General features: G+C 59.8%; 46 protein-coding genes (1 of these 46 running past the window's edge). 15 read left to right on the top strand and 31 right to left on the bottom strand.

What is annotated here, in order from left to right; translation table 11 throughout:
* Positions 1-864, top strand: the end of a protein-coding gene (locus tag ACR0IK_RS14015) for an esterase-like activity of phytase family protein (protein WP_480641910.1). It extends 1,320 nt beyond the left edge of the window; the window shows 864 of its 2,184 coding nt (coding positions 1,321-2,184); the start codon falls outside the window, past its left edge; its stop codon occupies positions 862-864.
* Between the two features lie 779 nt (positions 865-1,643).
* Here ACR0IK_RS14015 and ACR0IK_RS14010 read toward each other — a convergent pair.
* From ACR0IK_RS14010 to ACR0IK_RS13985, 6 genes are all read right to left on the bottom strand, one after another.
* The gene (locus ACR0IK_RS14010) at positions 1,644-2,111 is read right to left on the bottom strand and encodes an Hsp20 family protein (protein WP_170405897.1); all 468 of its coding nucleotides are present in this window, start codon (positions 2,109-2,111) and stop codon (positions 1,644-1,646) included.
* 122 nt (positions 2,112-2,233) lie between these two features.
* Positions 2,234-3,049, bottom strand: a complete 816-nt coding sequence (locus tag ACR0IK_RS14005) for a trypsin-like serine peptidase (RefSeq protein WP_480641909.1) — start codon at positions 3,047-3,049, stop codon at positions 2,234-2,236.
* Positions 3,046-3,837 carry a trypsin-like serine peptidase gene (locus ACR0IK_RS14000; protein ID WP_480594407.1) on the bottom strand — a complete coding sequence of 264 codons (792 nt, stop codon included), beginning with the start codon at positions 3,835-3,837 and terminating at the stop codon, positions 3,046-3,048. The genes ACR0IK_RS14005 and ACR0IK_RS14000 overlap by 4 nt, the downstream gene beginning before the upstream one ends.
* Positions 3,838-3,955: 118 nt before the next feature.
* The gene (gene glcF, locus ACR0IK_RS13995) at positions 3,956-5,272 is read right to left on the bottom strand and encodes a glycolate oxidase subunit GlcF (RefSeq protein ID WP_480641908.1); all 1,317 of its coding nucleotides are present in this window, start codon (positions 5,270-5,272) and stop codon (positions 3,956-3,958) included.
* 4 nt (positions 5,273-5,276) lie between these two features.
* Complete coding sequence (locus ACR0IK_RS13990; protein ID WP_480641907.1) at positions 5,277-6,377, bottom strand: FAD-binding protein; 1,101 nt, start codon at positions 6,375-6,377, stop codon at positions 5,277-5,279.
* 25 nt (positions 6,378-6,402) lie between these two features.
* On the bottom strand, positions 6,403-7,851 hold the full coding sequence (locus tag ACR0IK_RS13985; protein WP_480641906.1) for an FAD-linked oxidase C-terminal domain-containing protein: 1,449 nt from the start codon (positions 7,849-7,851) through the stop codon (positions 6,403-6,405).
* 81 nt (positions 7,852-7,932) lie between these two features.
* Between ACR0IK_RS13985 and ACR0IK_RS13980 the strand changes: the two genes are divergently transcribed.
* Complete coding sequence (locus tag ACR0IK_RS13980) at positions 7,933-8,643, top strand: DUF599 domain-containing protein (RefSeq protein ID WP_480641905.1); 711 nt, start codon at positions 7,933-7,935, stop codon at positions 8,641-8,643.
* A 35-nt stretch (positions 8,644-8,678) separates the two neighbouring features.
* Entirely contained in the window at positions 8,679-9,026 is a 348-nt protein-coding gene (locus ACR0IK_RS13975; protein WP_480594479.1) for a hypothetical protein, read from the top strand.
* Between the two features lie 3 nt (positions 9,027-9,029).
* Here ACR0IK_RS13975 and ACR0IK_RS13970 read toward each other — a convergent pair whose 3' ends face one another.
* The 4 genes from ACR0IK_RS13970 to ACR0IK_RS13955 all read right to left on the bottom strand — a co-directional run bounded on the left by ACR0IK_RS13970 (position 9,030) and on the right by ACR0IK_RS13955 (position 11,908).
* Positions 9,030-9,515, bottom strand: a complete 486-nt coding sequence (locus tag ACR0IK_RS13970) for a flavodoxin family protein (RefSeq protein ID WP_480594402.1) — start codon at positions 9,513-9,515, stop codon at positions 9,030-9,032.
* Between the two features lies 1 nt (position 9,516).
* A complete protein-coding gene (rlmH, locus tag ACR0IK_RS13965; RefSeq protein ID WP_480594401.1) occupies positions 9,517-9,987 on the bottom strand; it encodes a 23S rRNA (pseudouridine(1915)-N(3))-methyltransferase RlmH in 471 nt (156 codons plus the stop codon).
* Between the two features lie 44 nt (positions 9,988-10,031).
* Positions 10,032-10,391, bottom strand: a complete 360-nt coding sequence (gene rsfS / locus ACR0IK_RS13960) for a ribosome silencing factor (RefSeq protein ID WP_170327847.1) — start codon at positions 10,389-10,391, stop codon at positions 10,032-10,034.
* A gap of 164 nt (positions 10,392-10,555) precedes the next feature.
* On the bottom strand, positions 10,556-11,908 hold the full coding sequence (locus ACR0IK_RS13955) for a mechanosensitive ion channel family protein (protein WP_480641904.1): 1,353 nt from the start codon (positions 11,906-11,908) through the stop codon (positions 10,556-10,558).
* Positions 11,909-12,148: 240 nt separating this feature from the next.
* Between ACR0IK_RS13955 and leuC the strand changes: the two genes are divergently transcribed.
* From leuC to leuB, 7 genes are all read left to right on the top strand, one after another.
* Positions 12,149-13,552, top strand: coding sequence for a 3-isopropylmalate dehydratase large subunit (gene leuC, locus ACR0IK_RS13950; protein WP_480594399.1), 1,404 nt, complete (start codon positions 12,149-12,151; stop codon positions 13,550-13,552).
* Between the two features lie 37 nt (positions 13,553-13,589).
* Positions 13,590-14,135: an HdeD family acid-resistance protein gene (locus ACR0IK_RS13945; RefSeq protein ID WP_480641903.1), complete on the top strand. Its 546-nt coding sequence runs from the start codon at positions 13,590-13,592 to the stop codon at positions 14,133-14,135.
* A 42-nt stretch (positions 14,136-14,177) separates the two neighbouring features.
* The gene (leuD, locus tag ACR0IK_RS13940; protein ID WP_480641902.1) at positions 14,178-14,783 is read left to right on the top strand and encodes a 3-isopropylmalate dehydratase small subunit; all 606 of its coding nucleotides are present in this window, start codon (positions 14,178-14,180) and stop codon (positions 14,781-14,783) included.
* A gap of 359 nt (positions 14,784-15,142) precedes the next feature.
* Positions 15,143-15,973 (top strand): hypothetical protein, encoded by an 831-nt coding sequence (locus ACR0IK_RS13935; RefSeq protein ID WP_480594396.1) that lies wholly within the window; start codon positions 15,143-15,145, stop codon positions 15,971-15,973.
* The gene (locus ACR0IK_RS13930) at positions 15,970-16,998 is read left to right on the top strand and encodes an endonuclease/exonuclease/phosphatase family protein (protein ID WP_480641901.1); all 1,029 of its coding nucleotides are present in this window, start codon (positions 15,970-15,972) and stop codon (positions 16,996-16,998) included. Before ACR0IK_RS13935 ends, ACR0IK_RS13930 begins: the two co-directional genes overlap by 4 nt.
* A 980-nt stretch (positions 16,999-17,978) precedes the next feature.
* Positions 17,979-18,872 (top strand): LysR family transcriptional regulator, encoded by an 894-nt coding sequence (locus ACR0IK_RS13925; RefSeq protein WP_480641900.1) that lies wholly within the window; start codon positions 17,979-17,981, stop codon positions 18,870-18,872.
* Between the two features lie 121 nt (positions 18,873-18,993).
* On the top strand, positions 18,994-20,097 hold the full coding sequence (gene leuB / locus ACR0IK_RS13920) for a 3-isopropylmalate dehydrogenase (protein WP_480641899.1): 1,104 nt from the start codon (positions 18,994-18,996) through the stop codon (positions 20,095-20,097).
* A 57-nt stretch (positions 20,098-20,154) separates the two neighbouring features.
* On the opposite strand, the gene ACR0IK_RS13915 is transcribed toward leuB, so the two are convergent.
* Complete coding sequence (locus ACR0IK_RS13915; RefSeq protein WP_480641898.1) at positions 20,155-22,344, bottom strand: transglycosylase domain-containing protein; 2,190 nt, start codon at positions 22,342-22,344, stop codon at positions 20,155-20,157.
* 257 nt (positions 22,345-22,601) lie between these two features.
* On the opposite strand from ACR0IK_RS13915, the gene ACR0IK_RS13910 reads away from it, so the two are divergent.
* Together ACR0IK_RS13910 and amt are read left to right on the top strand one after the other, a co-directional pair.
* Positions 22,602-22,940, top strand: coding sequence for a P-II family nitrogen regulator (locus ACR0IK_RS13910; protein WP_058273036.1), 339 nt, complete (start codon positions 22,602-22,604; stop codon positions 22,938-22,940).
* A 33-nt stretch (positions 22,941-22,973) separates the two neighbouring features.
* Positions 22,974-24,284 carry an ammonium transporter gene (gene amt, locus ACR0IK_RS13905; RefSeq protein WP_480594391.1) on the top strand — a complete coding sequence of 437 codons (1,311 nt, stop codon included), beginning with the start codon at positions 22,974-22,976 and terminating at the stop codon, positions 24,282-24,284.
* A gap of 541 nt (positions 24,285-24,825) precedes the next feature.
* Here amt and ACR0IK_RS13900 read toward each other — a convergent pair.
* From ACR0IK_RS13900 to ACR0IK_RS13885, 4 genes are all read right to left on the bottom strand, one after another.
* Positions 24,826-26,010 carry an amino acid aminotransferase gene (locus ACR0IK_RS13900; protein WP_480641896.1) on the bottom strand — a complete coding sequence of 395 codons (1,185 nt, stop codon included), beginning with the start codon at positions 26,008-26,010 and terminating at the stop codon, positions 24,826-24,828.
* Positions 26,010-26,864 (bottom strand): 3-mercaptopyruvate sulfurtransferase, encoded by an 855-nt coding sequence (sseA, locus tag ACR0IK_RS13895; RefSeq protein ID WP_480594389.1) that lies wholly within the window; start codon positions 26,862-26,864, stop codon positions 26,010-26,012. The genes ACR0IK_RS13900 and sseA overlap by 1 nt, the downstream gene beginning before the upstream one ends.
* 81 nt (positions 26,865-26,945) lie before the next feature.
* Complete coding sequence (locus ACR0IK_RS13890; RefSeq protein WP_480641895.1) at positions 26,946-27,107, bottom strand: CBU_0592 family membrane protein; 162 nt, start codon at positions 27,105-27,107, stop codon at positions 26,946-26,948.
* Between the two features lie 56 nt (positions 27,108-27,163).
* Positions 27,164-27,727, bottom strand: coding sequence for a helix-turn-helix domain-containing protein (locus tag ACR0IK_RS13885; RefSeq protein ID WP_480594387.1), 564 nt, complete (start codon positions 27,725-27,727; stop codon positions 27,164-27,166).
* Between the two features lie 107 nt (positions 27,728-27,834).
* On the opposite strand from ACR0IK_RS13885, the gene ilvD reads away from it, so the two are divergent.
* The gene (gene ilvD / locus ACR0IK_RS13880) at positions 27,835-29,667 is read left to right on the top strand and encodes a dihydroxy-acid dehydratase (RefSeq protein WP_480641894.1); all 1,833 of its coding nucleotides are present in this window, start codon (positions 27,835-27,837) and stop codon (positions 29,665-29,667) included.
* A 196-nt stretch (positions 29,668-29,863) separates the two neighbouring features.
* Here the strand turns inward: ilvD and ACR0IK_RS13875 are convergent, their stop codons facing one another.
* Complete coding sequence (locus tag ACR0IK_RS13875; protein ID WP_480641893.1) at positions 29,864-30,682, bottom strand: sulfotransferase family protein; 819 nt, start codon at positions 30,680-30,682, stop codon at positions 29,864-29,866.
* A 141-nt stretch (positions 30,683-30,823) separates the two neighbouring features.
* Between ACR0IK_RS13875 and ACR0IK_RS13870 the strand changes: the two genes are divergently transcribed.
* The gene (locus ACR0IK_RS13870) at positions 30,824-32,401 is read left to right on the top strand and encodes a DUF5928 domain-containing protein (RefSeq protein WP_480641892.1); all 1,578 of its coding nucleotides are present in this window, start codon (positions 30,824-30,826) and stop codon (positions 32,399-32,401) included.
* A 36-nt stretch (positions 32,402-32,437) separates the two neighbouring features.
* Here ACR0IK_RS13870 and amaB read toward each other — a convergent pair whose 3' ends face one another.
* The 3 genes from amaB to ACR0IK_RS13855 form a co-directional block, all read right to left on the bottom strand.
* Positions 32,438-33,934, bottom strand: coding sequence for an L-piperidine-6-carboxylate dehydrogenase (gene amaB, locus ACR0IK_RS13865; RefSeq protein WP_480642041.1), 1,497 nt, complete (start codon positions 33,932-33,934; stop codon positions 32,438-32,440).
* Between the two features lie 18 nt (positions 33,935-33,952).
* Complete coding sequence (locus ACR0IK_RS13860; protein WP_480641891.1) at positions 33,953-35,059, bottom strand: saccharopine dehydrogenase family protein; 1,107 nt, start codon at positions 35,057-35,059, stop codon at positions 33,953-33,955.
* A 119-nt stretch (positions 35,060-35,178) separates the two neighbouring features.
* Positions 35,179-35,469, bottom strand: a complete 291-nt coding sequence (locus ACR0IK_RS13855) for a hypothetical protein (protein WP_480641890.1) — start codon at positions 35,467-35,469, stop codon at positions 35,179-35,181.
* Between the two features lie 585 nt (positions 35,470-36,054).
* Between ACR0IK_RS13855 and ACR0IK_RS13850 the strand changes: the two genes are divergently transcribed.
* Positions 36,055-39,645, top strand: coding sequence for a flavoprotein (locus ACR0IK_RS13850; protein ID WP_480641889.1), 3,591 nt, complete (start codon positions 36,055-36,057; stop codon positions 39,643-39,645).
* Here ACR0IK_RS13850 and ACR0IK_RS13845 read toward each other — a convergent pair.
* The 12 genes from ACR0IK_RS13845 to ACR0IK_RS13790 form a co-directional block, all read right to left on the bottom strand.
* Positions 39,642-40,805, bottom strand: coding sequence for a hypothetical protein (locus ACR0IK_RS13845; protein WP_480596566.1), 1,164 nt, complete (start codon positions 40,803-40,805; stop codon positions 39,642-39,644). The two genes, ACR0IK_RS13850 and ACR0IK_RS13845, sit on opposite strands and share 4 nt — an antisense overlap.
* Positions 40,806-40,815: 10 nt before the next feature.
* Positions 40,816-44,085, bottom strand: coding sequence for an adenylate/guanylate cyclase domain-containing protein (locus ACR0IK_RS13840; RefSeq protein ID WP_480641888.1), 3,270 nt, complete (start codon positions 44,083-44,085; stop codon positions 40,816-40,818).
* Between the two features lie 111 nt (positions 44,086-44,196).
* Complete coding sequence (locus ACR0IK_RS13835; protein ID WP_480641887.1) at positions 44,197-45,906, bottom strand: ABC transporter ATP-binding protein; 1,710 nt, start codon at positions 45,904-45,906, stop codon at positions 44,197-44,199.
* A 4-nt stretch (positions 45,907-45,910) separates the two neighbouring features.
* Positions 45,911-46,861 carry an ABC transporter permease gene (locus tag ACR0IK_RS13830; RefSeq protein WP_480641886.1) on the bottom strand — a complete coding sequence of 317 codons (951 nt, stop codon included), beginning with the start codon at positions 46,859-46,861 and terminating at the stop codon, positions 45,911-45,913.
* On the bottom strand, positions 46,858-47,835 hold the full coding sequence (locus ACR0IK_RS13825) for an ABC transporter permease (RefSeq protein ID WP_480596557.1): 978 nt from the start codon (positions 47,833-47,835) through the stop codon (positions 46,858-46,860). The genes ACR0IK_RS13830 and ACR0IK_RS13825 overlap by 4 nt, the downstream gene beginning before the upstream one ends.
* Positions 47,836-47,918: 83 nt before the next feature.
* The gene (locus ACR0IK_RS13820; RefSeq protein ID WP_480641885.1) at positions 47,919-49,484 is read right to left on the bottom strand and encodes an ABC transporter substrate-binding protein; all 1,566 of its coding nucleotides are present in this window, start codon (positions 49,482-49,484) and stop codon (positions 47,919-47,921) included.
* Between the two features lie 102 nt (positions 49,485-49,586).
* Positions 49,587-51,167 (bottom strand): ABC transporter substrate-binding protein, encoded by a 1,581-nt coding sequence (locus ACR0IK_RS13815; protein WP_480641884.1) that lies wholly within the window; start codon positions 51,165-51,167, stop codon positions 49,587-49,589.
* Between the two features lie 159 nt (positions 51,168-51,326).
* On the bottom strand, positions 51,327-52,610 hold the full coding sequence (locus ACR0IK_RS13810) for an amidohydrolase family protein (RefSeq protein ID WP_480641883.1): 1,284 nt from the start codon (positions 52,608-52,610) through the stop codon (positions 51,327-51,329).
* An 8-nt stretch (positions 52,611-52,618) separates the two neighbouring features.
* The gene (locus tag ACR0IK_RS13805) at positions 52,619-53,560 is read right to left on the bottom strand and encodes an ABC transporter permease (protein WP_480642040.1); all 942 of its coding nucleotides are present in this window, start codon (positions 53,558-53,560) and stop codon (positions 52,619-52,621) included.
* A complete protein-coding gene (locus ACR0IK_RS13800; protein WP_480642039.1) occupies positions 53,560-54,630 on the bottom strand; it encodes an ABC transporter permease in 1,071 nt (356 codons plus the stop codon). The genes ACR0IK_RS13805 and ACR0IK_RS13800 overlap by 1 nt, the downstream gene beginning before the upstream one ends.
* Positions 54,630-56,141 carry an ABC transporter ATP-binding protein gene (locus ACR0IK_RS13795; protein WP_480641882.1) on the bottom strand — a complete coding sequence of 504 codons (1,512 nt, stop codon included), beginning with the start codon at positions 56,139-56,141 and terminating at the stop codon, positions 54,630-54,632. The genes ACR0IK_RS13800 and ACR0IK_RS13795 overlap by 1 nt, the downstream gene beginning before the upstream one ends.
* Before the next feature lie 39 nt (positions 56,142-56,180).
* On the bottom strand, positions 56,181-57,170 hold the full coding sequence (locus ACR0IK_RS13790) for a BMP family protein (protein ID WP_480641880.1): 990 nt from the start codon (positions 57,168-57,170) through the stop codon (positions 56,181-56,183).
* Between the last annotated feature and the right edge of the window lie 501 nt (positions 57,171-57,671).

Here is a 57,671-nt window from a genome sequence, read left to right as displayed (position 1 = left end):
GAGCTGATCGGATGGGGTGCCCTGTCCGGTCTGGTCGCGGATGAGGACGGAATGATCTACGCGGTCAACGACAGCTTCTATGGCTTCCAGCCCTCGATCTTCAAGATCGACCCCAGCCAGCAGCCCGCCCGCATCGTGGATGTGATCCGCATTCACCGTCAGGACGGTAACCCGGCGCAGAAACTGGACCTTGAGGGCATCACGCTGGACGGTAAGGGTGGCTTCTACGTCGCCTCCGAAGGTCGCACAGACCGCGTCATCCCGCACGCGATCTACCACGTCTCGGCCGATGGCCTGATCAAGGACCGCAAGGGCGAGATCGGCTTGCCGCCGGAACTGATGGCGGTTGAGAAACGCTTTGGGTTCGAAGGCATCACCAAGGTCGGCGACACCCTTTGGATAGCCGTTCAGCGCGAATGGAAGGATGACCCCAAGAACCACGTGAAACTGGTGGCCTACAATCTGGAGACCAAGGAATGGGGTGCCGTGCACTATCCCAAGGCAGACCCAGAAAAAGGCTGGGTTGGTCTGTCGGAAATCGTGGCATTCGGGGACCATGTCTATGTCATCGAGCGCGACAACCAGCACGACCACCGCGCCGTTACCAAGAAAATCTACCGCATCCCGCTATCGGAAATGACCCCGGCCCCGCTGGGTGGCGAACTGCCGGTGGTCAGTAAGCAAGAGGTCCGCGACCTGCTGCCCGACCTGACCTCAACCGGAGGCTATGTTCTGGACAAGATCGAAGGTCTGGCCATCCTGCCCTCGGGCGAGGCGTTCGTGATGACCGACAATGACGGCGTCGACGATGCCTCGGGCGAGACGATGTTCTGGTCGATCGGATCGGTGACAGCCGGGAACTGAGTTTTGTCCTTTCGTGCGAAAAACCCCGCGTAAGAACTGCGTGGGGTTTTTTGGGTTTCAGAACGGTTTCCAGTATGGGCAAAATCGACCTTGAACTCTGGGATCACACCGTATTAGTCATCTCTAAAGCATTGGAAATGGATTAATTAATGCGCGCTCTCTTTCTTTTTGGCTGCCTTGCACTGGCCGCATGCAACACTACAACGGGTCCGACTTCTCCTGAGACAGAACCTTTGGATGTCGCGTCACCGCCAGCCGCAGTCAAAACACGCGCGATTGCCTTCAGCGCTGAGGACAACGGCGTACAGATTGCCGCAAATTGCACGGTACGCGGGCCCGGTTTTGACAAATCGTTTGCAACGCCGACAAAAATGGATGTCCCCATCGACTCATCAGGTAGGGCTCTGATCACCTACGTCAGCTGCATAGCAGGCGGGCAGCGTACTGAGGCAAATGATATTCCCGGACCTGAAACAAAAACCGTCACTGCCCGGTTTGGCGGTTCCGGTCTTTTCGGAGATAAGGCACTGCTGTTTGGTCCGAGCGGAAATCTGGTGCAGTATTTTGTCCGAAATGCAGATGAAGGTGTAATCCGCGTAGGACGCGCACCTGAGCCGTAGAAAAAGGCCAACATCTTTCTTGCATCTAAAACGTCAGTTTTGTTGTGCAAAGCGGACGCTTTCTGCCGCAATAAACAACGCCCCGCGCCTGGAGGTGCGCGGGGCGTGCAGTCTGCGACAGCCCAGAGAGGCGGGACTGTCGCCTGTTGGTCAACGGCCTCAGTTCACGGCTTTGGCGTCGACCACGTCCTTTTCGATGGCCTTGGCCGAAGAAATCTCGATCCGGCGCGGTTTCAGAGCCTCGGGCACTTCGCGCTTCAGGTCGATGTTCAGCATACCGTTCTCATGGCTCGCGCCGGTGACGCGCACGTGATCAGCCAGCGCAAAGCGGCGCTCGAACGCGCGGGTGGCGATGCCGCGGTGCAGGTAGCTGCGCTCTTTGTCTTCGGCGGCCTTTTTGCCGGCGACGATCAGCGCGTTTTCCTTCATTTCGACCGACAGGTCATCTTCCGAAAAACCGGCGACAGCGACCGAGATGCGATAGGTGTCGGCATCGGTTTTTTCGATGTTGTATGGCGGATAGCTGGGCTGAGCCACGTCATTGGTCAGAACGCGGTCCATCATGTCGGCGATCTGGTCGAACCCAATGGTGGCGCGGTGCAGCGGTGCAAAATCAAACGTACGCATGTTTCATATCCTCATGTCTGAGCGATCTGTGTTTAGCCCTCCGTTCGGACGGGCGGTTCAATATGCCGGGCCCCGTTTGTGGCGACCCGGTACAGTTCACATGGGGAGCATTTTGACCGAGTTCAAGACCCGCCGGAGGAGATGAATTTCGCGCCCGAACTGGACTTGCCCGATCCCACCTGCAACCGACGGATCGTGGCTTTGGGTTTTGGCGCATCCCGGCGCATGTCGGCCTTGAGTTCCGAAACGATTCCAGTCAGTTCCATCCCGAAACCGACCTTCTGTCGCCCGTCGGTTCCAACCGCGGAAACAACCGATAGAATTTGCCAGCGCGGACCTTTTCGCGCCAGCAACGCCGAACCGGATGACCCGAAGGTAATGTCACAGTTGAACGTGATCAGCCCCTGCCGCCGCTGCAGAATTTGACAGGACCGTTCCCGCGTGATCGCCTCGGACCGGCCGCGCCCATATGAGGCAATACTGACCTCATTTCCTGCCACGCCGCCGTTGTAGAGCACAAATGGATCGGCCACGGTATAGGGAATAGGCTGTTCCAAACGCATCAGGGCGACATCTGCTCGCACGGCCGCAGCGGAAAGTTCGGGGTGGTTGAGGTAATCCGGATGCGCCACGATCTGAACAACCTTGCGGTCGGCCAGCGATTTGCCATAGCTCAGCCCGGCCCGGAATGTCACCTCGCCCGGGGCATAGGTCTTGCCCGTATCCTCGTCGATCGCGCAATGGGCGGCCGTCAGGACCAGATCTTGCGCAATCAGCGTGCCCGTACAGAATCCGTGCTTGCCGATGTCCAGCCGACCGATGGCTTCCCAGCCAAACAAGTCCTCGCGGTCAGTCAGTTCGCGCTTGCTGCTTTGTGCATGGGACGCGGTCGACAGGACTGACAGGCACAAAAAGGCGCTCAGCAGGTATCGTGTCATGGCTTGATGAACCTCGCGCCTATGTTCCTGTTGCCCGTGCCATTGGGTGTGGCGGCAAGAAATCCGCGACCGGCCGACAATTCAGCCTGCAACAGCGGCAACGATCCCTCGACCGCGGTGCCGACCGAGACCCGCTGACCATTGAGTTCTGCCTTGGCGGCCACCACCGACACGATGCGTGGGCGGTCGCCTTCGAAGGAAAAGACCGGCGCGCCGGATGAGCCGAACTCGACATCGCAGGACATCACCAGCACATCGGACCGGCGGGTCATGACCGAGCAGACCTCTTGCAGGGACGGGGCCTCGGCCCGGTCCCGCGCATAGGACACCACGCCAACCTCGGCGCCCCGGCGCGGCCGGTCGCCAGTTTCAAATGGAATCACGGTGGTATTGCGTATGGGTTGCCATAGCTCGATCAGGGCGATGTCATTGCCCAGCCGGGCTGTCGGAGTTTCGTGGCTGTAACGGTATTCCGGATGAATCACCGCCTGCCGGGCCGCTCGGTAGGCCGAGGCCCGACCCAGACGCCACGCGGCCAGAAACTCGACTTCGGACAGATCGATCCGTCGGCCCGTCGACTTGTCAAACAGGCAATGGGCGGCGGTCAGGACCAAAGTCGGTGAAATCAGCGTTCCGGTGCAGAAGCCCGCACCGCTGATGTCCAGACGGCCCACAGCCATCCACGCCCGCCCGGCATCGGTGGTGTCCAGGCTTTTCAGCCCGCTGTCCTGCGCCATGGCGGCCATCGGTGTCAATGCCAGCGCGATTGCCCTGATCCAGTTTCGCAAGCGGTTCTCCGGCGTTGCTGTTGGCTTACCTTCCTACGGCCCGGGTGGGGCGAAAATAGGGCGGTAGCGCCGGGCGCGGTTTCCTCCGGAACCTGATGCACCGCTGCATCATCCGCGCTTACCTGAGGATCGGGACCTCTGGCACGGTGGCCGCTTGCAGGGCTTGCGGCTTGGGACCTCCGGTCGCCCAGTCCAACAGCTCAACCGTGTGCAGAACCGGAACATCCGTGCCCGATCCGATCTGCATCATGCAGCCGATATTACCCGCGGCGATCACATCGGGGTTTTTCGCCTCGAGCGTTCTGACCTTGCGCTGCTTCAACTGGCCAGAGATTTCAGGCTGCATCAGGTTGTATGTTCCCGCGCTGCCGCAGCACAGATGGCTGTCAACAGGCTCTAACACTGAAAAGCCGGCCCTTTTCAGCAGATCCTTGGGATGGGTTTTGATCTTCTGCCCGTGCTGCAGAGAACAGGCCGCGTGATAGGCGACAACCATGTCCTTGCGGGCACCTTTGGGCATATCCAGCTGCATCAGCAGCTCGCTGATATCCATCGCGATGCCCGACACCCGGACCGCATCCTCGGCCAGAGGACCATCGCGGAACATATGCCCATAATCCTTGACGGTGGTGCCGCAGCCCGAGGTATTGATGACGATCGCGTCCAGACCGCTTTTGTCCATCTCGGCAACCCAGGCTCTGATATTGGCCTCTGCCGCCTTGTGACTGTCCTGCACTTTCCCCATGTGATGGGTCAGCGCGCCACAGCACCCGGCGCCTTCGGCCACCACGACCTCACATCCCAGCCGCGTCAGCAGGCGGATCGTCGCGTCGTTGATATCGGTGTTCAGCGCCTTTTGCGCACATCCCGTCATCAGCGCCACCCGTTTGATACGCGGCCCCTTGGGCGCGAAGCTCTGCGGGTCGTCGTTGCGACTGACCGGCGGGATATGTTTCGGCGCCATCTCCAGCATCGCCCGCAGCCGGGCATCCGGCATCAGGAAGCGAAACGGGCGACCCAGCTTGGCCCCGATCAGCGCCCAGCGGAATCGCATCGGATAGGGCAGAACCTGCGCCAACACCCAGCGCAAGGCGCGATCGGTGAAGGGGCGCTTGTAATTGGCCTCGATATATTCCCGCGCATGGTCGACCAGATGCATGTAATGCACGCCCGAGGGACAGGTCGTCATGCAGGCCAGACAGGATAGGCAACGGTCGATATGCTTGACCGTTTTCTCGTCCGGGACACGCTCGTTTTCCAGCATATCCTTGATCAGGTAGATACGTCCGCGCGGGCTGTCCAACTCATCGCCCAGCACCTGATAGGTCGGGCAGGTGGCGGTGCAGAACCCGCAATGCACGCAGTTGCGCAGGATTTCGTTCGAACGCTGGATTGCCGGGTCCTGCAGCTGCTTTTCCGTGAATGTCGTCTGCATCCGCCTACTCCATCAGACCCGGATTGAAAATAGTGCGGGGATCGAAACGCTGTCGCAATCCCCTCGTTAGAGCCTGAATTTCAGCGGACTCGGGTTGAAACCGACCCAAGGCCTCGGCAGTTTTTGCATCCGCCCGCACCAGCGTCGCGTGGCCTTCGAATGCGCCCAACCGGGCGCGCAGATCAGTGCCATGGGGGACCCGCGCCCAAATCAGACCTCCGCCCCAGTCGAAAAATGTCTGGTCCGCCTCAAGACGGGTTGCGACATCAGGCGCATCGGTTGGTTTGACCGAAATCCGCCAGACATCACCCTTTTGCCCGTGAAACGGCCTGACGTCGCGCAGACCCTGCCAGAGCTCGGCTGAGTCCGGTATCTCGGTGATCTCACCAAACAATGACAGCGTGGATTTCAACTTTTCTGTCCGGTAGGTCACGGAATCCGAGAACCCCTCGACCCGCAACAATGCCCGCCCGTCTTGTGGATCATAGGCGGCACCGCTGACCTCGAACGGGGATTTCAGCGCGGCAGACAGGGTCAGAATCGCATCCCCGGCGTCGGCAACGTGAACAGCAAGGGTCGCAACGGCCTCGGGCTTGGGCAGCACCTTCAGCGACACGTCGGTCAGAACCCCAAGCGTGCCCCACGATCCGGCCATCAGCTTGACCAGATCGTAGCCGGTCACGTTTTTCATCACCCGGCCGCCATTCTTGATCACCTGCCCCATGCCATCGACATAGCGTACGCCCAACAGGAAATCGCGGCACGCCCCGGCCTGAATACGGCGCGGGCCGGAGATATTGGCCGCCACAACGCCGCCAATGGTCGGTGTCCCGCTGGTGCCCAGCAATCCCCGATGGTCCATTGGCTCAAAGGCAAGTTGCTGCCCTTCTGCCTTCAGGGCGGCCTCGATCTCGGCCACCGGCGTGCCCGCTTGCGCCACCAGCGTCAGCGCTCCGGGCTCATAGAGGGTAATCCCGCTCAGCCCCGAGGTCTCAAGCACCGCCTCCGGTCCGTCCACCCCGCGTGTACCGCCGCCGACAATCCGCACCGGCTCCGTCAGCCCGGCCACCATTTCGGCCAGTTCGGCCTCTGTCTCAGGTTTCATCGCAAAACTTCTTTGTTAGAGCCTGTTATTCTGCAGCCACCCGCACTTCCCGACGGGATTCGGATACATCCAGAGGGAACACCTTGGCGGGGTTCAGCAGCCATTTGGGATCGAACACATCCTTGACGGCCATCTGCGCCTCAAGGTCCGCGGGCGCGTATTGATGGGACATCAAGTCCCGCTTTTCGATGCCCACGCCATGCTCGCCGGTCAGACAACCGCCGACATCGACACAGAGTTTCAGGATATCGGCACCGAACGCCTCACACTTCTCCAGATCGCCGGGCTTGTTGGCATCGAACAGGATCAGCGGATGCATGTTGCCGTCTCCCGCGTGGAACACGTTGCCCACAGGCAGACCATATTCCCCGCTCAGTTCTCCGATCCGGCGCAGGACTTCGGGCAGCGAAGACACGGGGATTGTGCCGTCCAGACACATATAGTCGTTCATCTGGCCCATCGCACCAAAGGCCGATTTCCGCCCAAGCCAGATTTTGGCGCTTTCCTCGGCCGACTGGCTTTCGCGCAGTTCCACCGGGTTGTGGCGCTTGGCAATCTCGATGATTTTCGACAGTTGATGGTCGATCTCGGCCTCGGAACCTTCGACCTCGACAATCAACAGCGCGTGGCAATCCGGATACCCCGCATGAGCAAAGTTCTCACAAGCCTTGATGCAGAGCGTGTCCATGAACTCGATCGCCACCGGCAGGATGCCCGACTTGATGATGTCGGACACGCATTGACCCGCAACCTCATTATCATCGAACCCCATCAGCACCGGCCGTGCGCCCTCGGGTTTGCGCAGGATGCGCAGCGTGGCTTCGGTCACCACGCCCAACTGCCCCTCGGACCCACAGATGACACCCAGCAGGTCCAGCCCGCCCGCGTCCAGATGTGCGCCGCCGATCTCGACCACGCTGCCATCCATCATCACCATTTTCACGCCCAGCAGGTTGTTGGTGGTCACGCCGTATTTCAGGCAATGCGCCCCGCCCGAGTTCATCGCGATGTTGCCCGCAATCGCGCATGCCAGTTGCGAGGACGGATCGGGCGCGTAGAAAAAGTCTTCTTCCTCGACCGCACCGGTCACGCTCAGGTTGGTGCGGCCGGTCTGAACCCGAACAAAGCGGTTGTCATAATCGGTCTCCAGCACCTCATTCATCCGGGCAATGCCCAGAATGACGCAATCGGCCGTTGGCAACGCCCCACCGGCGAGCGACGTGCCCGAGCCGCGCGGCACCACTGGAACGCCCTCTTCATGGCAGATACGCAGCACGTCCGAGACCTGTTGCGTGGTCGACGGCAAGACCGCCAGCATCGGGGGACAGCGATAAGCGGTCAGCGCGTCACATTCATAAGCGCGGGTCTCAGCCGGGTCATGGATCACGGCATCCGCAGACACCACCCGCAACAGGCGCGTCAGAACAGCCTGCTTGCGCGCCAGGATTTCGGGGTTTGGCAAGGGCATTTCCATCGCTGATCCTCCGTTTGGTAAAATAATATTACCAATTTATCCATCTGGCAAGTTCCTATCTCTGACCCTACTGTCACCGACATGACATGGATCGACCGCGCCCTTTTGTTCTCATCACTGGACTATGCTGCCGTGCTGCTGTTGCTGGTTGCGTGGCAGTGGATCGGCTGGCGGATCGAGCATACCGCACCAGACAAACAATCGGTCACGATGATTATGGATGACTTCCGGCGCGTCTGGATGCACGAGATGGTCACGCGGCAGCCCCGTATGTTTGATGCTCAGATCGTGGCGGCGATGCGGCAGGGCAGCACGTTCTTTGCGTCCACAACGATGATTGCCATCGGCGGCGGGCTGGCCCTGCTGGGTAACACCGAACGGTTGGCCGGCGTGGCCAGCGATCTGGCCATCGGCAGCGCCCCGGCGCTGGTGTGGGAGATCAAGATTCTGGTAGTGATCTTGTTTCTGGCCAACGCTTTCCTGAAATATGTCTGGGCGCATCGGCTGTTTGGCTATTGCGCGGTGCTTATGGCCGCCGTTCCGAACGATCCGGAAGACTCGCATGCCTATCCGCGCGCGGCGCAAGCGGCGGAAATCTGCGTCACCGCTGCTCGCAGCTTCAATCGCGGCCTGCGCGGCACCTATTTTGCGCTGGCCTCGCTGGCGTGGATTTTAGGCCCTATTACCCTGATCCTCGGGACCGTCATCACTCTCGGCGTTCTGTATCGACGCGAATTCGCATCCCATTCCCGGTCAGTTCTGCTGACCTTGCCACCTAACACGGAGTCGTGATGACGCAGCCGCACATCACCCCGTATGGTCGCCTTATGCGATACCTGATTCTCAGCGCCGTTCTGGCAGCACCCGCTTTCGCCGATCCTGCAGTGATCGAGAATGTTTCGGCCAGTCAGAGTGGCGATACCTGGCGATTCGACGTGACAATCCGGCACCCGGACACCGGTTGGGACCACTACGCCGACGGGTGGCGCGTGCTGGACATGGACGGCAAAGAACTGGGGATGCGCGTCCTTCACCATCCGCATGAGAATGAGCAGCCTTTTACCCGCTCTTTGAGTGGTGTGGTGATCCCAGAAGGGGTTAAGCAAGTGCAGGTTCAGGCGCGCTGCAATGTCGATGGCTGGAACGACGGTACCACGGTTGTTGATCTGAACTGAAGATCAGAAAACGCCAAGGCTCAGCCCTGCGGCCAAGGCAGCTCCTATTTCGCGACAGTGATCAAGCTGATCATCGGGGATGGTCTTTTGGGCCAGAATTGCCTCGGGTGACTGGGCGTGGGTGCACAGGATCAGCGGCGGCTGCACCTCTTTCAACCGCCAGCCCGTCGCAATTCGCGCCATCTGTCGCGCCGCATTCTCTCCGTCGGACCCGGCGCAGACCATCTGCGCATAGGGGCGCCCTTCGATCCGGCCGAGTACCGGATAGTAGCTGCGGTCGAAAAACTCTTTCATCAGACCCGATATCGCGGCCAGATTCTCGGGGGCGCAGAAAAGATAGCCGTCAGCGGCCAGCAAATCCTCTGGCCCCGCCTGATCGGCGAATTTCAGAACAGTTTCGGCCTCAGCCCGCGCAGCCTCGGCGGCGGCTTCGGCCATTTGCCGGGCGCCGCCGGTCCGCGAATGGTAAACGATCAGAAGCTGCGCCATGTCAGACCCGATGATAAGGACCGCCCGACAGGATGGTTGCGGCCCGATAGAGTTGCTCGGCCAGCATCACACGGACCAGCATATGGGGCCAGACCATCGACCCGAATGAGATGGAAAAATCGGCCTCGGTCCGCAGATTGGGGTCTATTCCGTCCGCGCCGCCTATAACTAACGCCAGTTCTTGCCGCCCAGCGTCACGCCAACCACCCAGTTTTTCAGCAAAATCGGGTGACGACATCACCCGCCCACGCTCGTCCAGTGTGCAGATCACCGCACCCTTGGGCAGCGCCTTGCGCAGCAACGCGGCCTCGGCGCCCATGCCTGCGTTTTTCTTGTCTTCGACCTCGACCACGCGCACGGGACCAAGGCCCAAGCTGCGGCCGGTCCGGTCAAATCTTGTCAGATAGTCGTCAAGCAGGGTCTTCTCCGGTCCGGCACGCAATCGCCCGACCGCACAAATGCTTATACGCATATTTCTCTCGCCGCCGACCTGTTAATGCAGGCCGGGATGGCGCCTCAGTTCGCCGAGGCGCTGCCACCCTGAGGCAGCCACATCTTTTCCAGCTGGTAGAATTCACGCACTTCTGGGCGGAAGATATGGACGATAACGTCGCCCGTATCGATCAGCACCCAGTCGCCGGCATCCTTGCCTTCGACCTTCGAAGTGAAACCGAATTCCTGCTTGATGCGATCCGTCAGCTTTTCCGCCATGGCTGCGACCTGACGGGTCGAGCGACCCGAGGCAATCACCATGTGATCCGCAACCGAGGATTTGCCCTGCAGGTTGATCTGTACGACGTCTTCGGCCTTGTCATCGGAAAGTGAGGAAAGGATACGTTCAAGCAGCTTGTCGCTGATTGACTGAGAGTGGGCCATTAAACCGGCCCCGTCATCGGCGGGCAAACCCGCCTGGGTATGTAGAGACAGGACATAGTCCTCCTTTGCTGCGCGCCGCCAAACCCCGGCGCAGGGGTACTAATAAGGTAACAAGAGGAATGCAACATTTCAATGAATGGCCGCCGGGCCGGGCGCACGGGTGGTCACTCCTTGGCGATCTGTTGCGTGTCTGCGCTGTCTGACAACAGCCGAACCTCGCGCTGCGGGAAGGGGATCGAGATGTTTTCCACCTTAAAGGCGTCCCACAGCGCAAGGTAGACATTGCCGCGTATATTGGTCAGCCCCTTGGTCGGATCGCTGATCCAGAACCGCAGCACGTAGTCCACGCTGCTGTCGCCAAACCCGGTGATGTGACAGACCGGTTCGTGGCTGCCACCGCTTAGCACTCGGGTCACGGTTTTAACTGCTTTTATGGCCGTTGCGCGCACAAGATGCGGGTCGTCATCATAGCTGGTGCCAAACTCCAGATCCAGCCGCACGAACTTGTCCGAATGCGACCAGTTCACCACCTGATTGGTGATCAAGTCCTCGTTCGGGATCAGGTATTCGCGCCCGTCCCGCGTGACCACCGAGACATAACGCGCGCCCAGCGCGTTGATCCATCCGAACGTGTCCCCCAGCGAGATCACGTCGCCCGGCTTGATCGACCGGTCCATCAGGATGATGATCCCCGAGATCAGGTTCGACACCACCTTTTGCAGACCGAACCCGATCCCCACACCGATTGCACCGGACAGCAGCGCAATGCCGGTCAGGTCGAACCCCAGCGTACGGATGGCGGCCAGAAAGACTGCGCCATACAAAAGTACCTGAATGCCCTTGGCCAGCAGCACCTGCATCGACGGAGTTATGTCGTCATTGCTCTTCAGCCCCCGTTCGGCGGCGCGGGTGCCGATCCGCGCGAGCGTCAGCAGGATACCGATCAGCAGGGTCGCCTTGAGAATCCCTAGCGCCGAGATGTGCAGATCACCGATGGAAATCGCCACCCCGTCCAGAAATTCGGCCACATCATCAGTCAGATTCAGGGCAACCAGCGTTGCATAGACCCACATCGCCCATTTGAAGATGCGCCGTAGCGTCCGGTTGCGTACCAAACGCGCCACCAGCGCAATGGCCAGCCACGCCAGGGCCAAAGTTGCCACAACCCCGATGATGTAACTGCGCGAGGGCCATGTGATCTGCTGCATCAACAAATACAGGGCCCATGACAGCAGCACGAAATAGACCAGCGTCAGGCGCTGCATCAGCTGCACCAGAATCCGCAGTCGCCATTTCGGCCAACCTTCGCGGGCGCGGGCCCAGGCCTCCCATCGGCCTTGTGTCGCCAGTTTCAGGACATAGGCCAGCGCCCACAGGCCCAGAATGATGACCAACTGGTGCTGGCGCCAGCCTGGCGTTACGATCAACTCGACAAGGTTTTCGTATTGCACGGAAAAGCCCGCGACCATGTTATCATAGAGGTCCGACAGCGAGCTGGGGATCAGGTCCTGGTTCATGGCCCCAGCTTGGACAGCGTTTCCGCGCGATGCAAGCCTGTCCGGGGATTGAACCTTGATTGACAGCCTGACGCGATATATCTGGTGCGCATGAGACTCACACTGACCCCAGCACCTACGTTGCAAGACCGCACGCGTCTGCGTGAACGGTTCTTTGGGGCCGCCCGCACGGTTCTGGCGCGCCTATAAAGTCGTCCAGCCACTCGCCAGCTATTTCTCATTAAATACGGGAGAGGACCGATGTCCCCCAAAACACTCTATGACAAGATCTGGGACGCCCATGTCGCGCACGAAGCCGATGATGGCACCTGCCTGCTGTATATCGACCGCCATCTGGTGCACGAAGTGACCAGCCCGCAGGCGTTCGAGGGCCTGCGTATGGCAGGCCGCAAGGTGCGCGCACCGGAAAAGACCATCGCCGTGCCGGATCACAACGTTCCCACCACGCCGGATCGTGTGAACGGGATCGAAAACCCGGAATCACGCATTCAGGTCGAAGCGCTGGACAAGAACGCCAAGGATTTCGGCATTCACTATTACCCGGTGCATGACGTCCGTCAGGGCATCGTCCACATCGTTGGCCCGGAACAGGGCTGGACCCTGCCGGGCATGACCGTGGTCTGCGGTGATAGCCACACTGCCACTCACGGTGCATTCGGCGCATTGGCCCACGGCATCGGTACCTCCGAGGTCGAGCATGTTCTGGCCACGCAGACGCTGATCCAGAAGAAATCCAAAAACATGAAGGTCGAGATCACCGGCAAACTGCAGCCGGGCGTGACTGCCAAAGACATCACGCTGGCTGTGATCGGTGAGACCGGTACCGCCGGCGGCACCGGTTATGTCATCGAGTATTGCGGCGAAGCGATTCGTGACCTCTCGATGGAAGGCCGCATGACCGTCTGCAACATGGCCATCGAAGGCGGCGCCCGCGCGGGCCTGATCGCGCCGGACGAAACCACCTTTGAATATGTCAAAGGCCGCCCGCACGCACCAAAAGGCGCCCAGTGGGAAGCCGCGATGGACTGGTGGAAGACGCTGTTCACCGACGAAGACGCACATTTCGACAAGGTCATCACCCTGCGCGGCGAAGACATTGCGCCGGTCGTTACCTGGGGCACCAGTCCCGAAGACGTGCTGCCGATCACCGCAACCGTACCGAACCCCGAGGATTTCGAAGGCGGCAAGGTTGACGCAGCCCGCCGGTCTATCGAATACATGGGTCTGGAAGCCGGTCAAAAGCTGAGCGATGTGGAAATCGACACCGTCTTCATCGGGTCCTGCACCAATGGCCGTATCGAGGACCTGCGCGCCGCAGCCGAGATTCTGAAGGGCAAAAAGATCAAGGACGGTCTGCGCGCCATGGTCGTGCCGGGTTCCGGACTGGTTCGTGCCCAAGCCGAGGAAGAAGGTCTGGCCGACATCTTCAAAGCGGCCGGTTTCGAATGGCGTCTGGCGGGATGTTCGATGTGTCTGGCGATGAACCCCGACCAGCTGCAACCGGGCGAGCGCTGTGCCGCGACCTCGAACCGCAACTTCGAAGGCCGTCAGGGCCGCGGTGGACGCACCCACCTGCTGAGCCCGGCAATGGCTGCCGCAGCGGCAATCACAGGACGGCTGACAGACGTCCGGGATTTGATGTAAGGTCCCCTCATATCTAGATATTTGAGGGATTGAAAACATGAGTGACTGGGTCAAATGGCTCCTGCTGGGGCTTCTGTCTATCGCGTTCGGTATCTTTGTACTGGGCGCGCCAGTTGTGGCGTCTGTCGCCGTGACAGTGGTAACCGGCGTGTTGCTGCTGATTTCGGGCGCGCTGCAACTTGTGGGTGGCTTCACGGTTGAAGGCACTGGCAACAAGATTCTGTCACTCATCATGGGTGCGGTGATGCTGTTTCTGGGCTGGTCCTTCCTGGACCACCCGCTGCAGGGAACCCTGACCCTTGCGACGGTGATGCTGATTCTGTTCATGGCAGGCGGCATTGCGCGGGTCTTTCTGTCGTTCCAGATGCGCGGAACGCAGTTTTTCTGGCCCACGATGATCTCGGGCATCTTGTCGATCATCCTCGCAGGGATCATCTGGACCTACGTCGGAAGCGACCCTCAGGTGCTGCTGAGCATTCTGGGGATCTTCCTGGGCATCGAGATGCTGTTCAACGGGTTCGGATTGGTCTTCATGGCGTTCTTTGTCAGGAAAGCACCCAAAGGCGAAACGAAGGAAGCTTAAACGCGGGGCATGGGCGCGGCCCTCTCCCGCAGGAGTGTGAACATGGAAAAGTTTGAAAAAGTCCACGGGGTGGCCGCCCCAATGCCGTTGATCAATATCGACACCGATATGATCATCCCCAAAGTGCACCTGAAGACCATCAAACGGTCCGGCCTTGGCGTCGTGCTGTTCGACGAGATGCGCTATCACGATGACGGGCAGGAGAACGAAGAGTTCGTCCTGAACAAGCCCGCCTATCGCCAGACCGAGATTCTGGTCGCAGGCGACAACTTTGGCTGCGGCTCGTCGCGGGAACACGCACCATGGGCGATCAAGGATTTCGGCATCAAGGTTGTGATCTCAACCAGCTTTGCCGACATCTTCTTCAACAACTGCTTCAAGAACGGCATCCTGCCCATCGTGGTCGGGGAGGAGCATCACGCCATTCTGATGGAAGATGCACACAAGGGTGAAAACGCCCGCATGACCGTGCATCTGGAAGATCAGCAGATCACCACCTCGGATGGGGTCGTGATCGAATTCGATGTCGACCCGCACCGTAAGCACTGCCTGCTGAACGGTCTGGACGATATTGGCCTGACGATGGAGAAAGATCATCACATCGACAAGTTCGAGGATCATGCAAGCCAGGCGCGCCCCTGGGTGTGATTCTGTAAACGAATCTGTGAATGCACAACTTTATGGGGTCGCCAAGGCGGCCCCGTTCGCATTCTTGGGGTTGAAAGTCACAAGACCACAACATCTAGGTATCATAATGATACACACGTCGGATTTGCGTCCAAAATGATGCAATCCCGCACCAGTTGCGCCATCATTTTGCCCGAAATCACGTGTTTTCTGCGCCTTGGCTTGAGCGAAATGTCGCTTATCGCCAATGTGGCGGGGACAGGCACCCACCAGTTGAACATTGGTGACTTAAGACATCCGCCACAACTTAAAGTGGCGGGCACAAGTTGGAAGTGAAGTCGGCGAAGAATCGACTAATCCAGTTTGAAAGGGTTCGGATAGTGATTGCGCGCACAACAGGGGCGGCGATTCGGGGAATATTGGTCGCACTGATGGTGCTGACCCCCGCGTTGTACCTGCCCGTATCGTCAACGAATGGGACCGAGATTGTCGTCTTTCTCGCCATTCTCGCATTCTTTCTGACCTTTGCCGAATACAACTCGGCCTTTCCCAGCTTTATCGAATTCCGCGACGCGCCGCCGGTGAACCGACTGCGGTTTGTCGGGCTGATGTCGATGATCATGTTCCTGACGCTGATCTGTAAGAACGCCTACGCGCCCAGCAGCCTGACCACAGTTTTCTATTCACTGGGACTGGGCATCGCGAATGTGGTCGACTTCCCCTATTCTCCGGTCCGGCTGGTGGTTCTGATGCTGCCCGCAGACGCCAGTGCACCGCTGATCGAGCTGGTGCGCATCGCGGCCAGTGTGGCCTATGTCGCCGCGCTGGTGACCATCGGCAGCTTTGCCTACGCGGTGAAAATGCGCGGCTGGCCGACAGGCAACGGCGCCTTCAACGTTTGGACCAACCTGCCGCTGTTCGATCCGACCAAGGGCGGGGACGTCGTCACCCGCCTGCAACGGGACGGACGGCTGAACATCTCGATCGGGGTACTGCTGCCCTTTCTGATCCCGGCTCTGATCAAGTTGCTGACTGACTATGCCAGCCCAATCTCGCTGAGCAACCCACAGACCCTGATCTGGACCATGAGCGCCTGGGCCTTTCTGCCCGCCAGCATGATCATGCGCGGTATGGCAACTCTGCGTATCGCCAATCTGATCGTCGAAAAGCGCCGCGCCTATTCCACCGCCGAGTCCACGCAGGCCGCATGATCCGAATCCTGCTGCTGCTGCTGTTACCGGTGATGGCACAGGCACAGACGGTACGTATCGCCTCTTACAACACGGAACTCAGCCGCGACGGACCGGGCCTGCTGTTGCGGGACATAAGGCGCGGTGATCCGCAGGTGCAGGCGGTGGTTGAGGTTCTGGTGGCCGCGCAACCGGATATCATCGCCCTGCAGGGTATCGACTGGGACCTCAACGCAGAGACTCTGATCGCGCTGGCCGAAAACTTGCGCGCCGCCGGGCTGGACTACCCTTATCACTTTGCCGCGCAGCCCAATGCCGGGCTCGAAACCCCGCTGGACCTGAACGGAGATGGCCGCGCCCATGGGCCGGCAGACGCGCAGGGCTGGGGCCGGTTCACCGGACAGGGCGGGCTTGCGGTGCTGTCGCGATACCCGATTCACTCCGACAGCGCACAGGTGTTCACCGATTTGCTATGGCGCGACCTGCCCGGCGCGCAGATGCCGGTCACGGTCGACGGCCCTTTCCCCTCGGAAGAGGCGCAGAGCATCCAGCGCCTGTCCTCCGTGGCTCATTGGATCGTGCCGGTGGACACGCCTATCGGCGCACTGGACCTGTTGACCTTTCACGCCGCGCCGCCGGTGTTTGACGGCCCCGAAGACCGCAACGGGCTGCGCAACCGCGATGAAATTCGCCTCTGGTCCGCGGTACTGGACGGTAAGCTGGGGCGCAAGCCTGAAGGCTCGTTTGTCATCGCCGGGGACGCCAATCTGGACCCCGAACGGGGCGAAGGCCAAAGGGAAGCGATCCAGACCCTTTTAGCGAACCCCCGCCTGCAAGACCCGCGCCCCACTGACGTGTCGGGCAAACTGACCACCGTAGAATGGAAAGCGGTGGGAGAGATGCGGGTGGATTACGTGCTGCCCTCAATCGACCTGAAGGTGACAGGCGCGGGCGTGTTCTGGCCTGCTTCGGGTTCGCCTTTGCGCGCTGCCGCTGGTCAGGCCAGCAGGCACCGGCTGGTCTGGGTTGACATAAACGCGCCCTAGCGGCGGTGAGGCATGGACCAGAACCGCATCCGATCGCAACGCACCGGGAATCGCCTGTTTGAGCGCATCGGCCAGGTCCGTACGCGGAAAATCCCCGACCAATTCTCGGAAAAACAAACCCTCAAGACTGTGCGGAGTGTTCCAAAGATACCGCATCTCAAGCAGATGGGGCGCCAACCGCCAGACGGGACGGGCTAGCTGGATCGGCAGCCAGTTCATCCGGCGTACAGAAACGTGCCGACCCGTGACCCGCGACAGTGCCTGTGCCATTTCGGAACCGGTCACCGTATACCCCTCGTAAGGAACATCGCAAAAACGGGGCAGTCTCTTGCGCATCTCGGCGAGGACAACCGCCGCACGCGCAAGATCGGGCAAATAAGCCCAGGCATGGGCGATGTTGGGATTTCCGGGATAGATGAAACGCCCCCGCGACAAGGATTTGGTCATCACCCGGTCAAACCAGTTCCCTGACGCACATGTGTCAAGATAGTCTCCCGAGCGCAGGACGATTGTGCGCACGGACGACGCGCGATAGGCTTCCTCCATCTCGATCCGAAGCCGGCCCAGAGGGTTTTGGGCCAGATGTGGCGTACCCGCTGACCACGGCCCCGGCAGGTCGGCCCCGAAGACATAGACATTGCCCGGGATGATGACCGTCGCTCCTGTGTCCCGCGCAACCGAAATGACCTGCCGGGTCAGCTGTGGCACTTGTGCCTGCCAATCCGGATAGGGCGGGTTCCAGGCGTTTACGATCACATCTGCGCCTTGCGCGGCCTGCCCCAGCCTGTCGGTTGTGCGGTCAAAGGTGCGAACGACCCACCCCGCGTTTCGAAAGGCGGCCATGGCGTTTCGTCCAAAACGGCCGGTTGCACCAAGGATAAGAGCGGTTTGCGTCATGAGAAGCTCCTTTCAAATCGAAACTACCAATTCAAATCAAACGAGCAATTGCCGGGAAATGCAGAACGTGTATTCATATTTGAATGGACAAATCACTCACCCATGCCGACTGGTCCCTGATTCAAAGCTTTCTGGCGGTGGCCGAAACCGGCTCTCTGTCGGCGGCGGCGCGGCAGCTGGACCGCAGCCAGCCCACGCTGGGACGCCAGATCCACGCTCTTGAGGATGAGCTGGGTGTGTCCCTGTTCGACCGCCACGCGCGCGGACTGAAACTCAGCGAGGTGGGCACGCAACTGTTGCCGATGGCGCAGCAGATGCATAGCGCCATGACATCGTTCAGCCTGGCAGCTGCGGGTCAGTCGCAGCAGTTGGAGGGGTCGGTGCGCATCACCGCTTCGGTCTTTGCCTCGCACCACCTGCTGCCGCCGATTCTGGCGCAGATCCGCGCTTTGGAACCGGCGATCCAGCTTGAACTGGTGGCCACGGACACCACCGAGAATCTGCTGTATCGCGAAGCCGATATCGCAGTACGCATGTACCGCCCCGCGCAGATGGACATCATTTCGCGCTATCTGGGGGATGTGAACCTGTGCTTTTGCGCCTCCCGGGCCTATCTGGATCGGGCCGGGCGACCCCAAAATCCCAAGGACCTGTTCAATCACGATCTGGTCGGCTTTGACGCCAACGAGCAGATTATCAAAAAGATGCAGCAACGGGGCTGGCCCGCCAGCAAAAACAGTTTTGCCACCAGATGCGACCTGCAAAGCGCCTATTGGCAACTGATCCGGGCCGGGTGCGGTATCGGGTTTTCGCAGATTCAGGTGGCCGAGGCTGATCCGGACGTCGAGGTACTGGATCTGGATGTCGAGATTGAACCGCTGCCCGTCTGGCTGGCCGCACCACAAGCGATGCGCCAGACGCCCCGAATCCGGCGCGTCTGGGACTTGCTGGCCGAGGGGTTGAAGGCCGGACTTTGACCGAATTGCGGTTGTTTCGACCCGGAAACCAGATTTCCGGCACACAAAGACCGGTTCGTCTCATTGACCCGATGCGGCGCAGGCGCTAGGGCCATTGCGACGAAACGCAAGGAGATCCTTCATGTCCAAACCCTCGCTCCTCATCCTGCCCGGAGACGGAATTGGCCCCGAAGTCATGGCCGAAGTGCGCCGCGTAATCGACTGGTTCGGTGTGAACCGCGGCCTGGAATTCGACGTGAGCGAGGATCTGGTCGGCGGTGCCGCCTACGACGCGCATGGCAAGCCGCTGTCGGATGAAACCATGGCCAAGGCGCAAGAGGTCGACGCGGTTCTGCTGGGTGCTGTGGGCGGCCCAAAATACGACGATCTGGATTTCAGCCTGAAGCCTGAGCGCGGTCTGCTGCGCCTGCGCAAGGAAATGGACCTGTATTCGAACCTGCGACCGGCGCAGTGCTTTGACGCGCTGGCCGATTTCTCGTCGCTGAAAAAGGACATCGTCGCGGGCCTCGACCTCATGATCGTGCGCGAACTGACTTCGGGCGTCTATTTCGGCGAGCCGCGCGGTATTTTCGAAGAAGGCAACGAACGCGTCGGCATCAACACCCAGCGCTACACCGAATCCGAGATCGAACGCGCCGCGCGCTCGGCCTTTGAACTGGCGATGCGCCGGAACAAGAAGCTGTGCTCGATGGAAAAGGCCAACGTGATGGAGGCCGGTATCCTGTGGCGCGAGGTCGTGGACCGAGTGGCCAAGGAGTACCCCGAGGTTGAAGTGACCCACATGTATGCCGACAACGGCGCGATGCAGTTGGTGCGCGCACCCAAGCAGTTCGACGTCATCGTCACAGACAACCTGTTCGGCGATATCTTGTCGGACTGTGCCGCGATGCTGACCGGTTCGCTGGGCATGCTGCCATCGGCATCTCTGGGCGCGCCGATGGCCAATGGCCGCCCCAAGGCGATGTACGAACCGGTCCACGGCTCGGCCCCGGACATCGCGGGTCAGGGCAAGGCCAATCCGATCGCCTGTATCCTCAGCTTTGCCATGGCACTGCGTTACAGCTTTGACCAGGGCGCCGAGGCCGACCGTCTGGAAGCCGCGATCGAGAAAGTTCTGGCCGATGGTGTCCGCACCGGCGATCTGCTCGCCGATGAAGGCGTTCAGCCGGTCTCGACCACGGAAATGGGCGACGCGATTCTGGCGGCGCTGGACGAAAGCCTCTGATCCGGTTTCAGGCTTCAACAGAAAGGCGGTGCATGATGCACCGCCTTTTTTTTTACCTCAGTTGCCGAAGATATTGTTCAGCAGGTTGTTGATGGCCCTGTCCAGACCGGTCTGTTGCTTGCGACGCTGCTGCCGGGGCTGCGCCGTCCGCACGGGCGGATCGGGGGCCAACATCGGCAGCGGCGTGGGGGTCATCCCTTCGGTCACACGCAGCATGGTTTCTTTCCAGATTTCCGCAGGCAATCCACCGCCGGTCACACCGGACAGCGGCGTGTTGTCGTCATAACCCATCCAGACACCCGCCACGTAGTCTGCGGTGAAGCCGATGAACCAAGCGTCCCGTGCAGCCTGGGTGGTGCCGGTCTTGCCTGCCACCTGCCATCCGGGCAGCTTGGCGCGCCCGCCAGTGCCTTCGGACACCACGCGCTCCATCATCCATGTCAGCTGCTTGGCGGCCTTATCGTTGATCACCCGCTCACCAATGCCCGTGCTGGTCTGGATCAAGGGCGTGTTATCACCCAGCAGTTTCAGTTCGGACAGACCGAAAGGTTCCACAGCCGAGCCGCCGTTCAGGATACCGGCATAGGCCCCGGTCATCTCGATCAGAGTGCTTTCCGATGCGCCCAGTGCAAGCGCCGGACCTTCGGCGAGGTTGCTTTCGATGCCGAACTCGCTGGCCACGGTACGCACATTGTCCAGCCCGGCTACCTCGGCCACTTTCACGGCCGGGATGTTCAGAGAGTTCTTCAGCGCATCCGCCAGCGTCACCCGACCATAATACTTGTGGGTATAGTTCTTGGGGCACCACTGGCCTGATCCGGGGATGTTGACGCAATAGGGTTCATCCACGACCGTATCCAGCGGTGAATAGCCAAGTTCAAGCGCTGTGGCATAAACAAACGGCTTGAACGAAGACCCGGTCTGACGCAATGCCTGCGTGGCGCGGTTGAACGCGCCGGATACCCGCGTCTTGCGTCCACCGACCATGGCCCGCACGGCGCCATCCGCCGACATCACCACAATCGCGGCCTGCGCCTTGGAGCCTTCTCGCACCTTTTCCTGGAAGATGTATTTCAGCGCCTCTTCGGCCGATTTCTGCAGCCGCTGGTCCAGTGTGGTGCGGATCACCACATCATCGGTGGTGTCTGTGCCAAAATAGCTGGGTAGTTCGGTGATCACCCAATCGGCGAAATAGCCGCCCGCCCGCGCTGCTGCGGCCTCGGACAGTTCCGCTGGATTGTTGCGTGCATTGCTGGCCTGCGCGGTTGTCAGAAAACCCTGCGCCTCCATCAACCCGATCACTAGCTGCGCCCGATCCTGCGAGCGCTGCAGGTTGTTGGTGGGCGCATAGCGTGAGGGCGCCACCAGCAAACCGGCAAGCATCGCCGCCTGCGCCGGGTTCACCTCGGCAGCCGAAATGCCGAAATACCGCTGGCTCGCGGCCTCGAATCCGCGGGCACCGGCGCCAAGGAAGGCGCGGTTCAGATAGATGGTGAGGATTTCATCCTTGGAATATTTCACCTCCATCGCCATCGCATAGACCGCTTCCTTGGCCTTGCGCCACAGCGAGCCCTGACGGCAATCGGCCTCATAGGCGGCCTCGGACTCCCACTCGCTGGGCACATACGGCACACCCAGGCACAACAGCTTGGCGGTTTGTTGCGTTATGGTCGAGCCACCATGGCCGGACAACGGCCCGCGCCCTTCGCTGAGGTTGATTCGAACCGCGCTGGCGACACCCCGCGGGCTGACGCCGAAATGGCGATAGAATCGTTTGTCCTCGGTCGCGACCACGGCGTTTTTCAGATGCGGCGAGACGGTGTCGGCGGTGATCACCCCGCCAAACTGATCCCCGCGCCAGGCAAAGACCTTGCCATCGCGGTCCAGCAACGTGACCGAGCCCCGTGCCCGGCCATCCAGCAAAGCATCCACATCAGGCAGCGAAGTGTAGACAACCCCAACGGCCAGCGCCAGCAGCAGGGCGGCCACAGCACCCACGCGCCACGTAACCCCCCAGATCAACCGCCAAATCCAGCGGAACAGCCGACGGAAAAACCCGCCGCCACCGCCGCCACCGGATTTCCGGCGCGTCTTCTTCCGGGTGGTCTTGCGGGTCGTCGTCTTGCGCGCGGTCGCCTTCTTTCCCGCGGGCTTCGCAGCCCGCTTGGTCGCCGTGGGCTTACGCCCTTTCGACGGGTATCTCTTGTCCGCGACAAGCGGAGCCTTTCGGCGCCTGGACTCAGTCATGCTCAAACTCTGCCCGGTTATCATTTTGACGCACCATACCCTGACACACCGGTGAAGTTTAGGGCGGAAATTCAGGAAGCCGCCCTCCTTAATTTGCCTATTTTTTCATCATTCACTGTTTTATGTGCAAAAATTGTGCAACTTGCCGCCAATTTCCCCAACACTTCATCACCCGGACCGTTCCTTACCACGCGAAGGTGCGCTTTTTTCTGCAGGTGCAAACAAACCGGACAGACCGGGAAGCAGAGGGGAAGAACGTGAAACTGATCATTGCGACAATCAAGCCGTTCAAGCTCGAGGAGGTGCGCGAAGCACTGACCGAGGCAGGCGTACGCGGCATGATGGTGACCGAAATCAAGGGCTTCGGCTCGCAATCCGGTCACACGGAAATCTATCGCGGCGCCGAATACGCCGTGAATTTCGTACCCAAGATCAAACTGGAAATCGTGGTTCCCGCCACGATGGCGGACCAGATCGTCGAAACCATCACCAAAACCGCCAAAACCGGCAAGATCGGTGACGGCAAGATTTTCGTCCTCGATGTCGAGCAGGCCCTGCGCGTGCGGACCGGGGAAACGAACGAAGAGGCGCTGTAAGCGTCGCCACTCACATACATTCGAGGAAGTCACATGAACCTGATGAAATCTCTCATCCCTGCCGCCGCGCTTGTCGTGCTGCCGCAGATGGGTCTGGCGCAAGAGGCCGCCGAGGGCGAAGCTGCGCTGCACACCCAGTATATTTTTACCACCCTGCTGTTCCTGATGGCAGGCTTTCTTGTCTTCTTCATGGCTGCAGGATTTGCCATGCTCGAGGGCGGTCTGGTGCGTTCCAAGAACGTTGCCATGCAGATGATCAAGAACATCGCGCTGTTTTCGATTGCCGCGATCATGTACTGGCTGATCGGCTTCAACACGATGTACCCGGGCGACTTCAATGGTTTCTTTGCCCTTGGCGGCCCGACCGTGCTTGATGCCGTGGGTGTTGCGCCCGCGGACGCGGCGTTAGATTACGCGTCTATCGGTTCGGACTTCTTCTTCCAGCTGGTCTTTGTGGCGGCAACCGCGTCCATCGTGTCCGGTGCCGTGGCCGAGCGCATAAAGCTGTGGCCCTTCCTGGTCTTCGTCATCGTGCTGACTGGTATCCTCTACCCGATCTCGGGGTCGTGGAAATGGGGCGGCGGCTGGCTGGATGCCATGGGCTTTTCCGACTTCGCCGGTTCGACCGTTGTGCATTCGGTCGGCGGCTGGGCCGCTCTGGCGGGCTGCCTGATCCTTGGCCCCCGCATTGGTAAGTACAAAGACGGCAAAGTTCACCCGATGCCCGGCTCTAATCTGGCGCTGGCAACTCTGGGTACATTCATCCTTTGGCTGGGCTGGTTTGGCTTCAACGGCGGCTCGCAACTGGCGATGGGCACCGTGGGTGACATATCCGACGTGTCCCGCATCTTCGCCAACACCAACATGGCCGCCGCATCTGGTGCTATCGCAGCCCTGATCATGACGCAGGTGTTGTACAAGAAACCTGACCTGACCATGGTGCTGAACGGCGCGCTGGCCGGTCTGGTCTCGATCACCGCAGAGCCGCTTGCCCCGACCCTGTTCGGAGCGCTGTGGATCGGTGCAGTTGGCGGCATCATCGTGGTCTTCGCGGTTCCGATGCTGGACAAGTTCAAAATCGACGACGTTGTCGGTGCCATCCCGGTTCACCTGTTCGCAGGCATCTGGGGCACCATCGCCGTGATTTTCTACGGCGAGGCAAACCTGATCACCCAACTGACCGGTATTGTAGCTTATGGCGTGTTCACATTTGTTGGTGCGTTGGTCCTGTGGACAATTCTGAAGACGACGGTTGGCATCCGCGTCAGCGAAGAAGACGAGATCAACGGCCTCGACATGGCGGAACTGGGTATGGAAGCATATCCTGAGTTCTCGAAGGGCTGAAAACCTGAGTTAACCACTCGAAGGCCGGGCGTTCGCGCCCGGCTTTTTCTTTTTACTTTAAGTAGTTACAACTTGCATGAAACGGCTTACCTTAGTCAGATCGTTGTGAGATTGTCGGGCAAATCACTTTATTACGGCACCAAAGATGAAGCTGACTCCGCAACCTCGCATCAAACTTTCCCGCCTACGCGACATAGGGTGGAGGCTTTGGGACCCTATTGGTCTTTTGCGTCCTGATGAGAATTGGAACGAAGAGGATTGCTTGCCCTTCGCCGACGAATACGATTCCTATCTGGTTCAAGCTGCTAGCCAAATCAGAAGAGGAATCCCCCAAGAAGAAGTCGTGAACTACCTTGTTAGAATAGAAACTGAACACATGAGCTTGGAGGAACGACCAAGTACACGCGCGCGCTTTGCAGGTTGTCGATGCAATCTCCAGCGACCCGAATATATGGACGTGGCCCGACAAAAATGGCCGATTTCGCTGAAATAAAAAAGCCGCGCTGTGCAGCGCGGCCTTTGTCATTCTATGGTGGGTGGCTTAGACGCCAACGTCGACAATTGCCTTCGCCAGAATCGGCACGGTGATTGCGTTCAGACCGGCGATGTTCAGGCGGCTGTCGCCGACCATGTAGATGCCGTGATCGTTGCGCAGTTGTTCGACCAGTTCCGGTGCAGCACCCAGGCGCGAGAACATGCCGCGGTGCTGGGCGATGAACCCAAACCGGTCAGACCCGCTCAGGCGCTGCAGCTCGTCGGCCAGTTGCTGGCGCAGGCCCAGCATGGACAGGCGGACCTCTTCCAACTCGGCGGCCCAATCGGCGCGCAGGTCGTCGTCGGTCAGGATCGTGGTCACCACCCGCGCGCCGTGATCGGGTGGGAAGGAGTAGTTCTGGCGGTTCAGAAACGCCAGAGTCGCCTGATTCAGAGCCGTTTGCGCCGCATCATCGCTGATCGCCATCAGCAGGCCGGTGCGTTCACGGTAAACGCCGAAATTCTTCGAACAGGACGCCGCGATCAGGCAACGCTTGACCGACGAGGCCACCAGACGGGTCGCCTGCGCGTCCTCCTCCAGACCGTCACCAAAGCCCTGATAGGCAATGTCGATCATCGCCAAGAGGCCAAGCTCGTTGATGATGTTCACGACCTCTTGCCACTGCACCATGTTCAGGTTGGCGCCGGTGGGGTTGTGGCAGCAACCGTGCAGCAGAACCACGTCGCCCGCCTTGGCGGTTTTCAGGTCCTCGACCATGCCGTCGAAATCAACGCCACGGGTCTCGCCATCGAAGTAACGGTACTGGACCGTTTCCATGCCCAGATAGTTCAGGATCGACAGGTGGTTCGGCCAGGTCGGGTTCGACACGAAAACACGCGCCGAAGGGTTGGCCATGCGGATCATCTCGAACGCTTGCCGACAGGCGCCGGTGCCGCCCGGGGTCGCCACGGCGGCGATGTTGCTGCGCGGCACAGACGTATCAAGGATCAGGCCAATCATCGCATCGGCATAGGCGGGATCACCGGCCAGACCGGTATAAGCCTTGGTCTCCTGCTCTTCCCAGATGCGCTTTTCCGCGGCCTTGACCGCGCGCATAACCGGGGTGATGCCCTCGGCATTCTTGTAAACGCCAACACCCAGGTCGATCTTCTGATCGCGCGGGTCTTCGCGGTACATCTGCATCAGCGCCAGAATCTTGTCGGCGGGCTGCGGTTTGAGGTTCTCGAACATCAGTTCTCTCCGGTTGCGACGGGCAGGGTCGGGAAGGCACCCCATTCAGCCCAGGAGCCGTCATAAAGCGAATGGTCTTTCTTGCCCAAGCGCTCGAGCGCCAGGCTGAGGATGGCGGCGGTCACGCCCGACCCACAGGATGTGATGGCCGGTTTCGACAGGTCTACACCTGCGGCCTCGAACACGGCGCGGCACTCGTCGGGCGACTTCATCGTGTGGTTCTTGTTCAGCAATGCACCAAATGGCACGTTGCGTGATCCGGGGATGCGACCTGATCGCAGCCCTTCGCGCGGCTCAGGGTCTGTCCCGGTGAACCGGCCCGCCGCGCGGGCGTCGATGATTTCATGATCGCCCAGCTTGGCGGCGGCAGAGACCTGCGTAACATCACGCACAAGGTGGTTCTGAACCCGCACGGTCATATGGCGATCACGGATCACGGGGGGCAGATCCTCGATTTCACGCCCTTCGGCCTGCCATTTCGGGAATCCACCGTCGAGCACGGCAATGTTGTCCTGCCCCATCAGGCGGAACATCCACCACACCCGCGCGGCCGAAGACAGGCCCGAGCCATCATAGACCACCACCTGATGGCCATCTCCCACGCCCATCGCCCGCAGACGCGACATGAATTTCTCGACCGGCGGTGCCATATGCGGCAGGTCCGACCGGTGATCAGCGATATCATCGATATCAAAGAAACGGGCACCGGGAATATGGCCCGCGTCATATTCAGCCTTGGCGTCGCGCCCATGCTGCGGCAGGTACCATGACCCGTCAAGAACCCGCAGGTCAGGGTCCTTGAGATGGGCGGCAAGCCATTCGGTTGAAACGAGGGTTTTCGGATCGTCCTGCATCAAAGCCTCCCCAAAAGCGCGCTTGGTTTTTCCCTATACGCGCTCGCATTTGGGTTCAAGGCTGGATGGGGTGTTGTCTGTCTAACGCAGGCGCCTGAGGCGGAAAAACTGTACGATCAGGATCGACCCCGCCAGATTCAGCACCGGAAAAGCCAGATCATTGGAATTCATCATTCGCATCTGCGTGGCAAAGTACGCAGACACAACGACCAATGCACCGAATGAACCTACTGCATCCGCCAAGGTTAGAGATTCAGAATACTGGCCATGGATTGCCCTCGAACTTAGCGGGTTCAGTTTCAGCCGATTGCGGCCAGCGCATCGAGCTGTGCGTAGTGGTGCATGTTCAGAAACGCGGCCCCCTGATCGCCTGCTCGGTAACCATGCGGCAGGTCTGCAGCAAACCGAAGGCCCTGCCCGGCCTGCAGCGGCACCCACTCACCATCCCGCAGAATCTCAAGCGAGCCGTTCAGGACAAAGACCTCTTCGGTTACGCCTGTAGCGTGGGCGGCGGATTCGTGGCTCTGGTTCGGCGCGAGGTCGACGTGAAAGGTTTCAGCCCGCAAAGCAGGATCAAAGGGAAAGACGATCTTGACCTCGATGCTGCCGGGAAAAGTCACAGTTCGAAACACGTCCGGTGTGGCTGTATCGCGCAACGCCGCCGGGCCGATCAGAGCGCTGAGGGGCAGTTGGAACCCTTTGGCAATTTTCCACAGCGTCGCGATGGTCGGACTGGATTCGCCGCGCTCGATCTGGCCCAGCATGGCTTTGCTGACGCCGGTCATTTCGGCCACCTTGGACAGGCTCAACCCCGAGGCCGCCCGCACATCCCGTAGTTTCAGCGTTATTTCGTCCGGTGCCATATCAATCGTCTTTCGAATCCCCTTGTGCGTTATAGCGCACATGTGGTACGTGCGCTATAACGCACATATCCCGCATATCGCAACCGGGGCAAAAGGGAAACAGCATCATGCCAATGTACCGATCCAGAACCTCCACTCATGGCCGCAACATGGCCGGTGCCCGTGGCCTGTGGCGCGCCACCGGCATGACCGAGAGCGATTTCGGCAAGCCGATCATCGCCATCGTCAACTCGTTCACCCAGTTCGTTCCAGGCCACGTGCACCTGAAGGATCTGGGCCAGATGGTTGCGCGCGAAGTTGAGGCCGCAGGCGGCGTCGCCAAAGAATTCAACACCATCGCGGTGGATGACGGCATCGCCATGGGCCATGACGGGATGCTGTACTCGCTGCCCTCGCGCGAGGTGATCGCGGATTCGGTTGAATACATGGTCAACGCCCATTGTGCCGACGCGATGGTCTGCATCTCGAACTGCGACAAGATCACTCCGGGTATGCTGATGGCGGCAATGCGCCTGAACATCCCGGCAATCTTTGTCTCGGGCGGGCCGATGGAGGCCGGAAAGATCGACATCGAGGATCTGGACGTCAAGAAAATCGACCTCGTCGACGCGATGGTCGCCGCCGCTGATGACAAGTTCTCCGATGAGCAGGTTCAGCACATCGAAGAAAACGCCTGCCCCACCTGTGGGTCGTGCTCGGGCATGTTCACGGCAAACTCGATGAACTGTCTGGCCGAGGCGCTGGGTCTGGCGCTGCCGGGCAACGGTTCGACCCTGGCCACTCATGCCGACCGCAAAGAGCTGTTCCTTGAGGCTGGTCGCCGCATCGTCGAGATCACCAAGCGCCACTATGACCTGAATGAAAAGGGCTTTCTGCCGCGCGAAATCGCAACGTTCGAGGCGTTCGAGAACGCAATGAGCCTGGATATCGCCATGGGTGGATCGACCAACACGGTGCTGCACCTGCTGGCCATCGCGCATGAAGGCGAGGTGCATTTCACCATGTCCGACATGGATCGCCTCAGCCGCAAGGTGCCGTGCCTGTGCAAGGTCGCGCCCAATACTGAGAACGTGCATATGGAGGACGTCCACCGTGCCGGTGGCATCTTCTCGATCCTCGGTGAGCTTGGCCGGGCAGGCCTGCTGCACGAAGATTGCAGCACCGTTCATTCCGGCACCATGGGTGAGGCGATTGCCAATTGGGACATCAAGGTCGCCAACAACCCGAAGGCGCAGGAGTTGTTCAAGGCCGCCCCCGGCGGCGTCCGCACCACGCAAGCGTTCAGCCAGTCCAACCGGTACAAGGAACTGGACACCGACCGCGAGGGCGGCGTGATCCGCAGCAAAGAGCACGCCTTCAGTCAGGACGGCGGTCTGGCGGTTCTGTTCGGCAATATCGCACGTGACGGCTGCATCGTGAAAACCGCAGGCGTCGATCCGGCCAGCCTGACCTTCACCGGCACGGCCTATGTCTGCGAAAGCCAGGATCAGGCGGTGAACGACATCCTGACCGGCAAAGTCGAAGCGGGTGACGTTGTGGTCATCCGATACGAAGGTCCGCGTGGGGGCCCGGGAATGCAAGAGATGCTGTACCCGACCTCGTATCTGAAATCCAAAGGGCTGGGCAAAGCCTGCGCCCTGCTGACAGACGGCCGTTTCTCGGGCGGCACTTCGGGTCTGTCGATCGGTCACGTATCACCAGAGGCCGCCGAGGGCGGAGAGATCGGGCTGGTGCGCCAGGGTGACAAGATCGAAATCGATATCCCCAACCGTTCAATCCATCTGGACGTGTCCGACGAAGAACTGGCGGCGCGCCGGGAAGAGCAGGACGAAAAAGGCTGGCAACCAGCCGAGCCGCGCAAGCGCAAGGTGTCCACGGCGCTCAAGGCCTATGCCAAGCTGACCACCAGCGCTGCCAAAGGAGCCGTACGTCAGGTCTGATCGATAAGAACCGGCCCCTGATTGGGCCGGTTCCTTCCAACCTCAAAAGGCTCCCGCGCCCGAAGCGCACCATCGGCTATGCCGATGCCACGTTCGGCCTTGGGCCCGGCGCCGCGCAAAGCGCGGCGCCGGGCCCAACCAGAGGAGATGTCTCATCAGAGACATTGACGACGGGCGGGAGCGCTCTGAGGCAGCGTCAGTCGCCGAGTTTGGCGTGGACCTCATCCAGGTCAATTTCACCAATCGGCATCTTGTTCGACGGGTTTTCGAAATCGTATTTGAACAGGTCGAAATCCTGTTTGTAGATTTCATACATCAGATGCATCGACAGATCGTCGAAATAATCTTCAACCGGGTGGCCGCGTTTTGGTCCGTGGCCTTCGGATTCATTGAACCGAGGGATGTCTGACAGGTTCACCGCGTGCGGTGTTTCGAGATTGTCCAGAACACCCTGCATCCCATCGTTGAACTTCTCGGTCCAGAATATCCGGTCATACCGCCCACCATTTGCGATGAAGGTCGAGACATGCCCTGACATCGCCGACCAATGGATGTCGGGATCCATCGGCCTACGCCAGCGGATCGTATCCCGCGCGAACAGAAGAAAGCGACGGAAGCTGGCGATTTGGTCGAACTCTCCCTTGCCGTCATCGCCCCCCACTTCGATCCCGTAATTGTAAATCAGCGTCGGGACCAGATTGCCCCGGTAACGTTTTCCGTTCCGCTGAATGCCGCAGATCTTGTCAAAGAACGAACTTAGAATTCGCGTGTAGGGATTGCGCACGCAAGTAAAGGAATAGGACGCGTGGTTGCGTATATTGCCCGAGATTCGGTTCTGGCTATGGTCGAATGCCCATTTGTGCATCCCGTCCTTTGCGTCGTGGATATCGCCATCAAAGAACCGGCCATGGTCCGAATAATACATGATCTGCCCGATGGTCGAACAGGCGCATTTCGGCACAACACGGTACACCATGCTTTCACTTTCGGTCATCCATGTACCGGGAAAACCCATTTACTGCGCCTCCTTAAAAGATCAGAACTCGTTAAACTTGCCTGCTTTTGCACCCAAAAAACCAAAAATATTCTGTTTATTCAATCGCCCATCCTCAGTATCAGGGAACAAACAGCCTAAAACGGATATCATAGATTCGATATGGCAAAGATTGCCTATATTCTTTTGTGCCACAAAGACCCAGAGGCAATCATTGCACAGGCCGAGCAATTGACCGCCGCCGGGGACTGTATGGCCATTCACTTTGATGCGCGGGCCAACGCTGCGGCCTATGACAGTATCCGCGCCGCGCTTAAAGACAATCCGAACGTTGCTTTCGCAACAAAACGCATCAAGTGTGGTTGGGGCGAATGGTCTTTGGTTCAGGCAACGCTGAATGCCCTTCAGGCCGCCGTCGACGCCTTTCCCCGCGCCACGCATTTCTACATGTTGTCCGGCGATTGCATGGCGATCAAAACGGCCGAATATGCCCATTGGTTTCTGGACGAAAACGACAAGGACTATGTCGAAAGCCACGATTTCTTTGCCAGCAACTGGATCAAGACCGGCATGAAGGACGACCGGCTGATCTATCGCCATTTCTTCAACGAACGCACCCAGAGCAAACGGTTCTACACCTCATACGACTTGCAGAAACGCTTTGGCCTGACCCGCGACATACCGGCGGATATTCAGGTCATGATCGGCAGCCAATGGTGGTGTCTGCGCCGCCGCACGGTCGAGATGATCCTCGACTTCCTGCAGCAGCGCCCGGATGTGAAACGCTTTTTCTCGACCACCTGGATCCCGGATGAAACCTTTTTCCAGACCCTCGTCCGCCACCTGATCCCGAAGGAAGAGATTGAAAACCGAACCCCCACTTTCCTGATGTTCTCGGATTATGGGATGCCGGTGACCTTCTACAACGACCACTATGACATGTTGCTTGGTCAGGACTACCTGTTCGCCCGCAAAATCAGCGCCGAGGCGCATGAGCTGAAAGAGCGTTTGGGCAAGCTCTACGCCAGCGAAGGTATCGAGTTCAAAATCTCGGACGAAGGTCGCAACCTCTTTGGTTTCCTGACCGGGCGCGGGCGGGTTGGCCGCCGGTTCGGACAGCGGTTTTGGGAGGCCGGCAATACGTTGGGCCCCGAACGCGAAATTTATCTGATTGCCTGCAAAAAATGGCATGTTGCCAAGCGGCTGGTCGATCAGATTAGTTCTGAGACGGATGTTCCTTGCGTCGAATACCTGTTCAACGAGGAAAACACCCCGCTGCCTGATATGGGCGGAATCGAAACGACTCTGCTCAAACGTTCTCGACACCGACGCGCGGTGGTGCGGATGTTGTTCGACCATTTCGGCACCGACAAGCTGGTATTCTGCGTGGACCCGGCCAACCTGGATATCATTCAGGATTTCTGCGCCGATCAGGCCAAGACACATGTTTTGGAAATCGAATGTGAGTATTCAGACGACTACCTGATCGGTCACGCCCGCCGGGTCGGACTGGCTGGCGAAAACAGCCCCACTGAAACGGTCGCACGGCTTGTGCCAACGTTGCGCAATTCACTCAGCTATGAATCCGAACTGATCCGCGGGGCCGGGTTTGACGGGTATTTGCGTATCCGGGAAACCAGCCCGCGCGCCGAAAACGAGGCAGCCGTGGCCGAGTTTCTGGGTGTGTCACAAGACAAGGCACAGGCCGTGATGCGGCTGGATTACCTGTTTGCGGATTGACCCGGCGGGGCCTTCTTGCACCGCCGAGTCCTTCGATCAGATGTCGAATTTGACGCCTTGTGCCAGTGGCAGTTCGGACGAGTAGTTCACGGTGTTGGTCTGACGCCGCATATAGGCTTTCCAAGCGTCCGAACCGCTTTCGCGCCCGCCGCCGGTTTCCTTTTCACCGCCAAAGGCGCCGCCGATCTCGGCACCCGAGGGGCCAATATTGATATTGGCGATCCCACAGTCGGACCCGGCCGCGGTCAGAAACTGCTCGGCCTCGCGCATGTTCAGCGTGAACACGCAGGACGACAGGCCCTGCGGCACGTCGTTCTGTATCTCGATGGCATCGTCGAAGTCATCATACTCCATAACGTAGAGGATGGGGGCAAAGGTCTCGGTCTTCACCGTGGCCGTCTGACCGGGCATCTCGACGATGGCGGGTTGCATATAGACGCCGTTGGGCACGTCTTCGGTCACCCGGTCGCCGCCGAACACGGTGCCGCCTTCGGCCTTTGCAGCCTCCAACGCGGTGGTCATCGCCGCGCCCGAAGCCTCGTCCACCAGCGGGCCGATGAGTGTGCCCTCGACCAGAGGGTTGCCGATGGGCAGACCGGCATAGGCTTTTTTCAGACGGCTCACCAGTTCGGCGCGGATCGATTTGTGCACGATCAGCCGCCGCAGCGTGGTGCAGCGCTGACCGGCAGTACCCACAGCCGAGAACACGATCGCCCGCACCGCCATTTCCAGATCGGCCGAGGGGCCAACAATCATCGCATTGTTGCCGCCAAGCTCCAGAATGCACTTGCCGAACCGCTGCGCCACGATGGGCGCGACAGCGCGGCCCATGCGGGTCGAGCCCGTCGCCGAGATGACCGGCACATCCTCGCTGGCCACCAGCGCCTCGCCCAGCGCGGCACCGCCGATCAGGGTTTGCAGCAGGTGGTTGGGCGCATCGCCAAACCGGGCCAGCGCACGTTCGAAAATCTTCTGGCAGGCCATCGCGGTCAGCGGGGTCTTTTCAGACGGTTTCCAGATCACCGTGTCCCCACAAACCAGCGCAATCGCCGCGTTCCACGACCAGACCGCAACCGGGAAATTGAAGGCCGAGATCACACCGACAGGACCCGCCGGGTGCCAGGTCTCCATCATCCGGTGGCCGGGACGTTCCGAGGCGATGGTCAGGCCGTATAGCTGCCGCGACAGGCCGACAGCAAAGTCGCAGATGTCGATCATCTCCTGCACTTCGCCTAGCCCTTCCGAGGTGATCTTGCCCGCCTCCCAACTGACCAGCGCACCCAGATCCTCCTTGGCGGCCCGCAATTCTTCGCCCAGCAGGCGGATTAACTCACCCCGACGGGGAGCCGGGACCGTGCGCCATGCTTTGAACGCCGCTTTAGCATTGGCGAACACCGTGTCCATTTCGGCGGTCTGTGTCTCATGCACTTCGGCCAGAATCGACCCGTCGATGGGCGAGGTCACCTTGAGAGTTCCGCCGGTCAGTTCAGCCTCGGTCAGGTCCAGATTGGCAAGGGTGGTTTGCGCAGTCATAACGATGTCTTTCATATCTCAGGCCGCCTTGTTCTGTTCGGTTACGTCGCCAGCGCGATAGAGCCGGCCAAATTCAGTGTTGAGGAAATCGGACAGGTTCACCTGTTCCTGCCGGACGAAGCCTGTGCTGGGCAGCGACCCCGCCCGCATCAGATCGACCACGCCCAGAACACCTGCGGCGGTGGTGACCTGAATGGCGCTCCAGACCTGTCCGTTGATCGTGCGGGCAAAGCTCTTGTTGATCAGGGATTTCTCGCGAAGAGAGCCGTCGATCAGGCCCTTGGCGGTGCAATAGACCAGAACCACATCCTGATCAGTGCGTGGCAGCGCCGTTTCAAAAATGTCCTTCAGCAGATCCCGGCGGCGTTCCAGCCCCAGATCCTTGAGCAGCAGTTTCAGGATATCGCAATGGCCCGGGTACCGGATCGAGCGATAAGAGACAGCCCGCGCCTTGCCATCAAGCGTTTCCGGCAAGGTGCCCAGCCCACCCGAGGTGTTGAAGCATTCGTATTCCACCCCGTCGTGGCCCAGCATCTCATAGTCTTCCAGCGGCGCGGTTTTCACACGCTCACCATTCACGACGGCATCGCAGGGGTTGCAATATTCGTTGATCAGCCCGTCGGTGGACCATGTCAGATTGTATTTCAACGCATTGGTCGGATAGAGCGGCAAGGCCCCGACCCGCATGTGCAGGCTGTCCAGTTCGTCGAATTCCGACGCCAGTGCCGCCCCGGCGACGCCGACAAATCCCGGAGCCAGCCCACATTGCGGCATGAAGGCGGTGGCGCTGTTCCCGGCTAGTTCACGCACGGCGTTGGTCGCGGCAACATCTTCGGTCAGATCAAAGTAATGCGCGCCTGCGGCCTTGGCAGCTTGGGCAATCTTTGGGGTCAGAAAAAACGGCGCCGCCGAAATCACGGCATCGAACCCGGCCAGACCCTGCGCCAGTTGCGCCTCATCCGCCACATCAATCTGCCGGGTCGCAATCCCCTGCTTGTTGAGCCCCGACAAAGCGGCCAGATCCCGGTCCGCCACGGTGACCGAATAGTTGGATGATGATTGCAGCAGGCTGGCGATCATCTGCCCGATCTTGCCAGCCCCTATGACACAAATGTTCCAGCTCAAAACGCGCCTCCTCTTTCGTTTATTGAAAGTATGAGGCGCGGGCTGTTCAATCTGCAGAGGGTATCTTGACGAAAATGCCGAAAGTTACGTCATTATGACGATACTTTCGTCACTTTGCCTCAAGCGATCTGCGTCATGCACGACGCAACCGCCTCGACCGGGGGCGTGGTGCTGGCGGCGTTCATCTCGACCAGCGCCTGTTTCCAGGCGGCAACCACGGCGTGCATCACGTCCGCATCCATGCGACCGACGCAGCCAACCCGGAAGCTCTCCGCTTCGGTCAGCGCCTGCAAGAAGGCCGCAACCACAAAGGTGATCGCCAGGTCGTCGGCCAGAACAAGCGCCTTGCCGTTAAATGAGATCATCGAGGTCAACATCGCCGCGATCGCGAAGAAGCCAGATCCCTGCACGGACACACAATCATAGGCTTCTTTGCCGTCACCCTGAAGGTTCAGAAGCCGGGCGCGCAGTTCGACTGTAGTGGCGCGAAAATCGCCGTTCCAGTTGCATCAATCGCGCAGCATCGCCTGTTTCCCGGAATAAGAAATCGTCGGTGGCCTCAGCGTCAGCAGGTAGGGCTGTCCGAGTTCGGGGCGGGGGAAGGAAGACATGTCAGACGACCTTGCTCATGGAAGTGACATGGCGAACAGCTATTCGCATGTTCCTGTTTTCACCAGACACTATAGCTTCTCACTGTGAAGACAGGGTTGTCAGAATCTGACATCAAAGCTCAGAAAAACGGTGATGTTTCGTCTTTGTTAATTCGTGCAGTCAAATCAGGAACATCCGTGATTTTTGTACCCAAATAAGCTACGGTACAGCCAATTGGGCCATTTTGTTCGCAAAATTTACTGCGACCGCGTGGCCCGGCCAACGCAGAAAGCCCCGTCGGGCCGGTCATGAGATTCCGTATGACCACAGCAGCCTGACGTAGGCACAAGACACAGCGTTGGTTCCTTTATGCGTTTCACGGCTAAGTTCAGGGGGGAACAGACGTGCCTAAGGATCCGATTGAAAACACCATTTCCTTCACTCCAACCGAACCCGAATGGGCACTGATACAGGAAATTCTGCCCGCGGATGAACCAACCGCCATCCGATCACATTTCGAGTGTTTCGAAGTGGCTGAGGAAACGGTTCTGCCCTCGCAGGGCATGTATGTGGTGCTTGGCGGCGAAGTACATCTGCGCCAGGACGGGGCAATATTGGCCACCGCCGATACCGGTGACTATTTCTACGAAGAGCATCTTGAGATTTTCGACATTCCCGTCAGCCTCGAGGCACTGGCCACACCCGGCACCAAGTTGGCCTACCTGTCCAGCAACCACTGGTTTGAAATACCGACCAAGGTGCGTGAGGCCTGTTACGCCACACTGTTCGGCGATCTGGTCAGCGTGCATCTGCAGAATTTCCAACAACCGATCAACTGCTGCAGCGTCACGGCGGCAGCGCTGAGCATGTCGGCGCTGGGGTTCAGCTGCGAAGTCAACGACATCTTCCGCGAGTGCGCCCTGCCGACCTCATTCGTGGTGAATGACGGTATTTCGCTGGGCGAGCTATATGACGTCGCCTGTACCTTCATCCACTCGCAGGGCCTGCGCGATAGGGTACAGGTTCAGGCCTATTTCATGGATGAGGCCACCACCTCGGTCGAGCTTTTGTTGGAAGCGATTGATGAATCCAACCGGCTGGGCGGTGATAACGACATCCTGGTGGCGAATTTCCAGGTCGGCGTTGCCCATGGCAAGCCAAATTTGCCGGGCGGGCATTTTGCCATCATCGCCAAGTGCAACCCCAGCACCGGATTGGTGCACATGATGGACGTTCACCCCGAAAAGTACGGCAAGCTTTGGGTCACCACCGTGGATCGCATCTGGGCCGGGATGTCGGACCGTGACGGAACCTCTATGCGGTCGCGGGGCATCCTGCGGTTCTCAGCCCGCGAGGCGGTAAAAACCAACCTTCAGACGCTGCAGCAGGACTGCAACTATGTCGACAGCACGCAGTATCTGGCAAAGGACCCCAAGAAGCGGCGAAATCTGTTCCGGCGCGCCAGCCCGAACATGAACTCGCTGGGCGTGCTGGCTGAAAGCCTTGCGATTTTGGGCGATGCGCAGGTCGATGAAGACAAGCTGCTGATCGCAACGCAAACCAATTTCACGGACGCGCTAAGCCGGGTGTCCACCGCGAAAGAGATGCACGCTCTGGCACAGCGCTATCTCAGCCAGTCACCGGACGTGAATCTGGGCAGCACCTTCCACGGTTATGCCACCCGTAAGGGCGGCGAGGAAAAAGCGCCCGAGGATTGGTTCCGCGACAAGCTGCGCAGCCTGAACGAAGAACAGGACCGGCACCTGATGATCAATATCGACTTTAACCGCGTATTGGGGTTCGAGGTCATCCGCCCGCCCGAGAATGTGTATCGCGAAACCGCATTGCTTGAAGAGTTCTGGTGCCTTTGCATCGCCTATGACGAAGAAAAAGACCTGGTGACCGTGGTGGACATGAGCCCCGCAACCTCGCAGGTCTGGCAGGCGCCGCGCGGACACATCTTCCGCGGCCTGCGCGACCTGAAAAATCCGGCGATGCTGGTGATCGAGGAACATGAGCCGCCCGAAGACCCCACCGACGTTGCCCGTGTCGTGGCGAACAACCCGATCGTTCTGTTCTTTGCGGATGAAGACCCCTGGTCCTATATGCTGCGCAGTATTCTGGCCAATATCGGCATCACCAGCGTCAAGCTGATCGATGTCGAAGGCCACGGGGCCAACGTGATGAAAATGCGGCGGCAGCTAAACGTGCTGACGGGCAAGGAAAAGGCGCCGTATCTGTTCTTTCAGGGCGAATGTCTGGGTCGGCGCTCAGATATTGTCGACATGATCCTGAAAGGTCACTTGCAGGAACGGGTGCACGAAGCCGGGCTGCCGGTTCTGCTGCGCCATGAATCCCCCAGTCTGGACAAGAACATCTTTGGCTACCCCAAGGGCGGCTTGACCGATGCACCGACAGAAAAGCGCAACGTGCTGCTATGCGCCTGCGGATCGTCGGCAGCCGACAAGGTGCCGGAACTGGTGGAACGGATCACAGCAGCCGGGCACAACGTGAAACTGATCCCGTCGGTTTCGGCCGAGAAGTTCTTTCGTGATTTCGGCACCGAACGGATCGAGAAATGCATCACCCACAATGACTATTACCGCGATGATGACGAATGGAACTTCCGCTATATCGAGTTCGGTATGCCCCTGCGCGCCTCACATCTGGCGCTGTGCGACTGGGCTGATTGCGTGGTCGTGGCACCGGTGACCTGCAACACGATGGGCAAGATCGCCAACGGGATTGCCGATAACCTGCTGACCTCGGTTTTTGTGGCATGGCAGTACCGGAACAAGCCGGCGATCCTCTGCCCTGCCTGCAACACGAACATGTGGAACAACGTCACCACTCAGAGAAACGTGGAAAAGCTGCGCGATCTGGGCATTGATCTGGTCGGCCCGCGCAAGGGTCGCCTGTCCAACGGCATGATGGGGATCGGCATGATGGCCACCCCGGACCAGATAATGGAGGTGCTGGACGAAGCCTTCGAAGAACTGGCCGATCAGGAACACAATATCTGCAAATGGGCACAGGAGGCCGCCGCCTCGGATGATATCGCGCAATGGGGCCGGGTGTTCCAGGCCATCGACACCGGAATGGCCGGAATCGACATCGTCGATGACAGCAATGGCGACACGCTGCTGCATTACGCGGCGGGCGGTGAAGGCGAGCTGAACGATGAAGGCATTGATCTGGGCAAACCGGACCTTGAGGCCGCGCAGTCGCTGATCGACCGAGGCATCAACGTCAACGCCACCAACGATCACGGATTTACCAGCCTGCATGTGGCGGTGATGAACAACTCGGTCGAAATGGTGGAAGTCCTGCTGGGGGCCGACGGCATCGATGCCAGTTCCTGTATTCAGTTCCTGCAAAACCCGAACAACACCAAGGACATCAAACTGGCGGGAGAAATCGTCGAGATGCTGGACAATTGGGCCAACACCCACACCCTGACCGAGTTGGAGGAAGAAAACGAAAGCGATCTGATCGAGGATCGGGAAAAGACGTATCTCTACTTCACTTACGGCTCGCTCAAGAAGGGGTTCCCGAACCACGATGCCCATACCGAGGTGCTGGATGATTTCGTGGGCGAGGCGGTGACCCGGCAGCGGATGCCCCTGATCGTTCCGCACGAGCCGCATTGCGACAATCCCAATTGCGGCTTCCTGCACCGCATGGCCACGCTGGTCGATCAAAAGGGCCGCGGCAAACCTGTTATGGGCGAGGTCTATCGCGTCTCATCTTCCGGGATGAAAGAACTGGACAAGCTGGAAGGCTATCACGGCCCCAACTCGCCCGAGAATGTCTATGTGCGCAAGCGGATCAATGTGCTGATCAACGGTGTGAAAAAGCCCGCCTATACCTATGTGATCGCACAGCCCACCAAGTATCTGGATCAATGGGAACAGGGCACATCCGGAATTGTCGCGGAATACACCTTGGATATGGCAACGGGAACGCCCAAGCCGGGATATAAGCCACCCACCTAATTTTGCAGCTCGATCACGGCCTCATCCTCCGGGTCGGACTTGAGGCTGAGGTTGTAGGCCGTGATCGCCACCATGCACAGCAGGACAAAGGGCCAGAACGCGGCCTTTGGGATCAGGTTGTCCTTGTAATGGATGACCCGCAGCGAGGGCACCGCCTCGGACGCGAAAAGGTAGGTGTTGATCGAGACCGCCAACAGCAGGAAATACATCAGGAAAAAGAACGATTCCATGTAGATCACCGGCGACCCGGCAAAGCCCTCACGCAGTTGTACATGGGCCAGCAGGATCACGAAGAACAGGACCGAACAGGTGCCAATCACGCTGGAGGTGCTGAAATCGTGCCGTTCCACCAGATCGGGGTGGCGGGTGACGGTCATCACCGCGCCGAACAGCAGCATCGTCACCACGATCAGGGGGATCATGTGGACGATGAAGGCATTGCCGAAATTGCGCTTGATAACGAAGTTATAGTGCAGTTCCGGCAGGTTGGTCTGAAACTCGTTATCGCCAATGCCCAACGTGGTATCCAGATCGGACAGGCGATAGTCGAAATAGGTGTTCTCCCGCTCCCACGTGCCCATGACGATGCGGTTGTCGATGCCAAAGATATCATCTGGTCCAGTGGCGGGATAGGCCGAAAAGTCCGGTATTAGAGCCACATCTACGTCAAACTCACCGGGCCAGAACCGGACCCAGACAGTTTTGTGGTCGAACGGGTAGCTGGTGTAGTCAAAGCTTTGCCGCAGCGTCTGTTCGAAATACCAACCAATCAGTTCCGACCCGTCCTGGTCCATGCGATAGACCTCTTCGATCAGGCCATTCGCTGCATCGGTGGCCTCGGGCAGGATGAACCCCACCTCGCCTTCGGGCGGTTTGATTGCGTCATGGGTGCCATCTTCGTAGTGCTGCCAGATATAGCCGCTGACATGCACGTCGCTGGCGCCGGTAAAGCTGAAGGATTTGATGAAGATGCCGGTTCTGACGCGATAGTCCGGCGCATTCCCCAGTTTTTGCAGGTAGTCATCAACCGAGGCCTGATCCGGCAGCTGCGTTGGATCGCCTTCGAAATGGTTTAGCGCGACCAAAAATTTGAACAGCAGCACCGCCAGACCAAACGTCAGGGCGCCGGAAATCCACCAAACCTTCTTTTCGATGCTCATCCAGACCCTCTCATGCGTGGTCAAGCCGCCCAACCAGGGACTGTGTGATGCCCATCTCCGTAAACCGTGCGCCCAGCGCCTCGAAATCTTCATGCGCGCTCATGGGAATGCCCCAGCCGCCGCACGCGGCAAGTACCCGCGCGTGTTGAATCGAAAGATCGACCATCGGCAGGGGTTCGGCAGCGGTGAACTTACCCAGAGCCTCGATGTATTCCGTGGCCCTGTCCCATTCCTGCCGCGCCAGCATGACAGCGCTGGCATCAGGGTAGAAATGCAGATGGCTATGCCCCACGCAGCCCTCAGCAATGATCTGAGCGCCCAGTTTTAGGTGCTGATCCTGTTTGTTAGGGTCTGTTTCTGCCATGGCCAGTGCTGACAGCGCCTTTGGCCCGACAAAGTTCCGACCGTGTTCCAAGGCGATTTCCACGGCGCGCGCTCCTGTCTTGCGCGCTTCCTCCAACTGCCCTTCGTAAACCTGCGTTCGGGCCAGATGCTCCAACGCCTGCGCCTCAAGCCGTTTGGCCCCGACGCGGCTGGCAATTTCAGCGGACACCGAAAAGGTGTCCAGCGCCTGATCCAGTTCACCCAGAAAAGTGTGCGCCACGCCCAGGCAGGTCTGCGCCACGCATTCCGGCACGAAGGCGAAGTATTTCTGGGAAACTTCGATAGCCTCCTGCGCGTCCCGCTTACCCTGCGCCACATCACCGGTATAACTGCGCGCTACGCTGAGGTTATGCAGGTTCGCCGCCAGATCCCGCACCAGCCCTTTCTCACGCGCCCGCTCGACCGCTTGGGTATAGAACCCGGCGGCCGTCTGCATCGTCGCGTTCATGAAATTGGCATCGCCAAACCCGCTGAGCGCACCAACCTCCAACCGGGCCGATTCCAGCTTTCTGGCCAGTGTTAGAGCCTTTTCATTGCTTTGCAGCGCATCCTCGACCCGGCCCAGTGGGAAATAGACATTGCCGCGCACATAGTTGATCTGAGCGATGTCGCGCTCAGACCCGCACCGTTCTGCCGCCTCTTCCGCCGTATCGAGGCTTTGCAGGGCATCCGTGTACAGGCTGGCCTGCCGCGCTGCCTGCGCCAGCCCGATATGGGCACGGCTGACCTGTTCATCGGTTTCGGCCAAATCTGCAGCCTCTTTGAATTCGCGCAGAGCGTCATCCGACAAACCTTGCAACCGGTGCGTCTCTCCCCGGGCGCAAAACAGATCGAACCGCACCCCGGATGGAGCGGGCAGTTCCAGCGCCCGTTCGATCAGCGGGCTGGCATCGTCGAACTGGAAGGCCTGAATCAGGTTCTCAGCGGCGTCCAGATAGGCCTGCGCTGCGTTGGTCGCCCCCGCCCGGTCCAGATGCTGTGCCCGCAAGGTGGCATCGCGATCCTCGAACCATTTCGCAGCCTGACGATGCAGCCGCGCGCGTTCCGATTTGACCAGAGTCGCATATGACCCGTCCCGGATCAGCGCATGAGCAAACATCAGATCGGTCCCCGCCTCGCGGATCAGGGCCGAGCGGATCAGGGTCGAGGTGTCCAGATGCCCTTCGCCCAAGATAAAGTTCAGCACCTCGGGCGAGAACCGCTGCCCCAATACCGAGGCCGCCTGAATCGCTGCCCGGCTGGACCGGTCCAGCGCATCCAGCCGTGACTGCACGATGCCCTGAATGCTGCCGGGAACGGATTCGCGTTTCAAAACGTCGATGTTGCGCAAGAGCTGTTCCAGAAACAGCGGATTACCTCCGGCACGCTGCACACAGGCGTCCAGAAGTTCGGGGTCGATGCCGGTGAACTCCTCGACCAGTTGCCGGGCCTGATCCTCGCCCATCGGTGCCAGTTCCAGTTTCGAGATCAGTGCGCCGTCCGTGCTCATCTGCCATTCGCGGTTGATCGGGTCACCCTCAACGCGGCTGGTCATCAGCAACACACAGGGTAAGTCGCGCGTGGTGGCGGCGATATGGGCGCAGGCGGTCAGAATATCGGGCCCGGCCCAGTGGATATCCTCGATCTGGATCAGCATGGGTGCTTCCCGGCTGCGCGCGGCAATCAACTCGTCGATCACCTGCCGCCGCCCGCGCAATCGGGTGGCGTTATCCATCACCGCATAGACCTCGGCCAGTCCGGGGTCTTGCTCCAGTTCCAACAGCGCGCTCAGATGGGTGGCGTTTGAGGGCGAAACCCAGCCCTTGACCACCGCATCCTGCGCCATCGCCGCGCAGGTGGCGGCGTCATCCCCAGCCTCAAGCCCCAGAATGCTGCGGGCAACGGATTGAATGGCCGAGTGCCCCTCGCGCGTGCCGAAATCCATCACGACACCGTTGTGGATCGAGTAGTTGAGGCCAGCGGCCATCTCGGCAACCTGTTCGGACAGGTGCGTCTTGCCGATCCCCGGCTCGCCCAGAACGATATGAACCTCGCCCTTGCCGTGTTGCTGGCAGCGGTCGAATGTGGCCGAGAACAGTGACATCTCGCGCTCGCGCCCGACAAAGCGGTGACGGCGCGAGCGGATGTTGCGCGCCAGCCGGTCCAACCGCCACAGCTCAACCGGCTCATTCAGACCCTTGATCTCCTTCTCACCCATAGACTCACCGACAAATAGCGGCCCTAACGCGCGCTGAATGTCATGCGACACGAAGGTTTCGCCCGGCACGGCCATGTCGGTGATGCGCGAGGCCAGGTTCACGCCATCGCCGGTTACCGTATATTCCGTATGTGCCTGGCTGCCGGTTGTGCTAGCGATCACCTGACCCGAGGCGATGCCGATATGGCACGAGAGAGGCGGGTTCAGGCTGGGCAGCACCGCGTGGATTTCCAACGCCGCCCGCGCCGCGCGTTCGGTATCATTGGTGTGCGAGATCGGCGCGCCGAAAACGGCCATGACCGCGTCGCCGATATGCTTGTCGATCCGGCCGCCGAATTTCTCGACCACATGATCGACCTTGGCGAAAAACGCATTCAGCAGCGCGTGCATGTCCTCGGCATCCAACTCGCTGGTCAGGCGGGTAAAGCCGGTGAGGTCGGCAAACATCACCGTCACCTGCCGTTTGGCGGGCTCGGGCGGGGTGTCGGGCGCATAGGGCTGAACGGTTTCCACCGTCTCAAGCTGGGCAATCGCGCGCAGTAGCCTGCGGCGGTCTCCGACAGCGGTCACTCCGATTTCGATCAGGTCTTCGCCCGTCAGATCGGGCAGAATTGCGAAATCAATTTTGTTATCCAAAAAGGCTTGCGCGTATTCAGAAAGTCCAAGCGCGCCCAGCCAGTCCCTCAAGTCCTGAGACATGTCGCCCCTCTGAAGCCCCCTTACTTCAGAGTCAGACCTAGCACAGCAGAGCCGCTTGAGTCTGCAATGCTTGACGAAATTAATGTTTATGTACGCCCATATGCCTGAAAATCAGACTTCAGCGCTCAGCCCTTCGGTCGACAGATCGTCCAGTCTGGGCATCAGCCGCAGCAATTCGCTGGCATAATCGGTCTGAGGGTTGGCGAACAACGCGTTGGTATCTTGCAGCTCGACCACCTTACCCTGCTTCATCACCGCAACCCGGTCGCACATCTGGCGTACCACCGGCAGATCGTGGCTGATGAACAGCAGGGTCAGCCCCAAATGCTCTTGCAGGTCCTTCAGGATGTTCAGGATCTGCGCCTGGATGGATACATCCAATGCGCTGGTGGGTTCATCACAGATAAGGAAACGCGGCTGTGTCGCCAACGCGCGGGCGATGGATATCCGCTGACGCTGCCCGCCCGAGAATTCGTGCGGATATTTCAGCCCAGCCTCATGGCCCAGCCCCACCTGATCCAGCAGTTCATCCACACGGCGCTTGATATCGGCCCCGTCCATCAACCGGTGATGGCGGATTGGCTCGGCCACAATGTCGTCGACCCGCATCCGGGGGTTCAGAGACGAATACGGGTCCTGAAAGATCATCTGGATGTTCTTGCGATAGGCATCCAGCGCGGCTTTGTTGGTCAGGTCGCTGACCACCTGCCCCTCGAACGTGATGGTGCCGCCATCGACCGGGTAAAGCCCCGCGATCATCCGGGCGACAGTGGATTTGCCCGAACCGGACTCGCCCACGACCCCGAACACCTCACCCGCGCGAATGTCAAAGCTGACATCATCCACAGCGGTGAAATAGGTGCGATCCCACGGCATCAGGCCTTTGCGCTGCAGGAATTTCTTGGTCAGGTTGCGAATCTCGAACACCGGTTTGGAGGTGTCATTATCCACCTTCGGCCAGTGGCGGGCCATATCCTCGATGGCAAAGCGGGTCTCGCGCCCGCCATAGCTGATCTGCGGGAAGCGGTGCAGCTTCAGCGTCGGACGCGGCACAGCGGCGATCAGTGATTTGGTGTATTCGTGGCTGGGCCGACCCATGACCTGCGCGGTCGGGCCGGATTCGACCACTTTGCCCGCATACATCACCGTCACCTTGTCGGTGGTGTCCGCGATCACGCCCATATCATGGGTGATCAGGATGACGCCCACCTGACGTTCGCGCGCCAGTTCCTTGATCAGGTCCAGAATCTGCGCCTGAACCGAGACATCCAGCGCCGTTGTCGGCTCATCCGCGATGATCACGTCCGGCTCGGTACACAGCGCCAGCGCAATAACCACCCGCTGCCGCATCCCGCCAGAGAACTGGTGCGGGTACTGGTCCAGCCGCGTATCGGGATCGGGAATGCCGACACGATCGATCAGGTCGCGGGCGCGCTTGTTCGCCTCGGCGTCCGAGCCACCCAGATGGGCCTGAATGGTTTCGACCAATTGCTCGCGCACGGTAAACAGAGGGTTCAGCGAGGTCAGCGGGTCCTGAAAGATCATCGAGATCTTCTTGCCGCGCAGCCCGCGCATGGCCTCAGCGTCCAGACCGCTGATCTGATCGCCGCTCAGCCGGATGGTGCCGCTGGCAATCCGTCCGGGGCGGTCCAGCAACCCCATAATGGCGGCACCGATCGTGGATTTACCCGCGCCGGATTCGCCAACGAGGCCGTGAATCTCACCGGGCTCCACCGACAGATCCACATGGTCTACGGCGGTGAACAGCTTGCGGCGGGTCGGGAATTCGACCGTCAGGTCATTGATCGTCAGAAGGCTCATGAAGTCACCGCAGCTTGGGGTTCAGCGCATCGCGCAGCCAGTCGCCCAGCAGGTTCACAGACAGGGCCAGCGCCAAAAGGGTGCAGGCCGGGAAGAACAGGATCCACCACTCACCCGAAAACAGGAAACCCTGCCCGATGCGGATCAGCGTACCCAGCGACGGCTGGGTCGGCGGAGCGCCCACACCCAGAAAGCTCAGCGTTGCCTCGGCAATGATCGCCAGCGCCAAGGAAATCGTGGCGATCACCAGAACCGGACTGAGGACATTCGGCAGGATGTGGCGGAACATGATCGGGATCGAACCGCGGCCAATCAGCCGGGCGGCCTGAACATATTCCTTGTTTTTCTCGACCAGTGCTGCGCCCCGCACTACGCGAGCAAACTGCACCCAGTCCGACAGGGCAATCGCGACAATCAGCACGTAGATTGCCATCGCGTTGCGGTACTCGGGCGGTGTCACCCCCTTTGCGATGCCGAAAATCAACATCGCCACCAGAATGGCCGGGAAGGTCAGCTGCACATCGGCGATCCGCATGATGATGGTCTCGACCCAACCGCCATAATAGGCCGCCATCAGCCCCAGGATCACGCCGATGACCATCGCCAGCACCACCGCCGAGGCCCCAACGAACAACGATATACGCAGCCCGTAGAGAATGGTCGAGAACACATCCCGCCCCTGATCGTCGGTACCCAGCAGAAAGGTCTCCTGCGTGAAGGCGTTCGGTGTACCCGGTGGCGTGAACCCGTTCATCAGGTTCAGCGTCGCCGGATCGAACGGGTTATAGGGTGCGATCAGCGGCGCGAAGACGGCCGCGAGCACAAGAATCACCACTACGACCGAGGCGACGATTGCCACCGGAGAATGCCGGAACGACCACGCGAAATCGCTGTCCCAGAATTTGGCGAAACGCGATTTGGGCGCGGTTGACGGAGTTTCGGTCGTATCGGTCATGTAGCCCTCGCGTCGACACGCAGGCGCGGGTCAATGGCATAGTAGAGAAGATCGACAATCAGGTTGATCGACACGAACATGACCGAAATCAGCATCAGGTAAGCGGCCATGACAGGGATATCGACGAACTGGATTGCGTTGATGAACAGCAGGCCGACGCCGGGCCACTGGAACACCGTCTCGGTGATGATGGCGAAGGCGATGATCGAGCCCAACTGCAGGCCAGTGATGGTGATCACCGGCACCAGCGTGTTCTTCAGCGCGTGACGAAAGTTGATCACCCGGTCCGATAGCCCGCGCGCTCGGGCGAAACGGACATAGTCTGCACGCATCACTTCCAACATTTCCGAACGCACCAACCGCATGATCAGTGTCATCTGATACAGGCCCAGCGTAATCGCTGGCAGAATCAGCGCCTTGAGCCCCGAGGCCGTCAGGAACCCGGTGGACCAGCTGCCGATCATCACCGTCTCGCCCCTGCCGAAACTGGGCAGGACGCCCAATTCAATCGAAAAGACATAGATCAGCAATATCCCGATCAGGAAGGTCGGCAGTGACACCCCCAGAAGGGACACGGTCATGATGATATTCGCGGCCACGCCTTGTCTTCGGATCGCCGTAAAGACGCCCAGCGCGATGCCCATGGTGATGGCCAGAAAGCCCGAGACAAAGGCCAGTTCCAACGTGGCGGGGGCGCGTTCGATCAGGATCGTCGAGACCGGACGCCCCTGACGGTACGAGACGCCAAAATCGCCCTGCACCGCGCCTTTCAAAAACTTGAAGTATTGAACCGGAAAGGGCTGATCGAGACCCAGCTCGGTGCGCAGCCGATCTATGTCCGCCTGCGTGCGTTCCTGCCCCAGCATGTTGTCGATCGGATCACCGACAAATCGGAACATGGAAAAGGCCACCAGACCCACGACCAGCAGCACGATCACGGATTGGAACATCCTTCGGACGATATATGCGAACATGCGTTTCCCTCGTTGATCGGTCTTCCTAGGCCGCCTCTGACCTGGTGGTCAAGGTATCGCTAACAGGAAGACGCGACGTTCCGTTAGTTCACCGTCACCCAACGCAGCAGAAAGAAATCGTCCGGTCGCTGCGTCAGATCAACATTGCTGCGCGTACCCCAGACCAGAGGCTGCACATACAGAGGCACATAGACCTGTTCGTCCTGAACAATCTGAGCTACCTCGTCCAGCATGGCCTGCCGTTTGCCCACGTCCATTTCCGACTGGATCATCGGCAGCAACTCGTCGGCACGCGCATTCGAAAAGCCGCCGAAGTTCCAACTGCCCAGCTTCTTTTCCTCATTGGGGGTCGCCACAAGAAATCGCACCGGATGCTCGGCGTCAAAGGTGCCGGGGCTCCAGCCCAGCAGGTACATGTCGTAGTTGTCCTCGCGCAGCTCGGGCCAGTAGTTTCGGACAGGCATGGCGTCCAGTTCCGCGGTGAGTCCGATCTGGGCCAGCATGGAGACCACGGCCTGACAGACGGCCTCGTCATTCAGATAGCGGTCATTTGGGCATTTCAGGCCGAAGGAGAAGCCATCGGCAAAACCCGCCGCGGCCAGCAGGGCCTTGGCGGCTTCGACGTCAAAGGCGGGGCGGTCGGCGTTGGCTGCGGAATAGCCGCTCATGGCCGGACTCACCAGTTGCGTGGCCGCCTCGGCATTACCCCGCATGATGGTGGCCAGAATGGCATCGACATTCACCGCCTGCGCCACCGCTTTACGCACACGCGGGTCGCGAAACGGGTTCGGTTTGCCTGCGTCGTCGGTATATTTCAGTGTTTCGGCCTGATGATCAAAACCCAGCATGATCACGCGCGCCTCGATGCCCTGAATGACGTTCACCTCGTCATTGCCCTGCAGGCGCGCCACGTCCTGAATGGGCACCGGGTTGATCATGTCCACATCGCCGGACAACAGCGCTGCAACGGCGGTGGCGGGGTTCTGGATCGGGTTGAATTCGGCGCTCGTGATGTTGTGTTCCACCTCACCCCACCAGCCGTCGAACGGTTCCAGCACCGTACGCAGGCCCGGCTCTCGCGCGGTGACTTTGAACGGGCCGGTGCCATTGGCGTTGAGCGTCGCATGGTTGCCGGTTTCCTTGTCGGGGACGGCGGCGTCATTGGCCTCGGTCCAGCCCTGATCCATGATCATCCAGTTGGCGATCGAGGACGGGAACAGAGGGTTTGCGGCAGTGGTCATGAAATCAACGGTGTAGTCGTCGACCACGATCACCTCACTGATCGGCGCAAACCAGCTGCGGGTGTCGGCTGCCTCGCCCGAGGCGCGCTGAAAGCTGAACAGCACGTCCTGTGCATCGAACGTGCTGCCATCGTGAAAAGTCACGCCCTCACGCAGTTTGAACCGCCATCCTTCACCATCGCCGATAGGCTCCCAACTGATGGCCAGGGCTGGTTCGACCTGCATGTCCTTGTCGCGGCGCACAAGCCCTTCGTAGACATTATTGAGAAACCCCAGAACCGGGGCCGAGTTGACTGCGTGCGGATCCATCGTCTGCGGATCGGTGGTCGAGGCCCACGTGAACTCGACCGCCTGCGCGCTGGTGGCGGCAAGCATGGCCAGACCGATGGCGCTGTGTCTGAGGATCATGGCGAAATCTCCCTGTGTCTGCCGCAAAGGGGCGGTGTTGAAGGATAACGCAAAAGACAGGGCGTGAGGATCACGCCCTGCCAAGTTTCCGGTCTGAATAGCTTAGTTCAGAGTGAAGTACTTGATCTTGGGCGAATCCTCCGGCTCGACCACGGTACCAACGTTGGACTTCATCCCCCAGTTCAGCACTTGGTGGTGGATCGGGATGTACAGCTGTTCGTCCTGAACAACCTGCCAGATTTCAGCGATCTGCTTGTCACGCTCGGGCAGGTTGGTTTCCGAGGCCAGACCTTGAATCCTGGCATCCAATTCCGGGTTGCTGTAGCGCGTGCCGTTCCACGAACCGTATTTTTCACCCTTGGTATGCGCCAGGAAGTTGAAGATGTATTCCGAGTCGTAGGTCGGAACACCCCAGCCCAGCATGTAGAAGTCGGTTTCCAAGTTGTTGATCAGCGGGAAGTGCTGCGCCTTGGGCTTGGCATCCAGATTCACGGTGATCCCAATCTGCGCCAGCATACCGACCGCGGCCTGACAGATTGCCTCATCATTGATGTAGCGGTCATTCGGGCAATCCAGCTGGATTGTGAACCCGTCTGGATAACCGGCCTCGGCCATCAGGGCCTTGGCGCCCTCGATATCGGTGGTTGAGGAGCTGTCCATGCCCTGATCCCAGCCATTAACGAAGGGCGGTGCAATCATACCCGCCGGGGCCGACTGGCCGCGCATCACGACCTGCTTGATCGCATCGCGGTTGATCGCCTTGGACATGGCCTGACGCACACGGACATCCGACAGGGGGTTCTTGCCGTCGACATTGTCATTGGCCAGATCGGCGTCACCCATGTTCAGACCGAAAAAGATCACCCGGTTTTGCGGCGCTGTGCGCACGTCCAGACCGTCGGCGCTGGCAACGCGCTCAAGGTCCTGTACGGGGACGTCCTGAATGAAATCAACCTCACCCGACAGCAGGGCCGCGACACGGGTCGCTGCGTTCTGGATCGGGGTATAGATGATCTCGGTTACGGCCAGCGGGAACTCATCCTTGCCCCAGTAGTTTTCGTTGAGGGCCAGAACGGTTTTCACGTCCGGTTCGCGGCTGACCAGCTTATAAGGACCGGTGCCGTTGGCGTTCTTTGCCGCGAATGTGTCTTCACCACCTTCATAGTCCTGCACCTTGACGGCGTTGTTCGCCTCGGCCCAGCCCTTGTCCATCATGAACATGTTGGTCAGGTTGTTGGGCATGATCGGGTTGGGGCCATCGGTTTCGATCTCTACGGTGTATTTGTCCGGCGCGCGCACCTCTTTCACCGAGGCCAGAAGTTCCTTGTAATCGGAATCCGGCGTCATCGCCCGGTTCAGCGAGAACACAACGTCTTCGCTGTCGAATTCGGCCCCGTCATGGAAGGTCACGCCTTCGCGCAGCTTGAACACCCAGATATTCGGGTTTTCTTCGGACGGCGCCCATTCGGTGGCCAGCGACGGTACCAGCGCGCCGGAATGGTCGCGCATCACCAGCGTTTCCATAATCTGGTGCGCCAACGCCGACGTCGGGCCTTCGTTCTGCGCATGAGGGTCCAGCGTCAGCGAGTCGCCCGCCCGCGCCCAGCGCAGGGTATCAGCCGACGCGCCCACCGCCATCAACGCGGTGGCGCTGGCAGCAATCATTAGGTTTCTTAGGATCATTTTGGTCTCCCCGGTTTTTTTGTTAGCGCCGTCATTGCGACGGCCAGCCGCTTTTTGCGACCGTGGTGCAACCGATCATCCAGATCATTTTGATCGTTGCAACAATAGATTGAACATAAACCCGGCGACCCAAGGGAAACCCGGGGCGCGCGACAAGAATCAGGCAAACGGCACCCGCGCCTCGTCCAGTGTTTTTTGCCCCGTGGGCAGACTCAGGTCACATATGACCGGATTTGATCGTGCAATCACGCGCCCTTTGCGCACCACGGCCAACCGATGAGCGCGCAGCCGGATCGCCTCGATCCGGTCGGTCGCCTGCAGCAGCACGAAATTGGCGACACAGCCCTTGGCCACACCATACCCCTCCAACCCCATAATCCGGGCCGAGTTTTCGGTGACTGCATCGAAACACCACGCCATGTCGGCACGGCTGGACAATTGTCCCACATGCAACCCCATGAAGGCCACGTCCAGCATGTCGGCCTTACCCAGTGAATACCACGGGTCCATGACGCAATCCGAGCCAAAGCCCACCGTGATCCCGGCATCGCGCAACTCGCGCACACGGGTCTGGCCGCGGCGTTTGGGGTAGGTGTCGTGACGCCCCTGCAGCATGATGTTGATCAAAGGGTTCGGGATCGCGTGCACCCCGGCCTCGACCATCAACGGGATCAGCTTGGAGACATAGTAGTTGTCCATTGAATGCATAGAAGTCAGATGCGACCCTGCGACCCTGCCATTCAGACCCAAACGTTGGGTTTCATAGGCCAAAGTCTCGATGTGGCGGCTCAGCGGGTCATCGCTTTCGTCGCAATGCATATCGACCATCAGCCCCCTCTCTGCAGCGATTTCACACAGCAGACGCACGGATTCGGCCCCGTCGGCCATGGTGCGTTCGAAATGCGGGATACCGCCAACCACATCCACTCCCATATCCAGTGCGCGGATGGTGTTCTGCATCGCTGTCGGATCACGCAACACGCCGTCCTGCGGAAAAGCGACCAGTTGCAGGCAAAGGTAACCCTTCACCTGTTCGCGCACCTGCAACAGGGCCTGCACGCCCTTCAGCTCATCGTCGCAGGTGTCCACGTGGCTGCGGATCGCACCGATCCCTTTGGCCACGGCCAATTCGCAATAGCGCAGCGCGCGGGCGACGATGTCATCGACCGACTGGATCGGCTTAAGCTCTCCCCACAGCGCAATCCCTTCCAGCAGGGTGCCCGAAACGTTCATCCGCGGCGTACCCAGCGAAAGGGTCGCATCCATATGGAAATGCGGATCAACAAAAGGTGGCGAGACCAGCTGTCCTTCCGCGTCGATCACTTCACCCGCTTCGGCGGTGATCCCGGGTTCGATGGCGGCGATCCTGCCCTCCGCACAGGCGATATCCACCCCGGTCTGGCCATCGGGCAGTGTGGCATTCTTAACGATCAGATCGAACATGGAGGCTCCTATCGTTGGCCTTTGAACCAGGGGGTGAGCAATGCACGCGGATAATCCGCCGACCGCGCAGCGACGACAAGCGCGATGATCGACAGGATATAGGGCGCCATCAGGAACACCTGACCGGGCACCAGCGCGCCCATTTCGGTCTGCAGACGCACCTGCAACGCGTCGAAGGCGCCAAACAACAACGCGCCCAGCAACGCTTTACCCGGACGCCAGCTGGCAAAGATCACCAAAGCGATACAGACCCAGCCGCGCCCGTTGACCATGCCGAAGAAAAAGGCGTCAAAGGCGCTCATGGTCAGGAAGGCCCCACCCAGCGCCATCAGGGACGAGCCCGCGACAATCGCCCCCATCCGCAACCCGTAGACGGACAAGCCCTGTGCGTCGACGCTGTCAGGGTTGTCTCCGACGGCCTTGATCGCCACGCCCAAAGCGGTGCGGTTCATCACATACCAGACCACTGCCACCATCAGCAGCGCCAACCATGTCAGGGCCGTTTGCTGGAATAAAACAGACCCTAAAAAAGGCATTTCGGACAACACTGGCAGGTCCAAGGGTTGAAACGGTTCGATCCGGGGCGGAGATGACACGTTCGGCAGCGCCGTACGATAGGTGTAGTAACTGACCGACGTGGCAAAGAGCGTGATCCCCAGCCCCGAGACATGCTGGGAAAGCCCCAGTGGCACGGTCAGGATCGCGTGAAGCAGCCCAAAGAACGCCCCGGCCAAAGCGGCAACCAGTACCCCGCCCCACAGGCCCGCGCCCAGCCAGACCGCCATCCAGCCACACATGGCGCCGACCACGAAGATCCCCTCGATCCCGAGGTTCAGCACGCCCGCCCGTTCGCAGATCAGCGCGCCCAGAACACCAAAGATCAGCGGTGTGGCGATGCGCAGGGAGGCGGCCCAGAAGCTCTCGGACAGCAGGATGTTGACGATATCCATCATGACGCCGCCCTCGTGGCGCTGGCCCGAACGATCCGGTAGCGGGCAAAGAATCCACCGACCAGCACGCAGAGCAGGGAAACGGACACCACCAGATCGGCCAGGAAAGAGGATACGCCCATGGCGCGGCTCATGCTGTCGGCGCCCACGAAGACGGACGCAATGAACAGCGCCGCGATCACTACGCCCACCGGCGACAGACCCGCAAGCATCGCCACCACAATGCCGGTGTAACCAAAGCCGGGCGACAGATCGGCGGTCAGATAACCTTTCAAACCCGCAACCTCGCTGACGCCGGCCAAGCCGGCCAGTCCACCCGACAGGATGGCCACGCCAAACAGCGAGCGGTTCACGTTGATCCCGGCATGGCGCGCAGCGGCGGCGTTCTCACCAACTGCCCGTAACCGGAACCCCCAAACCGAGCGTGCCAGCATGAATTGCGCCAATCCGGCCAGAATTAGAGCCACAATCAGCCCGGAATGCACCCGCATCCGATCCATCAAGGGTGGCAGCATTCCCTGATCCAGAACCGGGGCCGATTGCGGCCAGCCGAGGCTCATCGGGTCCTGCAGCGGGCCTTCCAGCATCATCTGCACAAAGATCAGGATGATGAAGTTCAGCAACAGCGTGGTCACCACCTCATCTGCGCCGAAGCGGGTTTTCAGATAGGTCGGCGCAACCATCCCCGCTGCTCCTGCCGCCGCGCCAAGCAGGACGATCAGGGGTAGCAACAGGATGCCCGAAACATCCAACACCCCCGAGCCGATTGCAACGGCAGCCATCGCACCCAGATAGAGCTGCCCCTCGGCACCGATATTCCACAGCTTGGCGCGGAACGCCAAAGCAGCGGCAAGACCGGTGAAGATCAGCGGCGTGGCACGGGTGAGGACCTCGGAAAAGGCAAAAACAGAGCCAAACACGCCACGAAACATCTCGGCGTAAGCTGCAATCGGGTTGGCCCCGGCAGCCAGAAGGGGAATGGCAGCAAAGCCCAGAGCAATGACAGCGGACAGGATCGGAACGCCCAGCGTAAAGGCCCGCGACTGGGATTGCCTTGGTTCGATGCGGATCATGCCGGTTCTCCTGCCATCATCAGCCCGATCTGTTCGCGATCACGGCTGGGGGCCTCGTGCAATTCACCATCGCGGATCACAACGATCCGATCGGCAAGGCCCAGAATTTCGTCGAGGTCCTCGGAGATCAAAACCACGCCCGCGCCCCGTTCGCGCGCCTCAAGCAGGCGACGTCCAACCTCTGCTGCCGCTCCCATGTCCAGGCCGCGGGTCGGTTGGTTGGCAAGGATCAGGTTCGGCGCGCGGTCAAACACGCGCGCCAGAATGAGTTTCTGGATATTGCCGCCTGACAGAAGCCGCGCAGGGGCTTCAACGCCCGGTCCGCGTACGTCATACGCTTTGGTCAGACGATCGGCGTTTTCTGCAATGGCCTCGCGCCGCAGAAGGCCGCGCGACTGCACGCCTGCATCGTCCAGACGTTCGATGATCATGTTCTCAGCCACGCTCATGGCGCCGACGATGCCTTCGTGATGGCGATCTTCCGGAATGCGACCAACGCCCGCCCGCACCATCGCGGCAGGGCTGGGGGCGTCGATTTTGACTTCGTTGACCCGTATTAGACCCTGATTTGGGCGTGTCAGGCCTGAAATCACATTGGCCAGCCCGCTCTGCCCGTTGCCCGATACCCCCGCGATCCCGAGGATTTCATGCGCGTGCACTGTCAGATCAACGCCGCTGAGCGTATCGCGCTTGGACCGGCCCGCGACCGACACGCCCGACAGGGACAGGACCGGTGCGCCCGGCGCCATTGCAGCGCCCGCCAGTTCCGGTGTATCCGCCCCAACCATCATCCGGGCGACGGATTTTTCATCGGCCTCGGACGTCGCCATCTCACCCACTTTCCGGCCATGGCGCAGAACGGCGATGCGATCGGAAAAGGCCAGAACCTCGCGCAGCTTGTGGCTGATGAAGATGACCGACAGCCCCTCGGCTGTCATCATACGGATATTTTCGAACAGCGTGTCGGCCTCTTGCGGGGTCAGAACGGCGGTGGGTTCGTCCAACACCAGAATCCGCGCCTGCCGATAGAGCGCCTTGAGGATTTCAACCCGCTGACGCTCCCCCACCGACAGCCGTCCAACCTGTGTATCCAAGGGCGCGGTCAGACCGCTTTGGGCGATGATCTCTTCAACCCTGCGCCGCGCTGCGCGCCGGTTGCGACGCAGGGCAAACAGGGGTTCAGCCCCCAAGGTGATGTTGTCCAGTGCCGAGATATTCTCGGCCAGCGTGAAATGCTGGTGCACCATGCCCACGCCCGCAGCCAGCGCCACCTGCGGATGGCCCAGCGGCAGCGGCTGCAATGCACCGGTTTTGTCCGCCACTTCGATCGAGCCTGAATCGGGCAGATAATGCCCAAACAGCATATTCATCAGCGTGGTTTTGCCCGCGCCATTTTCGCCCAGCAATGCCAGAACCTCGCCCCGGTTCAGGGTCAGGCTGACATCATCATTGGCGATTACCGGGCCGAAATGTTTGCTCAACCCGTTGAGCTTTAAAACTGTGGTCATTGGGAAAGCGGGCCAGCGCAGGGACCGGCCCGAATACGATCAGTTGTCCGAGACCGGGCGGTCATCGTTGACGTTCACGCGGAACAGCCCGTCCAGAATCTCGGCCTGACGCGCGTTCACAGCTTCAATCACCTCAGGCGGAACCAGCTCTTCATCCAGAACCATCGAACCGCCGCCATAGCCCATAAAGCTGTACTGGCCGTAATCCGCAGCCTCGAACGAACCGTTGGCGACATTGTCGATGGCCTTGTCGATGGTCGGTTCCATGTGCCACAGGGCCGAGGCCATAATCGTGCCAGGGTAGTCGCCCGATGTGTCGATGACATTGCCCACGGCCTTCACGCCACGTTCAACTGCTGCATCCGAAACGCCAAAGCGTTCCGCGTACATGATGTCCGCCCCCGCATCCATCATCGCGATGGCACTTTCCTTGGCCTTGGGCGGGTCATACCAGCTATCGATAAAGGTCACGAGGAATGTGACATCCGGGTTCACCTCGCGCGCGCCATCCATGAACGCGTTCATCAGCCGGTTAACCTCGGGGATGGCATAGCCGCCGACCATGCCGATCACGTTCGATTCAGTGGCCGCCCCGGCCACCATGCCGGTCAGGTACGAGGGTTCGTGAATCCAGTTGTCGAAAACCGAAAAGTTGGGCGCCACCGGGCCAAAGGACGAGCCCATCAGAAAGGCCGTATCGGGATAATCCTTGGCCACTTTGCGCGCGGCGCGTTCCAGGCCGAACACCTCGCCCACGATCAGCTGTGCACCTTGTTCGGCATATTCGCGCATCACGCGTTCATAATCGGTGTTCGCTACGTTTTCCGAGAACACGTATTCGATGTCGCCCCGCTCGGCCGCGGTAGTCAGGGCCTTGTGGATACGGCTGATCCATTGCTGTTCCACAGGCAGCGTGTAAATCGCCGCCACCTTGACTGTTTCTGCCGCCGCCAGTCCAGTGGAATACAACGTTGATGCCGCCGCTACCGCAGCAAGCAGCACTCTGCGCGTTAATGTTCTTTTGGTCATATCTCTCTCCTGTGTGGCGAGATGGCAGCATTTTTTTACTGTTCAGTCAATTTTTTCGTCCTCGCCGACGAGAACCCCGGACAATTCAAAACTTCTTCGGGCGTTTAATAGGCAAACGGATTTACCGGTTTCCGCATGTTCGGGTGATCGAGGTTAACCTTCATCTGATACGAAATCCGATACGCAGCCCGGGCACCTGATAGGTAAAGACGCCGTGCCTTTATTTGACGCAGGAGTCCTGTGCCCGGCTACCTGCTGCCCTGCGGTTTGGGCGACGGAATTGTGTAGCGCGTTTCAACTTTTAGTTGTCGTGAGGTTGACGGTTGTTTTATGCCCGCAAGCGAATGATGCAACTGCGCAACAAATGTGCAAACACTTGGGGTTTTTAACCCAAAACTCCTTTTACATCTTAAATACGTTTCGTCGCGGGTTTATCCGGGGCGCCGTTTGATTGCTTCTTTGATGCATTAGCAGTTGCTCTATAGAGTCAGGATAAATTTA

This window comes from Ruegeria sp. BF7 (assembly GCF_056538605.1).
Note: the sequence above shows the minus strand (reverse complement) of the source record. Positions and strands in the feature narration are given on the sequence as shown.

Coding starts and splice junctions, on each gene's coding strand:
- ACR0IK_RS13915 (WP_480641898.1), bottom strand. CDS start 22,344: ATGACTGAGTCCAGGCGCCGAAAGGCTCCGCTTGTCGCGGACAAGAGA.
- ACR0IK_RS13900 (WP_480641896.1), bottom strand. CDS start 26,010: ATGTTCGAGAACCTCAAACCGCAGCCCGCCGACAAGATTCTGGCGCTG.
- ACR0IK_RS14010 (WP_170405897.1), bottom strand. CDS start 2,111: ATGCGTACGTTTGATTTTGCACCGCTGCACCGCGCCACCATTGGGTTC.
- ACR0IK_RS13815 (WP_480641884.1), bottom strand. CDS start 51,167: ATGATCCTAAGAAACCTAATGATTGCTGCCAGCGCCACCGCGTTGATG.
- ACR0IK_RS13930 (WP_480641901.1), top strand. CDS start 15,970: ATGATCCGAATCCTGCTGCTGCTGCTGTTACCGGTGATGGCACAGGCA.
- ACR0IK_RS13885 (WP_480594387.1), bottom strand. CDS start 27,727: ATGGCACCGGACGAAATAACGCTGAAACTACGGGATGTGCGGGCGGCC.
- glcF (WP_480641908.1), bottom strand. CDS start 5,272: ATGCAGACGACATTCACGGAAAAGCAGCTGCAGGACCCGGCAATCCAG.
- ACR0IK_RS13955 (WP_480641904.1), bottom strand. CDS start 11,908: ATGAACCAGGACCTGATCCCCAGCTCGCTGTCGGACCTCTATGATAAC.
- rsfS (WP_170327847.1), bottom strand. CDS start 10,391: ATGGCCCACTCTCAGTCAATCAGCGACAAGCTGCTTGAACGTATCCTT.
- ACR0IK_RS13970 (WP_480594402.1), bottom strand. CDS start 9,515: ATGGCGCAGCTTCTGATCGTTTACCATTCGCGGACCGGCGGCGCCCGG.
- ACR0IK_RS13790 (WP_480641880.1), bottom strand. CDS start 57,170: ATGACCAAAAGAACATTAACGCGCAGAGTGCTGCTTGCTGCGGTAGCG.
- ACR0IK_RS13985 (WP_480641906.1), bottom strand. CDS start 7,851: ATGGAAATGCCCTTGCCAAACCCCGAAATCCTGGCGCGCAAGCAGGCT.
- ACR0IK_RS13870 (WP_480641892.1), top strand. CDS start 30,824: ATGGCAAAGATTGCCTATATTCTTTTGTGCCACAAAGACCCAGAGGCA.
- ACR0IK_RS13795 (WP_480641882.1), bottom strand. CDS start 56,141: ATGACCACAGTTTTAAAGCTCAACGGGTTGAGCAAACATTTCGGCCCG.
- ACR0IK_RS13840 (WP_480641888.1), bottom strand. CDS start 44,085: ATGTCTCAGGACTTGAGGGACTGGCTGGGCGCGCTTGGACTTTCTGAA.
- ACR0IK_RS13830 (WP_480641886.1), bottom strand. CDS start 46,861: ATGACCGATACGACCGAAACTCCGTCAACCGCGCCCAAATCGCGTTTC.
- amt (WP_480594391.1), top strand. CDS start 22,974: ATGAACCTGATGAAATCTCTCATCCCTGCCGCCGCGCTTGTCGTGCTG.
- ACR0IK_RS13845 (WP_480596566.1), bottom strand. CDS start 40,805: ATGAGCATCGAAAAGAAGGTTTGGTGGATTTCCGGCGCCCTGACGTTT.
- ilvD (WP_480641894.1), top strand. CDS start 27,835: ATGCCAATGTACCGATCCAGAACCTCCACTCATGGCCGCAACATGGCC.
- ACR0IK_RS14005 (WP_480641909.1), bottom strand. CDS start 3,049: ATGACACGATACCTGCTGAGCGCCTTTTTGTGCCTGTCAGTCCTGTCG.
- ACR0IK_RS13825 (WP_480596557.1), bottom strand. CDS start 47,835: ATGTTCGCATATATCGTCCGAAGGATGTTCCAATCCGTGATCGTGCTG.
- ACR0IK_RS13980 (WP_480641905.1), top strand. CDS start 7,933: ATGACATGGATCGACCGCGCCCTTTTGTTCTCATCACTGGACTATGCT.
- ACR0IK_RS13975 (WP_480594479.1), top strand. CDS start 8,679: ATGCGATACCTGATTCTCAGCGCCGTTCTGGCAGCACCCGCTTTCGCC.
- leuC (WP_480594399.1), top strand. CDS start 12,149: ATGTCCCCCAAAACACTCTATGACAAGATCTGGGACGCCCATGTCGCG.
- ACR0IK_RS13945 (WP_480641903.1), top strand. CDS start 13,590: ATGAGTGACTGGGTCAAATGGCTCCTGCTGGGGCTTCTGTCTATCGCG.
- leuD (WP_480641902.1), top strand. CDS start 14,178: ATGGAAAAGTTTGAAAAAGTCCACGGGGTGGCCGCCCCAATGCCGTTG.
- sseA (WP_480594389.1), bottom strand. CDS start 26,864: ATGCAGGACGATCCGAAAACCCTCGTTTCAACCGAATGGCTTGCCGCC.
- ACR0IK_RS13925 (WP_480641900.1), top strand. CDS start 17,979: ATGGACAAATCACTCACCCATGCCGACTGGTCCCTGATTCAAAGCTTT.
- amaB (WP_480642041.1), bottom strand. CDS start 33,934: ATGACTGCGCAAACCACCCTTGCCAATCTGGACCTGACCGAGGCTGAA.
- rlmH (WP_480594401.1), bottom strand. CDS start 9,987: ATGCGTATAAGCATTTGTGCGGTCGGGCGATTGCGTGCCGGACCGGAG.
- ACR0IK_RS13820 (WP_480641885.1), bottom strand. CDS start 49,484: ATGATCCTCAGACACAGCGCCATCGGTCTGGCCATGCTTGCCGCCACC.
- ACR0IK_RS13805 (WP_480642040.1), bottom strand. CDS start 53,560: ATGGATATCGTCAACATCCTGCTGTCCGAGAGCTTCTGGGCCGCCTCC.
- leuB (WP_480641899.1), top strand. CDS start 18,994: ATGTCCAAACCCTCGCTCCTCATCCTGCCCGGAGACGGAATTGGCCCC.
- ACR0IK_RS13875 (WP_480641893.1), bottom strand. CDS start 30,682: ATGGGTTTTCCCGGTACATGGATGACCGAAAGTGAAAGCATGGTGTAC.
- ACR0IK_RS13990 (WP_480641907.1), bottom strand. CDS start 6,377: ATGAAACCTGAGACAGAGGCCGAACTGGCCGAAATGGTGGCCGGGCTG.
- ACR0IK_RS13810 (WP_480641883.1), bottom strand. CDS start 52,610: ATGTTCGATCTGATCGTTAAGAATGCCACACTGCCCGATGGCCAGACC.
- ACR0IK_RS13835 (WP_480641887.1), bottom strand. CDS start 45,906: ATGAGCCTTCTGACGATCAATGACCTGACGGTCGAATTCCCGACCCGC.